At 71.8% G+C, this 57671-nt stretch carries 51 protein-coding genes (1 of these 51 running past the window's edge); 32 read left to right on the top strand and 19 right to left on the bottom strand.

Features of this window, described 5'->3' with window-relative positions:
• Positions 1–177: 177 nt before the first annotated feature.
• Positions 178–1494, bottom strand: coding sequence for an MFS transporter (locus ACY34K_RS07990; protein ID WP_462745228.1), 1317 nt, complete (start codon positions 1492–1494; stop codon positions 178–180).
• 376 nt (positions 1495–1870) lie between these two features.
• On the opposite strand from ACY34K_RS07990, the gene ACY34K_RS07995 reads away from it, so the two are divergent.
• From ACY34K_RS07995 to ACY34K_RS08015, 5 genes are all read left to right on the top strand, one after another.
• On the top strand, positions 1871–2941 hold the full coding sequence (locus ACY34K_RS07995; RefSeq protein WP_462745230.1) for a PfkB family carbohydrate kinase: 1071 nt from the start codon (positions 1871–1873) through the stop codon (positions 2939–2941).
• Positions 2942–3098: 157 nt separating this feature from the next.
• Complete coding sequence (locus tag ACY34K_RS08000) at positions 3099–4094, top strand: PhoH family protein (protein WP_462745232.1); 996 nt, start codon at positions 3099–3101, stop codon at positions 4092–4094.
• 11 nt (positions 4095–4105) lie between these two features.
• Positions 4106–4603 carry an rRNA maturation RNase YbeY gene (gene ybeY / locus ACY34K_RS08005; RefSeq protein ID WP_462745234.1) on the top strand — a complete coding sequence of 166 codons (498 nt, stop codon included), beginning with the start codon at positions 4106–4108 and terminating at the stop codon, positions 4601–4603.
• On the top strand, positions 4600–5895 hold the full coding sequence (locus ACY34K_RS08010; protein ID WP_462745236.1) for a hemolysin family protein: 1296 nt from the start codon (positions 4600–4602) through the stop codon (positions 5893–5895). Before ybeY ends, ACY34K_RS08010 begins: the two co-directional genes overlap by 4 nt.
• The gene (locus ACY34K_RS08015) at positions 5892–6245 is read left to right on the top strand and encodes an MmcQ/YjbR family DNA-binding protein (protein WP_462745238.1); all 354 of its coding nucleotides are present in this window, start codon (positions 5892–5894) and stop codon (positions 6243–6245) included. The genes ACY34K_RS08010 and ACY34K_RS08015 overlap by 4 nt, the downstream gene beginning before the upstream one ends.
• A 48-nt stretch (positions 6246–6293) precedes the next feature.
• Here the strand turns inward: ACY34K_RS08015 and ACY34K_RS08020 are convergent, their stop codons facing one another.
• Positions 6294–7694 carry an MFS transporter gene (locus ACY34K_RS08020; RefSeq protein ID WP_462745240.1) on the bottom strand — a complete coding sequence of 467 codons (1401 nt, stop codon included), beginning with the start codon at positions 7692–7694 and terminating at the stop codon, positions 6294–6296.
• Between the two features lie 87 nt (positions 7695–7781).
• On the opposite strand from ACY34K_RS08020, the gene ACY34K_RS08025 reads away from it, so the two are divergent.
• From ACY34K_RS08025 to era, 6 genes are all read left to right on the top strand, one after another.
• Entirely contained in the window at positions 7782–8669 is an 888-nt protein-coding gene (locus ACY34K_RS08025; protein ID WP_462745242.1) for a helix-turn-helix transcriptional regulator, read from the top strand.
• Positions 8670–8766: 97 nt separating this feature from the next.
• Positions 8767–9492 carry a hypothetical protein gene (locus ACY34K_RS08030; protein WP_462745244.1) on the top strand — a complete coding sequence of 242 codons (726 nt, stop codon included), beginning with the start codon at positions 8767–8769 and terminating at the stop codon, positions 9490–9492.
• A 58-nt stretch (positions 9493–9550) separates the two neighbouring features.
• Positions 9551–9904 (top strand): cytidine deaminase, encoded by a 354-nt coding sequence (locus ACY34K_RS08035; RefSeq protein ID WP_462745246.1) that lies wholly within the window; start codon positions 9551–9553, stop codon positions 9902–9904.
• A 345-nt stretch (positions 9905–10249) separates the two neighbouring features.
• A complete protein-coding gene (locus ACY34K_RS08040; protein WP_462745248.1) occupies positions 10250–11575 on the top strand; it encodes a beta-xylosidase in 1326 nt (441 codons plus the stop codon).
• Positions 11576–11637: 62 nt separating this feature from the next.
• Positions 11638–12606, top strand: coding sequence for a WxL protein peptidoglycan domain-containing protein (locus ACY34K_RS08045; protein ID WP_462745250.1), 969 nt, complete (start codon positions 11638–11640; stop codon positions 12604–12606).
• Positions 12584–13534 (top strand): GTPase Era, encoded by a 951-nt coding sequence (era, locus tag ACY34K_RS08050; RefSeq protein ID WP_462745252.1) that lies wholly within the window; start codon positions 12584–12586, stop codon positions 13532–13534. Before ACY34K_RS08045 ends, era begins: the two co-directional genes overlap by 23 nt.
• A gap of 84 nt (positions 13535–13618) precedes the next feature.
• Here the strand turns inward: era and ACY34K_RS08055 are convergent, their stop codons facing one another.
• Both ACY34K_RS08055 and ACY34K_RS08060 read right to left on the bottom strand, forming a co-directional pair.
• Positions 13619–13885 carry a protealysin inhibitor emfourin gene (locus ACY34K_RS08055; protein WP_462745254.1) on the bottom strand — a complete coding sequence of 89 codons (267 nt, stop codon included), beginning with the start codon at positions 13883–13885 and terminating at the stop codon, positions 13619–13621.
• 9 nt (positions 13886–13894) lie between these two features.
• Positions 13895–14962: a M4 family metallopeptidase gene (locus tag ACY34K_RS08060; protein WP_462745256.1), complete on the bottom strand. Its 1068-nt coding sequence runs from the start codon at positions 14960–14962 to the stop codon at positions 13895–13897.
• A 291-nt stretch (positions 14963–15253) separates the two neighbouring features.
• On the opposite strand from ACY34K_RS08060, the gene leuA reads away from it, so the two are divergent.
• Together leuA and ACY34K_RS08070 are read left to right on the top strand one after the other, a co-directional pair.
• Positions 15254–17011 (top strand): 2-isopropylmalate synthase, encoded by a 1758-nt coding sequence (leuA, locus tag ACY34K_RS08065; RefSeq protein WP_462745258.1) that lies wholly within the window; start codon positions 15254–15256, stop codon positions 17009–17011.
• Positions 17012–17203: 192 nt separating this feature from the next.
• Complete coding sequence (locus ACY34K_RS08070; RefSeq protein WP_462745494.1) at positions 17204–17866, top strand: TerB family tellurite resistance protein; 663 nt, start codon at positions 17204–17206, stop codon at positions 17864–17866.
• A gap of 282 nt (positions 17867–18148) precedes the next feature.
• Here ACY34K_RS08070 and ACY34K_RS08075 read toward each other — a convergent pair whose 3' ends face one another.
• Entirely contained in the window at positions 18149–19525 is a 1377-nt protein-coding gene (locus ACY34K_RS08075; protein WP_462745260.1) for an FAD-dependent oxidoreductase, read from the bottom strand.
• Between the two features lie 215 nt (positions 19526–19740).
• On the opposite strand from ACY34K_RS08075, the gene ACY34K_RS08080 reads away from it, so the two are divergent.
• The 5 genes from ACY34K_RS08080 (at position 19741) to ACY34K_RS08100 (ending at position 23293) form a co-directional block, all read left to right on the top strand.
• Complete coding sequence (locus ACY34K_RS08080) at positions 19741–20556, top strand: hypothetical protein (protein ID WP_462745262.1); 816 nt, start codon at positions 19741–19743, stop codon at positions 20554–20556.
• A 480-nt stretch (positions 20557–21036) separates the two neighbouring features.
• A complete protein-coding gene (locus ACY34K_RS08085) occupies positions 21037–21252 on the top strand; it encodes a hypothetical protein (RefSeq protein WP_462745264.1) in 216 nt (71 codons plus the stop codon).
• A gap of 58 nt (positions 21253–21310) precedes the next feature.
• Complete coding sequence (gene recO, locus ACY34K_RS08090) at positions 21311–22057, top strand: DNA repair protein RecO (protein ID WP_462745266.1); 747 nt, start codon at positions 21311–21313, stop codon at positions 22055–22057.
• A 25-nt stretch (positions 22058–22082) separates the two neighbouring features.
• Positions 22083–22958 carry an isoprenyl transferase gene (locus ACY34K_RS08095; protein ID WP_462745269.1) on the top strand — a complete coding sequence of 292 codons (876 nt, stop codon included), beginning with the start codon at positions 22083–22085 and terminating at the stop codon, positions 22956–22958.
• Positions 22955–23293 (top strand): hypothetical protein, encoded by a 339-nt coding sequence (locus ACY34K_RS08100; RefSeq protein WP_462745272.1) that lies wholly within the window; start codon positions 22955–22957, stop codon positions 23291–23293. Before ACY34K_RS08095 ends, ACY34K_RS08100 begins: the two co-directional genes overlap by 4 nt.
• A 211-nt stretch (positions 23294–23504) precedes the next feature.
• On the opposite strand, the gene ACY34K_RS08105 is transcribed toward ACY34K_RS08100, so the two are convergent.
• From ACY34K_RS08105 to ACY34K_RS08120, 4 genes are all read right to left on the bottom strand, one after another.
• Positions 23505–23930, bottom strand: a complete 426-nt coding sequence (locus ACY34K_RS08105; RefSeq protein ID WP_462745274.1) for a Fur family transcriptional regulator — start codon at positions 23928–23930, stop codon at positions 23505–23507.
• Positions 23931–24024: 94 nt separating this feature from the next.
• Positions 24025–24918 carry a metal ABC transporter permease gene (locus ACY34K_RS08110; RefSeq protein WP_462745276.1) on the bottom strand — a complete coding sequence of 298 codons (894 nt, stop codon included), beginning with the start codon at positions 24916–24918 and terminating at the stop codon, positions 24025–24027.
• A 2-nt stretch (positions 24919–24920) separates the two neighbouring features.
• Positions 24921–25679 carry a metal ABC transporter ATP-binding protein gene (locus ACY34K_RS08115; RefSeq protein ID WP_462745278.1) on the bottom strand — a complete coding sequence of 253 codons (759 nt, stop codon included), beginning with the start codon at positions 25677–25679 and terminating at the stop codon, positions 24921–24923.
• 35 nt (positions 25680–25714) lie between these two features.
• Positions 25715–26728 carry a metal ABC transporter substrate-binding protein gene (locus ACY34K_RS08120; protein ID WP_462745281.1) on the bottom strand — a complete coding sequence of 338 codons (1014 nt, stop codon included), beginning with the start codon at positions 26726–26728 and terminating at the stop codon, positions 25715–25717.
• 138 nt (positions 26729–26866) lie between these two features.
• Here ACY34K_RS08120 and ACY34K_RS08125 point away from each other — a divergent pair, with 138 nt between their 5' ends.
• Entirely contained in the window at positions 26867–28249 is a 1383-nt protein-coding gene (locus ACY34K_RS08125; protein ID WP_462745283.1) for a glycine--tRNA ligase, read from the top strand.
• 70 nt (positions 28250–28319) lie between these two features.
• On the opposite strand, the gene ACY34K_RS08130 is transcribed toward ACY34K_RS08125, so the two are convergent.
• Positions 28320–28907 carry a TetR family transcriptional regulator gene (locus tag ACY34K_RS08130; RefSeq protein ID WP_462745285.1) on the bottom strand — a complete coding sequence of 196 codons (588 nt, stop codon included), beginning with the start codon at positions 28905–28907 and terminating at the stop codon, positions 28320–28322.
• Positions 28908–28938: 31 nt separating this feature from the next.
• The gene (locus ACY34K_RS08135; protein WP_462745287.1) at positions 28939–29961 is read right to left on the bottom strand and encodes an aldo/keto reductase; all 1023 of its coding nucleotides are present in this window, start codon (positions 29959–29961) and stop codon (positions 28939–28941) included.
• A 339-nt stretch (positions 29962–30300) separates the two neighbouring features.
• Here ACY34K_RS08135 and ACY34K_RS08140 point away from each other — a divergent pair, with 339 nt between their 5' ends.
• Positions 30301–30492 (top strand): DUF6243 family protein, encoded by a 192-nt coding sequence (locus ACY34K_RS08140; protein ID WP_462745290.1) that lies wholly within the window; start codon positions 30301–30303, stop codon positions 30490–30492.
• Between the two features lie 453 nt (positions 30493–30945).
• On the opposite strand, the gene ACY34K_RS08145 is transcribed toward ACY34K_RS08140, so the two are convergent.
• Positions 30946–32394, bottom strand: a complete 1449-nt coding sequence (locus ACY34K_RS08145) for an MFS transporter (protein WP_462745293.1) — start codon at positions 32392–32394, stop codon at positions 30946–30948.
• Positions 32395–32451: 57 nt separating this feature from the next.
• Here ACY34K_RS08145 and dusB point away from each other — a divergent pair, with 57 nt between their 5' ends.
• From dusB to ACY34K_RS08180, 7 genes are all read left to right on the top strand, one after another.
• Positions 32452–33588 (top strand): tRNA dihydrouridine synthase DusB, encoded by a 1137-nt coding sequence (gene dusB / locus ACY34K_RS08150; RefSeq protein WP_462745296.1) that lies wholly within the window; start codon positions 32452–32454, stop codon positions 33586–33588.
• Between the two features lie 139 nt (positions 33589–33727).
• A complete protein-coding gene (locus ACY34K_RS08155) occupies positions 33728–34939 on the top strand; it encodes a hypothetical protein (RefSeq protein ID WP_462745299.1) in 1212 nt (403 codons plus the stop codon).
• Positions 34936–37161 (top strand): VMAP-C domain-containing protein, encoded by a 2226-nt coding sequence (locus ACY34K_RS08160; protein ID WP_462745302.1) that lies wholly within the window; start codon positions 34936–34938, stop codon positions 37159–37161. The genes ACY34K_RS08155 and ACY34K_RS08160 overlap by 4 nt, the downstream gene beginning before the upstream one ends.
• Before the next feature lie 13 nt (positions 37162–37174).
• On the top strand, positions 37175–38137 hold the full coding sequence (locus tag ACY34K_RS08165; protein ID WP_462745304.1) for an AAA family ATPase: 963 nt from the start codon (positions 37175–37177) through the stop codon (positions 38135–38137).
• The gene (locus ACY34K_RS08170; RefSeq protein ID WP_462745307.1) at positions 38137–41652 is read left to right on the top strand and encodes an SAV_2336 N-terminal domain-related protein; all 3516 of its coding nucleotides are present in this window, start codon (positions 38137–38139) and stop codon (positions 41650–41652) included. Before ACY34K_RS08165 ends, ACY34K_RS08170 begins: the two co-directional genes overlap by 1 nt.
• A gap of 378 nt (positions 41653–42030) precedes the next feature.
• Positions 42031–44742 carry a pyruvate, phosphate dikinase gene (gene ppdK / locus ACY34K_RS08175; protein WP_462745309.1) on the top strand — a complete coding sequence of 904 codons (2712 nt, stop codon included), beginning with the start codon at positions 42031–42033 and terminating at the stop codon, positions 44740–44742.
• Between the two features lie 639 nt (positions 44743–45381).
• Positions 45382–46401, top strand: coding sequence for an ArsR/SmtB family transcription factor (locus tag ACY34K_RS08180; RefSeq protein WP_462745312.1), 1020 nt, complete (start codon positions 45382–45384; stop codon positions 46399–46401).
• Here the strand turns inward: ACY34K_RS08180 and ACY34K_RS08185 are convergent.
• A complete protein-coding gene (locus tag ACY34K_RS08185) occupies positions 46371–47528 on the bottom strand; it encodes an alkaline phosphatase PhoX (RefSeq protein ID WP_462745316.1) in 1158 nt (385 codons plus the stop codon). The genes ACY34K_RS08180 and ACY34K_RS08185 overlap by 31 nt on opposite strands.
• Before the next feature lie 346 nt (positions 47529–47874).
• Here ACY34K_RS08185 and ACY34K_RS08190 point away from each other — a divergent pair, with 346 nt between their 5' ends.
• Positions 47875–48285, top strand: coding sequence for a VOC family protein (locus ACY34K_RS08190; protein ID WP_462745319.1), 411 nt, complete (start codon positions 47875–47877; stop codon positions 48283–48285).
• A 22-nt stretch (positions 48286–48307) separates the two neighbouring features.
• On the opposite strand, the gene ACY34K_RS08195 is transcribed toward ACY34K_RS08190, so the two are convergent.
• From ACY34K_RS08195 to ACY34K_RS08215, 5 genes are all read right to left on the bottom strand, one after another.
• Positions 48308–49066, bottom strand: coding sequence for an SDR family NAD(P)-dependent oxidoreductase (locus tag ACY34K_RS08195; RefSeq protein ID WP_462745322.1), 759 nt, complete (start codon positions 49064–49066; stop codon positions 48308–48310).
• A gap of 140 nt (positions 49067–49206) precedes the next feature.
• Entirely contained in the window at positions 49207–49791 is a 585-nt protein-coding gene (locus ACY34K_RS08200; protein ID WP_462745325.1) for a TetR/AcrR family transcriptional regulator, read from the bottom strand.
• A gap of 32 nt (positions 49792–49823) precedes the next feature.
• Positions 49824–50165 carry a nitrite reductase small subunit NirD gene (nirD, locus tag ACY34K_RS08205; protein WP_462745328.1) on the bottom strand — a complete coding sequence of 114 codons (342 nt, stop codon included), beginning with the start codon at positions 50163–50165 and terminating at the stop codon, positions 49824–49826.
• A complete protein-coding gene (gene nirB / locus ACY34K_RS08210) occupies positions 50162–52675 on the bottom strand; it encodes a nitrite reductase large subunit NirB (RefSeq protein ID WP_462745331.1) in 2514 nt (837 codons plus the stop codon). The genes nirD and nirB overlap by 4 nt, the downstream gene beginning before the upstream one ends.
• 1 nt (position 52676) lies before the next feature.
• Positions 52677–53855 carry an NAD(P)/FAD-dependent oxidoreductase gene (locus ACY34K_RS08215; RefSeq protein WP_462745334.1) on the bottom strand — a complete coding sequence of 393 codons (1179 nt, stop codon included), beginning with the start codon at positions 53853–53855 and terminating at the stop codon, positions 52677–52679.
• Between the two features lie 194 nt (positions 53856–54049).
• Between ACY34K_RS08215 and ACY34K_RS08220 the strand changes: the two genes are divergently transcribed.
• The 4 genes from ACY34K_RS08220 to ACY34K_RS08235 all read left to right on the top strand — a co-directional run bounded on the left by ACY34K_RS08220 (position 54050) and on the right by ACY34K_RS08235 (position 57297).
• Positions 54050–54481 (top strand): hypothetical protein, encoded by a 432-nt coding sequence (locus ACY34K_RS08220; protein ID WP_462745336.1) that lies wholly within the window; start codon positions 54050–54052, stop codon positions 54479–54481.
• A 9-nt stretch (positions 54482–54490) separates the two neighbouring features.
• Positions 54491–55693 carry a sensor histidine kinase gene (locus ACY34K_RS08225; RefSeq protein WP_462745339.1) on the top strand — a complete coding sequence of 401 codons (1203 nt, stop codon included), beginning with the start codon at positions 54491–54493 and terminating at the stop codon, positions 55691–55693.
• A 13-nt stretch (positions 55694–55706) separates the two neighbouring features.
• Entirely contained in the window at positions 55707–56357 is a 651-nt protein-coding gene (locus ACY34K_RS08230; RefSeq protein WP_462745341.1) for a response regulator, read from the top strand.
• A gap of 163 nt (positions 56358–56520) precedes the next feature.
• Positions 56521–57297: a TSUP family transporter gene (locus tag ACY34K_RS08235; protein ID WP_462745343.1), complete on the top strand. Its 777-nt coding sequence runs from the start codon at positions 56521–56523 to the stop codon at positions 57295–57297.
• Positions 57298–57366: 69 nt separating this feature from the next.
• Here the strand turns inward: ACY34K_RS08235 and ACY34K_RS08240 are convergent, their stop codons facing one another.
• Positions 57367–57671 carry the final stretch of a class F sortase gene (locus tag ACY34K_RS08240; protein WP_462745346.1) on the bottom strand. The gene runs 316 nt beyond the window's last position, so 305 of the gene's 621 nt are visible here — the last part of the coding sequence; its start codon lies off the right edge, out of view; the stop codon is at positions 57367–57369.

Genomic DNA, 57671 nt, shown 5'->3' on the forward strand with positions numbered 1-57671 from the left:
GGCCGGACGGGACCTTCGACCTGGGCGCTTCTGCTGGATCAGTCCGGCACGATCCGAAAGAAGCGCCCCAGCCGCGGACAGAGCCCGGAACAGTCCGGTCCGCGGTGCGGCGCCGTGCTGATCCGTCCTGTCCGGCGTCGGCCCGCCGGCCCGGCCCCCCGGCCGGGCCGGGGGTGCTCAGCGGGGCCCGGCGGCCCGGTAGGCGCGGCGCCGCGCCGGTGAGGACACCAGGGCCGGGACCGGCACCTCGGCGACGGGCTGCTCCGGCGCGCCGATCTGCGGGGCTGCCAGCCCCGCCGCCGCGCCCGTGGTGCCCGCGACGACCGCCGTCGGGGCGCCACCGCGGCGGCGTACGGCACCGGGCACCAGGGGGCGGCCGGAGGTGTGCAGGGCGACGGCCGTCATCGGGACGGCGAGCAGCAGCAGGAGCGCGCAGAGGACCAGGCCCATCCCCGGATAGCCCGCCGCGTCCGACAGGACACTGCCGGCGACCGGGCCGCAGGCCACGCCCAGGGAGGACGCCGAGCCCACCAGGACGGCCCAGCGGCCGCGCGGGTCCAGTGAGGCGGCCAGACCGATCAGATACGACAGCACCACCGGGTAGCAGGCGTTCCAGAGGATCTCCCCGCCCGCGAAGGCGGCCAGCCCCTCGGCGGCCGAACTCACCGCGATACAGCCCGCGATCACTACCGTGCCGACCCCGATCGGCACCGCGCGGCCCAGCCGTGAGCCCAGCGCGCCCGCGCCCGTGACGCCGAGCAGCCCGGCGCCGAGCGCCGCCGCGAAGACCATGCCGACCGTGACCTCGCTCAGACCCGCCTGGGTCAGCCCGATCCGGCCGCTGACGCCCCACAGCGCGTTCTGCGCCAGGGACCAGCAGAGGATCGAGCCGGCCAGCACCACACCCGACCGCGGTCGCGGGAGCGGCGTGCCCGTCCCGCGCGCCTGGCCCGTGTCGTGGCCGCTCTCCAGGCGTCCCGTCGCCGGCCACACCGCGGCGGCCACCAGCGCGATCGACGCGAACGGCAGCGCGTGCCCACCGCCCAGGTGGGGGATGGTCAGATACAGGGCGCCCGCCGTGGCGGACACCGACAGCAGACCGAGCGTCGAGCCGCGGTGCGGATCGCGCAGCCCGGCGATACCCGCCGCGGCGACCGCCGTCGCCGTGCCGGAGCCGAGTCCGCCGACCGCCGCGCCTCCGACGACCAGGGGCACCGACGAGGTGAGGGCGGCGCAGCCGTATCCGGCGACGGCCAGCAGCAGGCCGAGCCGGGCGGTCGGGCGCGGCCCGTACCGTTCCACGCGCGAGGCGAGGGTGAAGCCCGCGGCGGCCGAGCACAGCAGCAGGGTCGAGCCGACCAGACCGGCCTGGGCGGGGGTGAGCCCCAGACCCGCGGAGAGCCGGCCCACGACGGTCGGGAGGAGGTACGCGGCGAGGTAGCCGGCGGTGAAGAGGGCGACGAGCGGCCACAGGGCGCGCGGGCGCGGGGGCATGGGCGTTCCCGGGAACAGGAAAAGGGCGAAGGAGGGGTGGAGCGCCCGGTGTTGCACACGGGAACGCGCGCCAATTTGTATCAAGCGGGCCGGGCGCGCGAGAAGGCGAGATCATGTGATCCGAGTCACAAAGTGTTTGGTGGTCTCGGCGTCGGGTAGGCACGTCACTTTTCCGCGTGCCGTCGGCCCGCCGCGATCCGGCCGAATCGGGCACACTGGCCAGATCCGCACCGCGATCGGGGAGCCCGCCGTGACCACACCCAGAGGAGAACAGCCTCTTCGGCAACCACGCGCGCACCACGCACCGCCGGGCGCCACCGAGCCCCGGGCCCAGGGTGCACACGATCAGCGGCGTCCGTGGCAACACAGCGCGGGGGTGGACCCGTTGGGCGCCCTGCGCACGGCCGCCGATCCGGAGTGCGACGTCTTCCTCACCGGCACGGTCTTCCTGGACATCATCTTCACCGGACTCGACACCGCCCCCGTCCGCGGCACCGAGAGCTGGGCCCGCGGCATGGGTTCCAGCCCCGGCGGGGTCGCCAACATGGCGACCGCCCTGTCCCGCCTCGGGCTGCGCACCTCGCTCGCCGCAGCCTTCGGTGACGACCACTACGGCGAGTACTGCTGGGACGCCCTGGAGCAGGGTGAGGGCATCGACCTGTCCCGGTCGCGCACCGTACCCGGCTGGCACTCCCCGGTGACCGTCTCCATGGCGTACGAGGGCGAGCGCACCATGGTCTCCCACGGCCACGCCGCCCCGCCCCCGGAGGACGCCCTGCCGGAGTGCCCGCCACGCGCGCGTGCCGCCGTGGCCTCGCTGGTGCCCGGGCAGAGCGAGCCGTGGGTCGCCGAGGCCGCCCGGAGCGAGACCCGGATCTTCGCGGACGTCGGCTGGGACGACACCGGCCGCTGGGACCTGGGCGCCCTCGCCGACCTGAGGCACTGCGAGGCGTTCCTGCCCAACGCCGAGGAGGCGATGCGCTACACCCGCACCTCCTGTCCGCGCGCCGCCGCCCGCGCGCTCGCCGAGAAGGTGCCCGTCGCCGTCGTCACCCTGGGCGCGGAGGGCGCCTACGCGGTGGACGGGGCGACCGGCGAGACGGCCGAGGTCCCGGCCATCGAGGTCGCCGCGCTGGACCCGACCGGCGCCGGGGACGTCTTCGTCGCCGGGTTCGTCACCGGCACGCTGGCCGGCTGGCCGCTCGCCGACCGGCTGGCCTTCGCGGGTCTGACCGCCGCCCTGTCGGTGCAGGAATTCGGGGGGTCGCTCTCCGCGCCCGGCTGGGTCGAGATCGCCACCTGGTGGGACCACGTCCAGGGCATCACCGGACAGGATCCCGCGGCCCTGCGCCGGTACGCCTTCCTGGAGCCGCTGCTGCCCGACCCGATCCGGCCCTGGCCGCTGCGCCGGGCCGTGCCGACGATCGGCTTCCGGCGCTCGGCCTGACCGGGACGGCACCGGCCGCTTCCGAGGCCGCCGCCGAGGGTCGCCGTGGAAAAGCCCTCGGCCTTGTCAGTGCCACGACGTAGGCTGGATGTTCCAGAGGTTGTCGATCGGCGAGAACCCTGCAGCAGGAGGTATGTGCAGGCCACAGAGCCGGCCCATGACTCAGACACCCACAGACCAGGTACGAGCCCATTTCACCGTCCCGGCCAAGCACCCCATGGTGACCGTGCTCGGCTCGGGTGATGCCCTGTTGCGCGTGATCGAGGACGCGTTCCCCGGAGCCGACATCCATGTCCGGGGCAATGAGATCAGCGCGGTCGGGGACGCGACGGAAGTGGCTCTGATCCAGCGCCTGTTCGACGAGATGATGCTGGTGCTCCGCACCGGGCAGCCGATGACGGAGGACGCAGTGGAACGCTCGATCGCCATGCTCAAGGAGGAGACCGGGGGACGGGCGGTCGAGACACCGTCCGAGGTGCTCACGCAGAACATCCTCTCCAGCCGCGGTCGCACCATCCGCCCGAAGACCCTCAACCAGAAGCGGTACGTCGACGCGATCGACAGGCACACGGTGGTCTTCGGCATCGGCCCCGCCGGTACCGGCAAGACGTACCTCGCCATGGCCAAGGCGGTGCAGGCCCTGCAGTCCAAGCAGGTCACACGGATCATTCTGACCCGGCCCGCCGTCGAGGCCGGCGAGCGCCTCGGCTTCCTGCCGGGCACGCTCTACGAGAAGATCGACCCGTATCTGCGGCCGCTGTACGACGCGCTGCACGACATGCTCGACCCCGACTCCATCCCGCGCCTGATGGCCGCGGGCACCATCGAGGTCGCGCCGCTGGCGTACATGCGGGGCCGGACGCTCAACGACGCGTTCATCATCCTCGACGAGGCGCAGAACACGAACCCCGAGCAGATGAAGATGTTCCTCACCCGCCTCGGTTTCGACTCCAAGATCGTCATCACGGGCGACATCACCCAGATCGACCTGCCGGGCGGCACGAAGAGCGGCCTGCGCCAGGTCCGGGAGATCCTGGACGGTGTGGAGGACGTCCACTTCTCGATGCTCACGTCGAACGACGTCGTACGGCACAAGCTCGTGGGCCGTATCGTCGACGCGTACGAGAAGTACGACAACCGAAACGGGAAGTAGCGCAAAGCACCATGTCGATCGACGTCAACAACGAGTCCGGCACCGAGGTCGACGAACAGGCGATCCTCGACGTCGCCCGCTACGCGCTGGCGCGCATGCGCATCCACCCTCTCTCCGAGCTCTCGGTGATCGTGGTGGACGCCGAGGCGATGGAGCAGCTCCACATCCAGTGGATGGACCTGCCGGGCCCGACGGACGTCATGTCCTTCCCGATGGACGAACTGCGCCCGCCGGCCAAGGACGACGAGGAGCCCCCGCAGGGGCTCCTCGGCGACATCGTGCTCTGCCCCGAGGTGGCGGCCAAGCAGGGCCAGGACGCCCCCACGCAGCACTCCATGGACGAGGAGCTCCAGCTCCTGACCGTCCACGGGGTGCTGCACCTGCTCGGATACGACCACGAGGAGCCGGACGAGAAGGCCGAGATGTTCGGTCTGCAGGCGGCGATCATCGATGGCTGGCGGGCGGAGAAGGGGCTGACCGGCCCCTCCCCGGCGCCGACCGTCTCATGACCCCCCAACTGATCCTCGGCGCGGTCGCGCTGGTCGTGATCGCGTGGCTCGCGGCCTGCGCCGAGGCGGGCATCGCGCGTGTCTCCAGCTTCCGCGCCGCGGAAGCCCTCCGGGCCGGCCGCAAGGGCGCGGCCAAGCTGGCCCAGGTCGCCTCCGACCCCGTCCGGTACCTGAACGTGGCGCTGCTGGTCCGGGTGGCCTGCGAGATGGCCGCCGGGGTCCTGGTGACGTACGCCTGCCTGGAGGAGTTCCGGGAGACCTGGGCAGCGCTGCTCGTCGCGATAGGCGTGATGGTGCTCGTGTCGTACGTCGCCGTCGGCGTGTCGCCGCGCACCATCGGCCGCCAGCACCCGCTGAACACCGCGACCGCCGCCGCGTACGTCCTGCTGCCGCTCGCCCGTGTCATGGGCCCCGTCCCGCAGCTGCTGATCCTCATCGGCAACGCGCTCACGCCCGGCAAGGGCTTCCGTAAGGGGCCCTTCGCCTCCGAGGCCGAGCTGCGCGCCATGGTCGACCTGGCCGAGCAGGAGTCGCTGATCGAGGACGAGGAGCGCCGGATGGTGCACTCCGTCTTCGAGCTCGGCGACACGCTCGTGCGCGAGGTGATGGTCCCGCGCACCGATCTCGTCTCCATCGAGCGCTACAAGACCATCCGCCAGGCCCTCACCCTCGCCCTGCGCTCCGGCTTCTCCCGGATCCCGGTGACCGGTGAGAACGAGGACGACATCGTCGGCATCGTCTACCTGAAGGACCTGGTCAGGAAGACCCACATCAACCGGGACGCGGAGGCGGACCTGGTCTCCACCGCGATGCGCGCCGCCACGTTCGTCCCCGACACCAAGAACGCCGGCGACCTGCTCCGGGAGATGCAGCAGGAGCGCAACCACTGCGCGGTCGTCATCGACGAGTACGGCGGCACCGCCGGCATCGTCACGATCGAGGACATCCTGGAGGAGATTGTCGGCGAGATCACCGACGAGTACGACCGGGAGCTGCCGCCCGTCACGGAGCTCGGCGAGGGGCGCTTCCGGGTCACCGCGCGGCTCGACATCGGCGATCTCGGTGAGCTGTTCGGTCTCGACGAGTACGACGACGAGGACGTGGAGACGGTCGGAGGCCTGCTCGCCAAGGCGCTCGGCCGGGTCCCGATCGCCGGGGCGACGGCCGTGGTGGACCTGCCCGACGGGCGGGCGCTGCGGCTGACCGCCGAGTCCCCGGCCGGCCGGCGCAACAAGATCGTCACCGTGCTCGCCGAGCCGGTACCGACCGCACCGGAGGACGAGGCGGCATGACACCGGAGCAGCTGAGGGCGTTCTGCCTGGCCTTCAACGACGCGGTGGAGGAGTTCCCCTTCGGGCCGGAGACCTCGGTCTTCAAGGTCGCGGGCAAGATGTTCGCGCTCAGCGCCCTGGACGCACGGCCGCTCACCGTCAATCTCAAGTGCGACCCGGAGATCGCCGTCCAGCTGCGCGCGGAGCACCCGGCGGTCGTGCCGGGCTACCACATGAACAAGCGCCACTGGAACACCGTCACCGTCGGCGGGCTCCCGGACCGGATGGTCCGGGAACTCGTCGAGGACTCCTACGACCTGGTGGTCGCCGGACTGCCCCGAACCACCCGCCTCCGACTCGACCGGCCCTGACAGGCGCTCGGTCCTCCTGGCTTCGCCCGGGGGAACAAACGCCTCGGCTCACTTGCGTGCCGTGCGCAGGCCCAGGCCCACCAGGACCGCCGACGCCAGCACGATCGCCACGCCCAGCGCCACGACCGTACGCACCCCGGCGAACAGGTCCGTGCCCGTCGTCGCCAGCACCCCCAGCAGCGGGATGCCGATCGTCAGGCTCACCTGCTGGGTCGTGGTGACCAGGCCCGTCGCGAGGCCCTGCTCCTCGTCCGGAACGCCCGAGGTCACCGTCAGGCCGTACGAGATGATCGCGCCCAGGTGGCAGACGCTCGCCAGGCTGACGGCGACCGCGGCCAGCAGCGCCCCCGACTCCCGGCCCAGGCCCAGCAGCGCCGCCATGAACAGGCCCTGGCCCACCAGCGAGGCCACCAGGGTGCGGTGGGCACCGATCCGGCCGATCACCTTCGGGGCCAGTGACCCCGCCACCACCGACAGCAGACCCTGCACACCGAAGACCAGCCCCGTCCAGAACGCCGAGAGCCCGAGCACCTCCTGCAGGTAGAGGGTCAGCGTGAAGATGACCGCGGACATCATGGAGAAGGTGATCAGCCCGCCCAGGTTGCCGAACGCGACCGTTCTGCGGCGCAGCATCGGCAGTGAGACGAGCGGGGCGTCGTGTCGTGACTCGACGACCACGAACACCGCCAGCAGCCCCAGTCCTACGGCCAGGCTCACGATCACGTCGACGCCGCCGAACCCGCGCTCGGCGGCCGTCGACAGGGCGTAGATCAGCGCGAGCAGACCACCGGTGACGGTGACCGCCCCGGGCACGTCCAGGCGGGGCCGCTCGGGGGTCCTCGACTCGGGCAGCAGGCCCGGTGCCAGCGGCAGGACGACCAGCGTGCACAGCGCCAGCAGTCCCATCGTGGAGCGCCAGCCGAGGGTGTCGGTCATCACGCCACCCAGCAGCATGCCGACGGTGAAGCCGAGCGACAGCAGTGTGCCGCTGATGCCCAGCGCCCGGTCGCGCTGCGGGCCCTCGGGGAACGTCGTCGTCAGCAGCGACATGCCGGCCGGCACGATGACCGCCGCGCCGAGCCCCTGAAGCGCCCGGCCCGCCAGGAAGGATGCCGGACCCCAGGCGAACGTCGCCAGCAGTGACGCGGCCCCGAAGACGGCCAGCCCGGTGAGGAACAGCCGCCGCCGCCCGTACAGGTCGGCGATCCGCCCGAACAGCAGCAGGAACCCGCCGGACGGCAGGGCGAACGCGGTGACCGCCCACTGCAGCGCCGACTGACCGAGCCCCAGGTCCCGGCCGAGGTCGGGGAGCGCCACGTTCAGTACGGAGAAGTCGAGCGCGACCATGAACTGGGCGGCGCACAGCACGATGAGGATGAGCCTCGCGCGGCCGGTCAGCCGGGGTACGGCCGCGTCCGGCGCGGAGAGGGAAGGGGTGTCTATTGCCATGCTCACACCCTCCGAGCGGCGGACCGGCCGTGGGGAGCGGGAACTTATCCTGTTGGCCGCACCACCAGCCTGGGGGGAAGGAAGCGCGTGGCGACACCTGCCGAGAGCGACAGCACGAAGGCCCACCGGCTCGCAGAGCTGCGGGAGTTCCTCCGGAGCCGCCGCGCCCGGATCAGTCCGGCCGAGGCGGGCCTCCCGGACGGCGGGGCCCGGCGCCGTACACCCGGTCTGCGCCGCGAGGAGGTCGCGGTCCTCGCGGGCGTGGGCGTCTCCTGGTACCAGTGGCTGGAGCAGGGCCGGGACATCACCGTCTCGCCCCAGGTGCTCGACTCGGTGGCCCGGGTGCTCAGGCTCACCGCCGCCGAACGCCGCCACCTGTACGTGCTCGCCGGGCTCAACCCGCCGCCGCCGGAGGTCGATCCGGGCGCCCGCGACATGTGCGCGGGACTGCGCAGGCTGATCGACGCGTGGATGCCGTTCCCCGCTCACATCATGGACGTCTACTGGAACGCGATCATGTACAACGACTCCGCGTCCCTCGTCCTCGGCATGCGGCCGGACATCTCCCAGAACTGTCTGATCGCCTTCTTCACCGACCCCGTCTACCGGGCCCGCAGCGCGAGTTGGGAACAACTCGCACCGCAGGTCGTGGCCCAGTACCGAGCCGCGTGCTCCGAATGCCCCGACGACGACGGCTTCCGCGAGGTCGTGCGGGAGGCCAAGGCGGTGAGCGAGGAGTTCGCCGAGCTGTGGGACCGGCGGGACATCGCCCCGGGCGGCCAGATCCGCAAGGAGCTGGAACACCCCCTGGTGGGCACACTCCACCTGGAGGCGACCCAACTGCGCGTCCCCGCACGGCCGGACCTGACGATCGTGCTGCACACCCCGCTGCCCGAGGAGGACACGCCGGCGAAGCTGGAGTGGCTCGCGAGCCCGGAGGGGCGGCGGGGAGCGCTTTATCGCGTGGCGGGCTGAGTGCCTGCTGTGTATATCCTCTGCCCGGCCCACTTGGGCGGGGAGGGGGGAACCGCAGCTCCCCAAGCACACGCAATTTCTTTGGGGAGTACATCTCATGAGCATCCGTATGCGTCGTGGCGTCGCCGCCGCGCTCGCCGTTTCCGCCCTCTGTTTCACCGCCGCGTGCAGCGGCTCGTCCGACAAGGGCGGCGCCGACAAGCCGAAGGCGTCGGACAAGGCCGCCGACAAGCCCGCAGAGCAGGGCGGGGAGGCGGGCGGCGCGCCGCTGACCGCCGAGCAGCTGAAGGCCGGTCTGCTGGAGCTCAAGGACCTGCCGAAGGGCTGGAAGGCGGAGGCCGCGGCCCCCGGGACCGAGGTCTACAAGACGGACAAGGCCGAGTGCCAGCCGCTGACCCTGCTGATGACGGACAAGATCCCCGGCGCCACGATCGGCGGCGACGTGGAGTTCGGTGACACGAACAGCAGCATCCTGGCCCAGCAGGTCCTCTCCTTCTCGGGCAAGGGTGCCGCGGACTACGTGTCCTCCATCGACACCGCCGCCGGTGCCTGCACCGCCTTCACGGTCGAGATGTCGGGCCAGAAGGTCAAGGTCACGACCGAGAAGCTGACGGCCCCGAAGGTCGGCGAGGACGCCACCGCCCTGCGTATGACCATGCAGATGTCGCCGGAGATGAAGATCGCCTCCGACGTCCTGGTCACCCGCCAGGGCACCGGTGTGACCCGCGTGGCCTTCGTCCCCTCCCCGCCCGCCACCCACAAGGACTTCGACGCGCTGGCCAAGCTGGCCGGGGAGAAGTTCGTCAAGGGCGTCCAGGGCTGACCCTCCCGGCGCCAAGGGCGGCCGGGGGAGACCCCGGCCGCCGACTTATGCTCGGGGCATGACGCAGAGCACCGACCTCGGCCCCGAAGACCGCAAGATCATCACGCTGGCGCGCAGCGCCCGTGCCCGTAACGGCGTGCCCGAGGGCGCGGCGGTGCGCGACGAGACCGGGCGGACGTACGTCGCCGGCACCGTCGCCCTGGAGTCGCTCCGGCTCAGCGCGCTGCAGACGGCCGTCGCGATGGCGGTGGCGAGCGGCGCCAAGTCGCTGGAGGCTGCGGCCGTCGTCACCGACGCCGAGGCCGCGTCGGACGCCGACCGCGCCGCCGTACGCGATCTGGGCGGCGCGGACACCCCCGTGCTGCTCGCCGGCCCGGACGGCGAACTGCGCACCACGGTGACCGCGGGCTGACGAGCCCCCGGCCCCGCCGGCCCCTCGGCGCACCCCCTCCTGCCACGCCCCTGTCCTGCCACGCCGCCGTCCCGTCACGCCCGCCACGATCCCGGCGCCCGCTGCCGGCGCGGTCCGTGCCGGGAAGCGGGACCGGTCGCCAACCCTCCTCCGTGCCGCCCCGGCCGCCGGGCCGACCGGCGTGGCCGGCGTGACGAGGCGGAGTGGCCGCATCCGCTCTGACCTGCGGGAACGCGGATCTTGACAGTATCTGATGGGCCATCAGGGATGGTGCTCCGGCGCCATTGACTTCTCTCGCCGCCCGCCCGTCAATGGCGCCCTCTCATCCCACAGGAGGGGCACCTCATGGCAACCCTGCGAAGACGACGCTGGGCCGCGCTCGTCGGCGCCACCGCCCTCGCGCTCACCACCGGCGGCGCGCTCGCCGCACCGGCCGGCGCACAGGTCACCGCCGCCCAGGCGGTGGACTTCCCCACTCACTGCGTCCCGCCGCCGATCGCGGGCATCCCGCCCATCGACGGCACCACCACCGCCGAGATCACCGTCGACAAGACCTCCCCCAAGGTCGGCGACACGGTCACCGTCACCTACACGGTCACCAAGCCCGCCGCCGGGAACCCGGTCGACCTCGCACTGCCGGCCGACATCATGACCCCGACCGGCAAGGTCACCCTCGGCGGCGCCCAGTCCGGCCCGGTCACCGTCACCGGACCCAAGAAGAACCCGCCGGTCCCCGGCAAGGGCACCTTCCCGCCGTTCTCGATGACCGGCACCTTCACGGTCACCGCGCCCGGCCCGATCACCCTCTCTCCCGGCGACTACAACATCCACACCAGCTACATCATGGAGCTGGACACCCCCTGCACGGTCAAGAACCCGCCCGCGCCGGTCTCCCTGACGATCGTCGCGACCGACCAGCCCGGCGCCAACGAGCGGGCGCTCTCCCTCGGTACGGCCTCCGGCAAGCCCGGCGACCAGGTCGTGGTGACCGGCACCAAGTTCACCCCGAACTCCGCCGTCACCGTCTCCGGACGGGCCGGGACGGCGGAGACCGCCGACAAGGCGACCGTCACGGCGAACGCGTCGGGCGGCTTCAGCGTGTCCCTGAAGGTCGACGACAAGGCGACCACCGGGATCGTCGCGTACGAGGGCGCCGCGTGGAGCGCGGACAAGGGTGCCGGTCCGGCGGCGTACACGGTCGTCGACGACACCCCGCTGCCCGCGAACAGCCAGAAGATCGGCACGTCCGTCGCCGCCGGCACGCTGTCGATGACGCAGGCGGGGGACAGCGTGCGGCTGTCGTCCGTCGACTTCGGCAAGGGCGGCGCGGCGACGGGCGAGCTGAAGACGGTGACGGTCAAGGACTTCCGCGGCGGACCCGCGGGCTGGTCCCTCACCGGCAAGGTCACCGACTTCAGCGGCCCCGGTGGCACGATCGGCGCCGGGAAGCTGAGCTGGACACCGGCCTGCACGGCCAAGCAGGGCAGCCCCAGCACCTGTGCGGCCGGCTCGGCGGGCCCGGTCGGCGGCACCGGCGCGACGCTCGCCTCCACCCCGAACGCGGCGCTCACCGGCGGTGAGTTCACCGTGGACGCGAAGCTCTCGCTGGACATCCCCTCGTTCACGGCACCCGGCGCGTACGCGGGTGTGCTGACCCTGACCCTCACCTGACCCGCATCAACACGGCGGGCCGAGCCGCACCGGCCCGCCCCGACACCGGGGGGTCCGCACCCGTGCCGCGCAAGCTCCTGCTCCTGGTCGGCGTCCTGCTCGCCGTCCCCTTCGCCGTCACCGCACCCGCCCACGCCGCCGAGAACGGCGAGTGGTCCGTCTATCCCGCCGCTTCCGAACTCGGCAGGCGGCCCTACTTCTACCTCTCGGCCGACCCGGGCGCCACACTCACCGACGAGGTGACGCTCACCAACAAGACCTCCCGCCCGCTGACGTTCCGGTTGTACGCCGCCGACGCGTACAACACCGAGCGGGACGGCGGCTTCGCGGTACGCACCGCGGCGGAGCCCCAGCGGGGCGTCGGCGCCTGGGCGAAGCCCGCACGAACCCGGGTGACGGTCCCCGCGCGCGGACACGTCACCGTCCCCTGCACCCTCACCGTCCCGCCGGGCGCCGAGCCGGGCGACCACGCCGGCGCGCTGGTCGCCCTCGACGAGCGGATCGACCCGGCCGCGCCGGGGGCGGTCGCGGTCGGCGTCCAGCGGGCGGTCGGCGCCCGCGTCTACGTGCGGGTGACGGGCCCGACCGTTCCCGCGCTCGCCGTCGAGGACGTCACCCTGGCGCACGACCGCCCCCTGGTGCCGGGCACCGGCCGGAGCACCGCCCTCGTCTCGTACACCCTGCACAACCGGGGGAATGTGACGCTCAACCCCAGGGTCGCGATCGAGGCGGAGGGGTTGTTCGGCCGCACCCTGCTCGCCCGCGACCTGGACGGGATCCCGGCCGAGCTGCTGCCACGCCAGAAGATCCGCCTCACCGAGCGCTGGACGGACGCGCCCCAGCTGGAGTGGGGCGACATCACCCTGACCGCCACCGCGAAGGACGTGCGGGAGTCGGCGGCGGTGTCGTTCTTCGCGCTGCCGTGGCTGGTCGCGGTGGCCGTACTGGTGGCGGGAGGGGCTGCGCTCCTGCGGCTGCGGTACGTGAGGCGTGCGGCGATCGGGGAGAATGGCCCCCATGAGCGCTCGTAACCCAGAATCCGAAGCCGCCCACCGGGCGGGTTTCGCCTGCTTCGTCGGCCGCCCCAACGCGGGTAAGTCCACCCTCACGAACGCTCTCGTCGGTCAGAAGGTGGCGATCACCTCCAACCGGCCGCAGACCACCCGGCACACCGTCCGCGGCATCGTGCACCGCCCGGACGCCCAGCTGGTCCTGGTGGACACCCCCGGCCTGCACAAGCCGCGCACCCTGCTGGGCGAGCGGCTCAACGACGTGGTGCGCACGACGTGGGCCGAGGTGGACGTCATCGGCTTCTGCCTGCCGGCCAACGAGAAGCTGGGCCCGGGCGACCGGTATATCGCCAAGGAGCTCGCCGGGATCAAGAAGACCCCGAAGGTCGCGATCGTCACCAAGACCGACCTCGTCGACTCCAAGACGCTGGCCGAGCAGCTCATCGCGATCGACCGGCTCGGCAAGGAGCTGGGCATCGAGTGGCAGGAGATCGTGCCGGTCTCCGCGGTCGGCGACAAGCAGGTCCAGCTCGTGGCCGACCTGTTGATCCCCCTGCTCCCGGAGTCCCCGCCGCTCTACCCCGAGGGCGACCTCACGGACGAGCCGGAGCAGGTCATGGTCGCCGAGCTGATCCGCGAGGCGGCCCTGGAGGGCGTGCGGGACGAGCTGCCGCACTCGATCGCGGTGGTGGTCGAGGAGATGCTCCCGCGCGAGAACCGCCCGGCGGACAAGCCGCTGCTGGACATCCACGCCAACGTCTACATCGAGCGCCCGAGCCAGAAGGGCATCATCATCGGCCCCAAGGGCCGGCGCCTGAAGGAAGTCGGCACGAAGTCCCGCAAGCACATCGAGGCGCTCCTCGGCACCCCGGTCTTCCTGGATCTGCACGTCAAGGTCGCGAAGGACTGGCAGCGGGACCCGAAGCAGCTGCGGAAGCTGGGCTTCTGAGCGTGCCCGGCGGGCGGGGGTGTCCGAGCAACCGCGGCAGCAGGGCTTCTGCCGTCGGTCGGTGCCCCGGGCCCGCCGACGGGCTCACGCGCCTTCTCTGAGCACGCGTGCCACCAGCTCCCGCTGGGCCTGGGTGAGCCGGGGGTCGGCGCAGTACACCGTGCGCCCGTCGACCGTGATCTCGTACGCGAAGCCGTCCGGCACCCCGGCCGTCGGCGCGTCCCGGCCGTCGGCGAGCGCCGCCTCGGCCAGGACGTGCCACTCGCGGGCGTCGGGCCGCCCCGAGGTGTTCACCTCGGCGCGGCGCTCGATCCCCGCGAAACCACCCGTGCGTCTCACCCGAATACGCATGGGGTCTGTCTACTCCGTCGGCAGCCCCACCGTCGACCAGGCCTTCACCAGCGCGTCGAGTTCCTTGCCGTCCGCGCCGAAGCGCTCCCGCGCCGCCTCGACCGTCAGCCGCGAGAAGTCGGCGAAGTCCGCGTCCACCGCCAGACGGCCGCCGGCCAGCACGTCGTACCAGACCTGCCCGGCCCGCTCCCAGGCGTGACCGCCCAGCGCCGTGGCGAACAGGTAGAAGGCGTGGTTCGGGATGCCCGAGTTGATGTGGACTCCGCCGTTGTCGCTGCCGGTGTGGACGTAGTCGTCCATCGTCGCGGGCTGCGGGTCCTTGCCGAGGACGTCGTCGTCGTACGCCGTGCCGGGCGCCTTCATCGAGCGCAGTGCGACGCCCTCGACCTGGTTCGCCAGCAGCCCGGCGCCGATCAGCCAGTCCGCCTCCTGCACGGTCTGGCCCAGCACGTGCTGCTTGACGAGCGAGCCGAAGACGTCCGACATGGACTCGTTGAGCGCGCCGGGCTGCCCGAAGTAGGCGAGGTTCGCGGTGTACTGCGTGACGCCGTGGGCCAGCTCGTGGCCGATGACGTCCACCGGGATGGTGAAGTCCAGGAAGATCTCGCCGTCGCCGTCGCCGAAGACCATCTGCTCGCCGTTCCAGAAGGCGTTGCCGTAGTCCCGGTCGTAGTGCACGGTCGCGTCGAGCGGCAGGCCGGACCCGTCGATCGAGTTGCGCCCGTACACGTCGCGGAAGAGGTCGAACGTGGCGCCGAGCCCGGCGTGGGCGCGGTTCACCGTCGCGTCCTTGGTCGGCTCGTCGCCCTCGCCCCGCACCTTCTTGCCGGGCAGGGCGGTCCGGTGCCCGGCGTCGTAGACGGTGCGCTGCGGCTTGTCGAGAGGCGTGTCCTTGGCCAGGGGCACCGCGGTGGCGCCGACGACCGTGGTCAGCCGGCGGCCGGTGCGGTTCGCGGCGTCCGCGACGAGCGTGCGGCGGGCGGCCGCGGCGATCGCCGGGTCGGAGGACCGGGCCAGCCGGTCCAGCAGGTGCGGCGGCACGATCGTGCAGTACACGGGATGCGAGGGGGCAGTCATCCTCGCAATGTGGCACCGGGTCACTATGCTGTCACTACCTGCGACCATGATTGATGAAAAGGAGTGATAGGTCACTGTTTGACCGTTACCTCGGACGAATCCCGCATACTGAAACAGCACCTCCCCTCACGGTGTTACTCGGCTAGGCTGCTTCGCATCATGCGTTTCGGGCTGCTTCTTCTTAGCTGCCGCGGCGAGGGCCTGTAGTCGTAGGCCGACCCCCTCCCCGCGGGATCCGGTGCTGCCCCCAGTCGGCCGTCCCCCTGTTGGACATCCGAGGAGCCCTACGCAATGTCTCAGCCCGTTGGCCGCCCCACACCCCTCACGAACGCGGCGCACTTCCAGAAGCCCTCCGGGATGCCGATCCACAAGTACGGCCCGTACGAAGCCGTGGACATCCCCGATCGCACCTGGCCCGAGAAGCGCATCACCAAGGCCCCGCGCTGGCTGTCCACGGACCTGCGGGACGGCAACCAGGCCCTGATCGACCCCATGTCGCCGGCGCGCAAGCGCGAGATGTTCGACCTGCTGGTACGCATGGGCTACAAGGAGATCGAAGTCGGCTTCCCGTCCTCCGGCGAGACCGACTTCGCGTTCGTCCGCTCCATCATCGAAGAGGGCGCGGTCCCCGAGGACGTGACGATCTCCGTCCTGACCCAGGCGCGCGAAGAGCTGATCGAGCGGACCGTGGAGTCCCTGCGCGGCGCCCACCGCGCCACCGTGCACCTGTACAACGCCACAGCGCCGACCTTCCGCCGGGTGGTTTTCCGCGGCTCCAAGGAGCAGGTCAAGCAGATCGCGGTGGACGGCACCCGGCTGGTCATGGAGTACGCCGACAAGCTGCTGGGCGACGAGACCGTCTTCGGGTACCAGTACAGCCCCGAGATCTTCACCGACACCGAGCTGGACTTCGCCCTGGAGGTCTGCGAGGGCGTCATGGACGTCTGGCAGCCCGAGGAGGGCCGCGAGATCATCCTGAACCTGCCCGCGACCGTGGAGCGCTCGACGCCCTCCACCCACGCGGACCGGTTCGAGTGGATGTCGCGGAACCTGTCCCGCCGCGAGCACATCTGTCTGTCGGTCCACCCGCACAACGACCGCGGTACGGCGGTGGCGGCGGCCGAGCTGGCGATCATGGCCGGCGCCGACCGTATCGAGGGCTGCCTGTTCGGCCAGGGCGAGCGCACCGGCAACGTCGACCTGGTCACCCTGGGCATGAACCTGTTCTCGCAGGGTGTCGACCCGCAGATCGACTTCTCGCAGATCGACGAGATCCGCCGGACCAGCGAGTACTGCAACCAGATGGAGATCCACCCGCGCCACCCCTACGCGGGTGACCTGGTCTACACCGCCTTCTCCGGCTCCCACCAGGACGCCATCAAGAAGGGCTTCGACGCGATGGAGGCCGACGCCGCCGCCGCGGGCAGGACCGTCGACGAGATCGAGTGGGCCGTGCCGTACCTGCCGATCGACCCCAAGGACGTCGGCCGCTCCTACGAGGCCGTCATCCGCGTCAACTCGCAGTCCGGCAAGGGCGGCATCGCCTACGTCCTGAAGAACGACCACAAGCTGGACCTGCCGCGCCGGATGCAGATCGAGTTCTCCAGGATCATCCAGGCGAAGACCGACGCCGAGGGCGGCGAGGTCACGCCGAAGGACATCTGGACCGTCTTCCAGGACGAGTACCTGCCCAACCCTGACAACGCCTGGGGGCGCATCCAGCTGCGTTCCGGCCAGACCACCACCGACAAGGACGGCACCGACACGCTGACCGTCGAGGCGGTCGTGGACGGCGCCGACGTGGTGCTGACCGGCTCCGGCAACGGTCCGATCTCGGCGTTCTTCGCCGCGCTGGCCGCCATCGGCGTGGACGCCCGGCTGCTGGACTACCAGGAGCACACGATGAGCGAGGGCGCGTCCGCGCAGGCCGCCTCGTACATCGAATGCGCCATCGACGGAAAGGTGCTGTGGGGCATCGGTATCGACGCCAACACCACCCGGGCCTCCCTGAAGGCCGTCATCTCCGCAGTGAACCGCGCCGCGCGCTGACCGACGGTACGTCCTGTGGCCCGAACCCCGTCCGCGTCCCGCGGACGGGGTTCGGCCATGTCTGCGGGGTTCTCACGACGAGGTGCTGACGCCACATCATCGATGTGGCTAACATCACGCCAGCGCGGCAAAGTGGCCGAGGGTCTGCGGAGGTGTGACGTGCGGCGAGCACGAAGGTCACAAGTGCGACAACTGCGTATCTGCTCGATTTCCACCTCTTGGAACACCGTCGGTGACGGGGAGTTCTTCTGCCCCGGGTGCGGCGGGGACCGCAATTACCGCCGTCGTACCGGCCGCCGCCGCCTCACGCTGTTCGGCGTCCCGCTGATGCCGCGCGGCATCGCCGGACCGGTCGTCGAGTGCGCCGCCTGTCACGGCCACTTCGGCACCGACGCGCTCGACCACCCGACCACCGCCCGCTTCTCCGCCATGCTCCGCGACGCCGTGCACACCGTCGCCCTCGCCGTGCTCGCCGCCGGCGGCGTCTCCTCGCGCTCCGTCCTGCAGACCGCGGTCAGCACCGTCCGCGCCGCCGGGTACGAGGACTGCACGGCCGACAGCCTCACCTCGCTGATCGAGGCGCTCGCCGCCGACACCGGCCGTTTCGTCAGCGACTCCACAGGACCGTGCGGCGCCGCGCTCGCCATCGAGCTGCACGAGGCCCTGGAACCCCTCTCGCCGCACCTCGCCCCCGCCGGCCGGGAATCGATCCTGCTCCAGGGAGCCCGGATCGCCCTCGCCGACGGCGCCTACAGCCAGGACGAGCGGGACGTCCTGACCACCGTCGGCAACGCCCTGCGGCTGTGCGCCGACGACACGACCCGCCTGATGGAGGCGGCGCGAGCGCCGTTCTAGGGCGTGTTACGGACGTAGCGTCGTCCGCCCGGCCGTCCTCGTCGCCTCCGGCACCGTCACCGATACATGCCCTGCCTGCTCGCCGCCCCCTCGACAGCAGCCGCGGAACGGGACCGACGGCCGCGGCACCACCGAGATCGCCGAGGCGCCGGGCCTCCGCACGCGCACGGCGAAGACGCACGTGAGCCGCATCCTGGGCAAGCCCGGAGAGCGGGACCGGGCCGGACTCGTGATCCTCAGCTGCGAGTCGGCCCGGTCGCGCCCGGCATGACTGCCGGGTGACTACTCCGGCGTGACGGCGTTGCTCGCGCGCAGCATGTCCTCGCGCTCGACGATCTTCACGCGCTCGCGGCCCTGCGGCTCACCGAGCGCCTTCTCGGCGGCGTCCAGCGCGTACCAGCCCTCCCACGTGGTGTACGTGAGGCCCTTGCCCTCCAGGAAGGACACGACCGCGTCCTCCTCGGGGGACTCCGGCGTGAGCAGTCGGCCCGCGAAGTGGTCCTCGAGCAGATGGGCCACGGTCTCGTTGGCGTCGCCCTTGGTGTGGCCGATGAGGCCGACGGGCCCGCGCCGGATCCAGCCCGTCACGTACGTGGACGGCAGGTGCTCGCCGTTCTCCTGCATGACGCGGCCGCCCTCGTCCGGAACGGTGCCGCTGGCGGTGTCCCAGGGGAGCTTGGGCAGCTCGTCCGACAGGTAGCCGACGGCGCGGTAGACGGCCTGGACGTCCCAGTCCGTCGTCTGCCCCGTGCCCTTCACACTGCCCGTGCCGTCCAGCTCGGTGCGCTCGGTGCGCAGCCCGACGACCTTGCCGTCCTCGCCGAGGATCTCGACCGGCGACTCGAAGAAGTGCAGGTACAGCTTGTGCGGGCGCTCGCCGATGTCGCGGATCGCCCAGTTCTCCAGCGTCTTGGCGACCATGTCGGTCTGCTTGTTCTTGCGCCGCTCGGCGATGGAGCCGTCGTCGTAGTCGATGTCCTCGGGGTTGACGATGACCTCGATGTTCGGCGAGTGGTCCAGCTCGCGCAGCTCCATGGGGCTGAACTTGGCCTGGGCCGGTCCGCGGCGGCCGAAGACATGGATCTCCACGGCCTTGTTCGCCTTGAGCCCGTCGTAGACGTTCGGCGGGATCTCGGTCGGCAGGAGTTCGTCCGCCGTCTTGGCGAGGATGCGGGAGATGTCGAGGGCCACGTTGCCGACGCCGAGGACGGCGACCTTCTCCGCCTCCAGCGGCCAGGTGCGCGGCACGTCCGGGTGGCCGTCGTACCAGGAGGCGAAGTCGGCGGCGCCGTAGGAGCCGTCGAGCTCGACACCGGGGATCTTCAGCTCGCGGTCGGCCATGGCGCCGGTCGAGAACACCACCGCGTCGTAGAAGGCGCGCAGGTCGTCCAGGTGGATGTCGGTGCCGTAGTCCACGTTGCCGAACAGCCGCACCTGCGGCTTGTCGAGCACCTGGTGCAGGGCGGTGATGATGCCCTTGATGCGCGGGTGGTCCGGGGCGACGCCGTACCGGATCAGTCCGAACGGCGCCGGCATGCGCTCGAAGAGGTCGATCGAGACCCCGGGGTCGGCGGCGGCATCGGACTTCAGCAGCGCGTCGGCGGCGTAGATCCCGGCAGGGCCGGCGCCGACGATCGCTACCCGCAGGGGGCGGGGCATGACAGATTCCCTTCGAGCGAGGAATGACCGGTGACATTAACCGATCGATCAAACCCTAAGTAAGGCTCGCCTCACCTCGGTACCCGCCCCCCACCTATGACCTCATAAGTTGATCTTATGCCTCCTATTGGCCTGTCTTTGGGGCGATGACTCGCGTGCGGGGTCCCCACGAGCGAGGCTTGAGGCAGACCCATCGGAGAAGGGGCGCGACTGCCATGAACGCCGCCACGACGGAACGGACGCGGGGCGGGCGGGGCGCCGGGTTCCTGGAGAACCCGGGCGTCGGCCTGTCCCCGTGGATCGTCTTCGCCGTCGTGGTCGGCGAGGACCGGTACGAGCTGGCCGTCGCCCTGGCCCTCGGGATCTCCCTCGTACTCGTCATCGCGAGCCGCTTCGTCCGCCGCGGCACATCGGTGAAGATCATCGAGCTGGCGGACGTCTCCTTCTTCACTGCGATGGCGGTCGTCGGCGTCCTGGCCTCCGACGGCACCCTGCGCTGGCTGGAGACCTACGCGGACGAGCTCTCCGCGATCGCCCTGACCTTCTTCGCGGTCGGCACCATGGTCGTCCGCAGGCCCTTCACGCTCCAGTACGCCCGCGAAAGGGTCCCCCGGGAGCGCTGGGGCACCCCCGCCTTCCTGCACGCCAACTACGTGATCACCGGGGCCTGGGCGCTGTCCTTCCTCGTCACCGCCCTCGTCGGCGGCTTCGGCGACCTCGTCCTGCGCAACCCGGAGAACGTGTGGACCGCGTGGATCATCCCGATCGCTGCCTACATCGGCGTGCTGCGGTTCACCGAGTGGTACCACCAGGTCGCCCGGGCCCGCGTACTCCACGAGCCCGAGCCGCCGGTGCGGCTCCTGCTGACCCCGTTCGTGGCCATGCTGATCCCGATCGGGATCGTCGTACTGGTCTTCGACGCGGGCGCCCAGTGGTTCGGTGTCATCCTGATGATCCTGGGCCTCACCCTGGCCCGCGCCCTCCGCGGCGACGCGGCGCTGGACCACTACCCCAAGCGCCGGGTCAAATAGCCCGTTCGAGCCGCTCGGCCGTCAGGCCGCTCCGCCCGTGGGCGGCCGCGGCACGTGCTCGTGCGGCATCGCCCAGTGCTCCGGCCTCACCGGGTTCATCCCGCCGCCTGCCGGGACGACGGTGCGTTGGCCATGGATCAACGCCCTTGTGGTGCCCCGCAGTTGTAGCTCTTGCGCATCTGCCCATGCTACGGAAGCGCTCCCACCCTGGGGGCAGTAAGCGGGAAATGGATTCGGAGAGGACAGCCCGGGTGAAGGAAGAACCGAGCGGCCGGAGGGCGTGACCATCGAAGCGGCGGAGGAGGCGGTGATGGAACTGCGTGCGGCGCCGAAAAGGGCCGGGACCGTGCTTCCGTCCCTGGGGCTCGACCCCGTCACCTGCGCCGCCGAGCCCCCGCCGCCACCGATCGAGTGGGGACGTTGCCCGGTGGAGACGGCGCGGCGGCCGGCCGCCCCGATGCCGGGGGAAGGTGGCCGGGGATGAGCCAGCCCGTGGGGACGTACGTCGTCGAGCTGCGCACGGGACGCGTCGGACGCGTCATGGGGCACGTGGGGCCGTATCTGCAGCTGAGACCCGTCGGGGGCGGGCGTGAGTGGGACTGCCCGCCGGACGGCGTGCGGCCGGCGACCGACGCCGAGCGGCTGCGTGCGGCGACGGCCTACGCGAACGCCCGCAGCCGGGGCGAGGTGCCCTGAAGGGGCCGTCTCCCGGGTCCCGGCCCGGGCCGCCCCGCGCGTACGGGAGAATGGGTCCATGAGTCTGTTCCGCGACGACGGCATCGTGCTGCGCACCCAGAAGCTGGGTGAAGCGGACCGCATCATCACGCTCCTCACGCGCGGTCACGGGCGCGTGCGGGCCGTCGCGCGCGGAGTGCGCAGGACCAAGTCGAAGTTCGGCGCCCGGCTGGAGCCCTTCTCGCACGTCGACGTGCAGTTCTTCGCGCGGGGCTCGGAGCTCGTCGGACGCGGCCTGCCGCTGTGTACGCAGAGTGAGACGATCGCCCCCTACGGCGGCGGCATCGTCACCGACTACGCCCGCTACACCGCCGGTACGGCCATGCTGGAGACCGCCGAGAGGTTCACCGACCACGAGGGCGAGCCGGCGGTCCAGCAGTACCTCCTGCTCGTCGGAGCCCTGCGCACCCTTTCGCGGGGCGAGCACGCGCCCCATCTGATCCTGGACGCGTTCCTCCTGCGCTCGCTGGCCGTCAACGGCTACGCGCCCTCCTTCGAGGACTGCGCGCGGTGCGGGATCCACGGCCCGAACCGCTTCTTCTCCGTCGCGGCGGGCGGCGTCATATGCGGCGACTGCCGGGTACCCGGCAGCGTCGTACCCTCTGCGGAGGCCGTCGGTCTGCTCAGCGCACTGCTGACCGGGGACTGGGAGACGGCGGACGCGTGCGAGCCGCGCCACGTCAGGGAGGGGAGCGGACTGGTGTCCGCGTATCTCCACTGGCATCTGGAGCGGGGGCTGCGGTCCCTTCGGTACGTCGAGAAGTAGCTAGGTATAGGAGAAGTGAGCCCGCATGGCACGACGTGGATTCCTGGGCCGGTCCCGCCGCGACTACGAGACCCCGGAGCCGCACCCGTCGGGCGCGCGCCCGCCGAAGATCCCCGGTGAACTGGTGCCCGGTCACGTCGCGATCGTCATGGACGGCAACGGCCGCTGGGCGAAGGAACGCGGCCTGCCGCGCACCGAGGGGCACAAGGTCGGCGCCGAGCGGGTGCTGGACGTGCTCCAGGGCGCGATCGAGATGGGCGTCGGCAGCATCTCCCTGTACGCCTTCTCCACCGAGAACTGGAAGCGGTCGCCCGAAGAGGTGCGCTTCCTGATGAACTTCAACCGCGACTTCATCCGCAAGACCCGTGACCAGCTCGACGCGCTCGGCATCCGGGTGCGCTGGGTGGGCCGGATGCCCAAGCTGTGGAAGTCGGTCGCCAAGGAACTGCAGATCGCGCAGGAGCAGACCAAGGACAACGACCGGCTGACTCTGTACTTCTGCATGAACTACGGCGGGCGGGCGGAGCTCGCGGACGCGATGCAGAAGATCGCCGAGGACGTGAAGGCGGGGAAGCTCGACCCGTCGAAGGTCAGCGAGAAGATCATCCAGAAGTACCTGTACTACCCGGACATGCCGGACGTGGACCTGTTCCTGCGGCCCAGCGGTGAGCAGCGCACCTCCAACTACCTCCTCTGGCAGAGCGCTTACGCCGAGATGGTCTTCCAGGACGTGCTGTGGCCCGACTTCGACCGCCGGGATCTGTGGCGGGCCTGCCTGGAGTACGCCTCCCGGGACCGCCGCTTCGGCGGGGCGATCCCCAACGAGGAACTGCTGAAGCTGGAGAAGCGGGAGAACGAGCAGGGGCAGCCGCAGGAGACGCCGCAGGGCAACCCGGCGTGAAGGCGGCGCGCGGCTGCGCCGTCGCCGCAGTGTTCCTGTTCGCCCTGCTCCTGACGTGGCTGAGTTTCGCCTGGACCGTCGAGATGGAGACGTTCGCCGGCCTGCGCGACAACGACGCCCCCTTCGTGGTGCTCACCGGCTTCCTGGCGGCAGGGGCGGCCGCCGGGGGACTGGCGCTCGCGGGGCCCCGCTCGCGCCCCGCCCTCGTGGCCGCCGCCTGCGTGGCGGCCCTGCTGGCATGGCGGGCCTACACGCTCGCGCCGGTGATGCACTGCTGGGACCACAACAGCGTGGGACGCAACGACGACGGCACCTACGACTGCTTCGACCGCTAGGGCGTGTTCCGAAAGTGGCGTCGTCCGCCCGGAGGGCGGGGCCGGGGGCGTCTGGTGCGTGCGAGCGCACGGCGGAGGGTGGGGATACCTCCCGCGCCCCCAGGCGCAGGGGGAGAGAGCGCAGCGGGCTGCGCCGACTCCCCGCACGCTCGGCCGGACACGGCGGTGGCCCGCGTCCCCCCGCGGGGATGCGGGCCACCGCCGCACGTCGTCAGGCGTTCTTCGCCGCCGCAGCGCACTCCACGCACGTGCCGAAGATCTCCACCGTGTGCGCCACGTTCACGAACGCGTGCTCCGCCGCGATCGCCTCGGCCCACTCCTCGACCGCCGGGCCCTCGACCTCGACCGCCTTGCCGCACATCCGGCACACGAGGTGGTGGTGGTGCTCACCCGTCGAGCAGCGGCGGTAGACGGCCTCGCCGTCGCTGGTACGCAGCACGTCGACCTCGCCGGCGTCGGCGAGGGACTGCAGGGTGCGGTAGACCGTCGTCAGGCCCACGGAGTCGCCGCGGTGCTTGAGCATGTCGTGCAGCTCCTGCGCGCTGCGGAACTCGTCCACCTCGTTCAGCGCCGCCGACACGGCAGCTCGCTGCCGGGTCGACCGGCCGCGTACGCCGGGGGGTCCAGCCGTCGCCACAGGTGCCTCCTCAACACTCGGCCCGCTCCAGATGTCCGGACCATTCTGCCAGGCCCCCCTGAAGGCTCGATCAGGGTCGGGTGCCGGGCCGACATCAGACCTTGACGTCGTCCGCCCGGCCACGGGCGTCTCCCGCGCCCACATCACAAGTGTCCGCCCGGGCCCGCGCTGCCCGCGCACGGCGCCTGGCCAGCGGCGTGGCCAGCACCGTCAGCACGATGAACACCGCGATCGCCAGCAGGACGATCGTCGCGCCCGGCGGCACGTCCTGGTAGTACGACGTCACCGTGCCGGCGAGCGTCACCCCCGTACCGATCAACACCGCAAGTACGAAAGTCGTGCGGAAGCTCCGCGACAGCTGCTGTGCCGCCGCCACCGGGACCACCATCAGCGCGCTGACCAGCAGCAGGCCGACGACCCGCATGGCGACCGTGACGGTCACCGCGGCCGTCACCGCGATCAGCAGGTTCAGCACCCGTACCGGCAGGCCGGTGACGCGCGCGAACTCCTCGTCCTGGCTCACCGCGAACAGCTGCCGCCGCAGGCCGAGCGTGACGAGCATCACGAACAGGGCCAGCAGGCAGATCGCGACGACGTCCTCCTCGGAGACCGTCGACAGCGAGCCGAAAAGGTACGAGTTGAGATTGGCGTTCGAGCCGGTCGGCGACAGGTTGATCAGCATGACGCCGCCCGCCATGCCGCCGTAGAACAGCAGTGCGAGCGCGATGTCGCCGCGGGTGCGGCCGTAGGCACGGATCAACTCCATCGTGACGGCACCGGCGATCGAGACGATCGTGGCCATCCACACGGGGCTGGTCGACAGCAGGAAGCCCAGGCCGACGCCGGTCATCGCGACATGGCCGATGCCGTCGCCCATCAACGCCTGCCGGCGCTGCACCAGGTAGATGCCGACGGCCGGCGCCGTGATGCCGACCAGGACGGCCGCGAGCAGCGCCCGCTGCATGAAGGCGAGCTGGAGGATTTCCATGATCAGGTCAGCAGTCCCGTGCGGAGCGGCTCGTCGGCCGCATGCGGATGTACGTGGTCGTGGCCGGGCAGCGCGTGCTGGCCGACGGCCTCCGGGGGCGGCCCGTCGTGGACCACGCAGCCGTCGCGCAGCACCACGGCGCGGTCGATCAGCGGCTCCAGGGGACCCAGCTCGTGCAGTACCAGCAGAACCGTCGTACCGCCCGCGACCTGCTCGCGCAGGGTTCCGGCGAGGATCTCCTGGCTGTGCAGGTCGACGCCGGCCATCGGCTCGTCCATGATCAGAAGCTCGGGGTCGGAGGCGAGCGCGCGGGCGATCAGCACCCGCTGGTGCTGGCCGCCGGACAGGGCGCTCACGGAGTCCTTGGCGCGGTCGGCGAGCCCGACGAGCTCGATCGCGCGCTCCACGGCCGCCCTGTCGGCCCGCGAGGGCCATCCCAGCTTCGTACGGGACAGCCGGCCGGAGGACACGACCTCGCGGATCGTGGCCGGCACGCCGCTGGCGGCGGTGGTGCGCTGGGGTACGTAACCGACGCGCGCCCAGTCGCGGAAGCGCTTCAGTTCCTTGCCGAACAGCGAGATCGAGCCGTCGGTCAGCGGCACCTGGCCGATCACGGAGCGGACGGCGGTCGACTTGCCCGAGCCGTTGGCGCCGAGCAGCGCGACGACCTCACCCTGGTGGACGGTGAGGTCGACGCCGCGCAGCACGGGGCGCGAGCCGAGTGTGGCCGTGGCCCCGCGGACGGATATGACGGGCTCCATGGCGTGCGCCTCCGATGCGTGCGTGCGGGAAGGGATCACTTCGCGCCGAGGGCCTTCTGCAGCGCGGCGAGGTTGGACTCCATGACCTCCATGTAGTCAGCGCCCCGGGACTTGTCCGTGATTCCCTCCAGCGGGTCCAGGACGTCCGTCTTCAGGCCGGTGTCCCGGGCGAGGGTCTTGGCGGTCCTGTCGCTGGCCAGGGTCTCGAAGAAGACGGTGGTGACCTTGTCCCGCTTCGCGATGTCCTGCAGTTCCTTGATCCGGGCGGGGCTCGGCTCGGACTCGGGGTCGATGCCGGCGATGCCCTCCTGCTCCAGGCCGTACCGCTCGGCGAGGTAGGCGAAGGAGGCGTGGGTGGTGATGAAGGTCTTGGTGGTGGGCTTCTTCAGGCCCTGCGCGAACCGGGTGTTCAGGGCGTCGAGCTCCTTGACCAGCTCGGCGGTGTTCTTCTTGTAGGCCGCGGCGTTGGCCGGGTCGGCCTTCTCCATGGCGGCCCCGACGCCCTTGGCGACCTCGGCGTACTTCACCGGGTCCAGCCAGATGTGCGGGTCGGCGTCGGCCTCGCCCTCGTCGCCGTGCCGGCCGGCTTCCTCGCCGGAGTGCTCGTCGCCGTGCGCGGCATGCTCCTCGGCGGACTCGCCGGCGTGGTCGTGGCCGGCCTCGGTGCCGTGCTTCTCCAGCTTCGTCAGGGTGGCGGCGTCGACCGTGTTCTTGACGCCGGCCTGCTTGATCGCGTCGTCGACCGCGGGCTGGATACCCTTGAGGTAAAGGATGAAGTCCGACTCGCCGAGCTCGCCGATCTGCTTCGGCTTGAGTTCCAGATCGTGCGGCTCGACGCCCGGCTTGGTGAGGGTGGTGACCGAGACGTGGTCGCCGCCTATCTCCTCGGCCAGGAACTGCATGGGATAGAACGACGCCACCACGTCCAGCTTGCCGTCGCTCACGTCCGCGGCACCGGCGGATCCTCCTCCGCAGGCGGACAGCGAGATCATGCCGAGAGCCACGGCTCCGGCAACGGCGGTGGTGGATATGAGGCGACGCACGTTCATGACAGTCATTTTCAACAAAACTGGAAACGATTGTCAACAAACGGGCTGTGCGGCCCCCGTCACCCCCGATTTGATCCGGGGGGTGCGCACGCCGGTAACCTGAAGCATTCGTCCGCCCGTCTTTATGAAGAGAGCACCGTGGCCGCCGACAAGATCGACACCATCGTCAACCTGAGCAAGCGCCGTGGCTTTGTCTACCCGTGCAGCGAGATCTACGGCGGACAGCGTGCCGCCTGGGACTACGGACCGCTGGGTGTCGAGCTCAAGGAGAACATCAAGCGTCAGTGGTGGCGTTACATGGTCACCTCGCGCGAGGACGTCGTCGGTATCGACTCGTCGGTGATCCTTGCGACCGAGGTCTGGGAGGCCTCCGGCCACGTCGCCACCTTCACCGACCCGCTCACCGAGTGCACCTCCTGCCACAAGCGGTACCGCGCGGACCACCTGGAGGAGGCGTACGAGGAGAAGCACGGCAAGCTCCCCGAGAACGGCCTCTCCGACCTGAACTGCCCCAACTGCGGCAACAAGGGCACCTTCACCGAGCCCAAGCAGTTCTCCGGCCTGCTCTCCACCCACCTCGGCCCGACGCAGGACTCCGGCTCCGTCGCCTACCTGCGCCCCGAGACGGCCCAGGGCATCTTCACCAACTTCGCCCAGGTGCAGCAGACCTCGCGCAAGAAGCCGCCGTTCGGCATCGCCCAGATGGGCAAGTCGTTCCGGAACGAGATCACCCCCGGCAACTTCATCTTCCGCACCCGCGAGTTCGAGCAGATGGAGATGGAGTTCTTCGTCAAGCCGGGCGAGGACGAGCAGTGGCACGAGTACTGGATGGAGCAGCGCTGGAACTGGTACCGCGACCTTGGTCTCCGTGAGGAGAACATGCGCTGGTACGAGCACCCGCAGGAGAAGCTCTCGCACTACTCCAAGCGCACCGCCGACATCGAGTACCGCTTCCAGTTCGGCGGCAGCGAATGGGGCGAGCTGGAGGGCGTCGCCAACCGCACCGACTACGACCTCTCGGCGCACTCCAAGGCGTCCGGCACCGACCTGTCGTTCTTCGACCAGGAGGCCGGCGAGCGCTGGACCCCGTACGTCATCGAGCCCGCCGCCGGTGTCGGCCGCACCATGCTGGCCTTCCTCCTCGACGCCTACAACGAGGACGAGGCGCCCAACGCCAAGGGCGTCATGGAGAAGCGCGCCGTGATGCGCCTCGACCCGCGCCTCGCGCCGGTCAAGGTCGCGGTGCTTCCGCTGTCCCGCAACGCGCAGCTGTCCCCGAAGGCCAAGGGCCTCGCGGCCGACCTGCGCAAGAACTGGAACATCGAGTTCGACGACGCGGGCGCCATCGGCCGCCGTTACCGCCGCCAGGACGAGATCGGCACGCCGTACTGCGTCACCGTCGACTTCGACACCCTCGAGGACAACGCCGTGACCGTGCGCGAGCGCGACACCATGAAGCAGGAGCGCGTCTCCCTCGACCAGATCCAGGGCTACCTGGGCAGCCGCCTGCTCGGCTGCTGACCCCGGTCGCACGGACGAGAAGGCCCCCGGTTCGACGAACCGGGGGCCTTCTCGCGTCGTGGACGGCGGCTCAGGGGCGCAGTCCGCGCAGGAGGAGCCCGACCACCGCGTCGAACTCGTCGTCGATCGAGTCCGACGTCCACACCGGCGCGTAGCCGGGGTCGTGGAAGCGGGCGGTCGCGTCGAAGACCGCCTTGGCGGCGGCCCTGGCGTCGCCCCGCGCGAACAGACCCGTCGCCATGCCCTCCTCGATGATCCGGCGCAACTGGTCGACCAGCACCGCCAAGTGCTCGTCCACCACCGCGCTGTTCTCCTCGATGAGCACGCTGTACGTGGCGAACAGCTCGGGGTCGTCACCGGCCTTGTGGCGCTTGGCGCCGAACAGGGCGGCGAGCCAGTCGCGCAGCTTCTCGGGGCCGGGTGCCGTCGACTCCGATCCGGTGAGCTCGGCGAGAACGGCCTCCGTGCGGCCGAGCCAGCGCTGGGTGACGGCCTCACGGAGCGCCGCCTTGGTGCGGAAGTGGCGGTAGACGCTGCCGTGGCTGACGCCGAGGGCCCGCGCCACGTCCACGACCGTCGCCTTGCCCGGGCCGTAGCGGCGCAGGACCTCCTCGGTGGCTTCGAGGATGCGGTCCGGGGTGAGGGCTTCGGTGCTCATGGACAGTGACGGTACCCGGCCTCGCCGGGGGTCAGTGCTCGCTGTCCAGGTGCGCCATCTGGGCCGCCGGGTACCGCTCGCCGGCCGCCGCGCCCGCCGGGACGGCCTCCTCGATCGCGGCCAGGTCGGCCGCGTCCAGGGTGACGTCCAGGGCACCGAGTGCCTCGGCCAGCCGGTCGCGGCGGCGGGCACCGACCAGCGGGACGATGTCCTCGCCGCGGGAGAGCACCCAGGCGACGGCGGTCTGGGCGACGGTCACGCCCTTCCGTTCGGCGACCTGCCGCAGCCGCTCGACCAGCGCCAGATTGCGGTCGAGGTTGTCGCCCTGGAAGCGGGGGCTCATCCCGCGGAAGTCGCCGGCGCCGAGTTCGCGGTCACGGGTGAAGTGGCCGCTGATCAGGCCGCGCGAGAGCACGCCGTACGCGGTGACGCCGATGCCCAGCTCCCGGGCGGTCGGCAGGATCTCGTCCTCGATCCCGCGCGAGATCAGCGAGTACTCGATCTGGAGGTCGGCGATCGGGGCGACGGCGGCGGCCCGGCGCAGGGTCCGGGCGCCCACCTCGGAGAGGCCGATGTGGCGTACGTGCCCCGCCTCGACCAGCTCGGCGATGGCGCCGACGGTCTCCTCGATCGGGACGTCCGGGTCGACGCGGGCGATCCGGTAGACGTCGATGTGGTCCGTGCCGAGGCGTTGCAGCGAGTACGCCGCGAAGTTCCGCACGGCGGCGGGTCGGCCGTCGTAGCCGGTGAAGCCGCCCTCCACGGTGCGCAGCGCGCCGAACTTCACGCTGGTCAGGGCCTGCTCGCGAAGGCCCGACGGGGCGGTGCGCAGCGCCTCGTTGATCAGCAGCTCGTTGTGGCCCATGCCGTAGAAGTCGCCGGTGTCCAGCAGCGTGACGCCCGCGTCCAATGCGGCGTGGATGGTGGCGATCGACTCGGCGCGGTCGGCCCCGCCGTACAGCGCGGACATACCCATGCAGCCCAGACCGAGGGCTGAGACGCGGGGGCCGGTGGAGCCGAGGGAGCGGGTGGGGAGGGCGGTGGTGGAGGTCATGGCACGACTATGGCATGACGGATGACAGATTTCAATATCTGTCAGTCGATACGGCGGTGCTCCAGTGCCGTCCGACGCCATCCGGTGCCGGTCCCGCGCCCGTGCCGCGCCCGCGCCGGTCCCGTACCCGCGCCGGGCCCGCGCCCGGTCCAGTGCCGGGCCCGGCGGCGGCGCGCACCTGGCCGATTCGCGGAAAATCCGGTGCCGCCCCGGGCCCCCACGGGGTACCGTCGCCCTCATGAGCTGCCATCTCCCGATCTACGAGTGAGAGCGCGGCGGGCCTGAGCCCGCCCCCCACCCGACGCATTCGCATGACTTCTCACCCTTTGGGAGACCCCCATGGCCAAGAGCCGCAACAACCTCCTCGGCGTCGGCGGACAGCGCCGCAAGATGTCCCGCGCCGACCAGCAGGGTTCCGCGCCGGCCCGTGCGGCCGACCGCAAGGCGGCCGCCGACCAGAAGCAGGAGCTGCTCCGCAAGATGCGCGAGCGTGCCCAGGACGCCGAGCAGGGCGATCAGCAGCAGAGCTGACCGCGCCCGGCCGGTCGTCCGGCCGGATCCACGGACCGCGCACGGCGATATGTCGCACGGCGCACGGGCAGGGCCCGGACCACCTTCGGTTTCGACGGGGTGGCCCGGGCCCTCGCCCTGTGCGCCGGGCGCGGCTCACCGGCCCTGTCCCAGGCCCGGGCCACCGGCCCTCCTCGGCGGCCGTGCGGTCCCGCCACCGGGCGGCCCACGTGTTCCTTCCGGAAAGGCTCGGGCCCAGAGCGATCGTCAGGACGATCGCTCTGGGCCGGGCCGGGGGCGTGACCGCCACCGCGTCCCGTACACCCACCGGGGCGTCGCCCGGGGCGGCCGCACCGCCCACTCCGGGCCACCCTGCCGGCGACACCCCCCGTCGCGGCCCGGTCCCGGCCGGTCCGCGCCCCGTGGCATCACGCGCCGAGGGACGACGCCGCCCCGGGCCGGACCGGAGAGGCTTCAGGAGCCGGCGCTCGCCGCGGCGGCCCGAGGCTCCTGCAGAAGCCGTGCCGTCCGCTCGGCCGTCCGCCGCGCCCAGGCCCCACTGGTCAGGGCGCCCACCAGCAGGACGCACAGCCCACAGCCGGCGATGATCCACCACGCGGGGCGGCTCGCCGCCACGAACCCCTCGGTGTGCGAACCGGCCGTGACTCCCGCGGCCAGGACGGTCCCGATGACCGCGACCCCCAGCGTCTGGCCGACCTGCCGGCTCGTCGAGGCGACGGCGGCGGCGACCCCCGCCTGGGCCCGCGGCATGCCCGAGACCGCCGTATTGGTGATCGGCGCGTTGACCATGCCGAAGCCGAGGCCGAACAGCACGTACCCGGTGAACAGCAGTGGGGCCGACGTCTCCGCCTCGAACGCCGCGAACAGCAGCCCACTGGCCGCCATCGTCACCCCGGCGATCAGCAGCGACGGGCGCGGCCCGCGGCTGCCGACCAGCCGCCCCGACAGCGGGGCGCAGACGAGGGTGAGGGCCGCCATCGGCAGCATGTACAGCCCGGCGTTCATGGCACTCAGCCCACGGACGTCCTGCAGGTAGAGCGTGTTGATGAACAGGAAGCCACTGAGCGCGGCGAACGAGGACACCGCGATGACCGTGGCGCCGCTGAACGGTGCGCTGCGGAAGAACCGCAGGTCGATGAGTGGTTCGGCACGCCTGGGCTCGTACAGCAGCAGACCGCAGAGGGCCAGCAGGGCCGTCCCGGCCAGTCCCACGATCAGCGGCGACGTCCAGCCCGCGACCGGAGCCTCGATGATCGCGTAGGTGAGGCTGCCCAGAAGCACGATGACCAGCAGCTGGCCGACCGGGTCCACCCGGCGCGGCTTCGGCGCGCGGGACTCCGGTACGTACCGGAGCGTGAGGAGCAGGGCGGCGACGCCGACCGGCAGATTGATCCAGAAGATCGCCCGCCAGCCGACGGTGTCCGTGAGCACCCCGCCGACCAGCGGGCCGGCGGCCATGGAGATCCCGACGACCCCGCCCCAGACGCCGATGGCGCGAGCCCGCTCGCGCGGCTCGGTGAAGGTGTTGGTGATGATCGACATCGCGACCGGGTTCAGCATCGAGCCGCCGACGGCCTGCACCATGCGGAAGGCGACCAGGGAGCCCAGGTTCGGAGCGAGCGAGCAGAGCACCGAGCCGAGCGTGAACAGGACGAGGCCGGTCATGAAGACCTTGCGGCGGCCGATCCGGTCGGCGGTGGAGCCCGCGAGCATCAGCAGCGAGGCCAGCACCACGGCGTAGGCGTCGATGGTCCACTGCATCCCGGCGACGGTGGCGCCCAGCTCCCTGCGGATCGAGGGGAGGGCGACGTTGAGGACGGTGTTGTCGAGGCTGACGATCAGCAGGCTCATGCAGCAGATCGCCAGCACCAGCAGCCGCCGGCGGGGGGTGAGCTCGGGCATATATCCAAAGTACGCCTAACTAACGACCTGCTCCCGTCGTGCGCGACAATGGTGGGCATGACCGCGTTCAGCCCCCTCGCCATCGGCCCGCACACCGTGCAGCCGCCGGTGGTGCTCGCCCCGATGGCCGGCATCACCAACGCCCCCTTCCGCACGCTCTGCCGAGAGTTCAGCGGCGGCAAGGGACTGTTCGTGAGCGAGATGATCACCACGAGGGCGCTGGTCGAACGCAACGAGAAGACCATGCAACTGATCCACTTCGACGAGACCGAGACGCCACGGTCGATCCAGCTGTACGGAGTCGACCCGGTGACCGTCGGCAAGGCCGTCCGGATGATCGTCGACGAGGACCTGGCCGACCACATCGACCTGAACTTCGGCTGCCCGGTGCCCAAGGTCACCCGCAAGGGCGGCGGCTCCGCCCTCCCGTACAAGCGGCCGCTCCTGCGAGCCATCCTCAACGAGGCCGTCCAGAACGCCGGTGACCTGCCCGTCACCATGAAGATGCGCAAGGGCATCGACGACGACCACATCACCTTCCTCGACGCCGGACGCATCGCCGTCGAGGAGGGTGTCACCGCCATCGCCCTGCACGGCCGCACCGCCGCCCAGCACTACGGCGGCACGGCGGACTGGGACGCGATCGCCCGGCTCAAGGAGCACGTCCCGGAGATCCCGGTCCTCGGCAACGGCGACATCTGGTCCGCGGACGACGCTCTGCGCATGATGCGCGAGACCGGCTGCGACGGCGTCGTCGTCGGCCGCGGCTGCCTCGGCCGCCCCTGGCTCTTCGGCGACCTGGTCGCCGCGTTCGAGGGCACCGGGAAGGCCGCCACGCCCACCCTGCGCGAGGTCGCCGACGTCATGGTCCGCCACGCCCAGCTGCTGGGGGAGTGGATCGGCGACGAGGCCCGCGGCGTCATCGACTTCCGCAAGCACGTGGCCTGGTACCTGAAGGGGTTCGCCGTCGGCTCCGAGATGCGCAAGCGGCTCGCGATCACCTCCACCCTGGCGGACCTGCGCGCCGGACTCGACGAACTCGACCTCGACCAGCACTGGCCCGCCGGCGCCGACGGCCCGCGCGGGCGGACCTCCGGGAACAACCGGGTCGTCCTGCCGGACGGCTGGCTCAAGGACCCCTACGACTGCGCGGCGGTCGGCGCGGACGCGGAGCTCGACACCTCCGGCGGCTGACCCCCACGGCGGCCCCCACGACAGTCGACGGCCTTGCCCGGAAGCCGAGTTGCGCCCCGCCTCCCTCGCCTAGGATGTGAGGCTCGGGACACAGGTGGGGGACCATGTGACAAGCGTCGTCTTCGTTCACGGTACCGGCGTGCGAGAGAAGTCGTACCGGAGCTCATGGGACAGGGTCCGGCGGGGACTGGAACGGGTCAGACCGGACGTCCGGCTCATCCCCTGCTTCTGGGGCGAGACCCACGGCGCGCGCCTCGCGCTCGACGGCGCCTCCATCCCCGTCAAGGACCAGGAACGCGGCGGACTGCGCAGCACCCCCGGGGACACGCCGGACGACGCACTCGCCCTGTGGGCGGTACTTGACGCCGATCCGCTCGCCGAGATCCGGGCGCTCGCCGAAGCGGCCCCCGACGGCGCCCCCGGGGGCGGCTACTTCCCCGGCCGGCTCGACCCCTGGGACAACCTGTCGGCGAGGGTGGCCGCGCTCGGCGCCGCCGACCTGCCGCAGGACACACCGCCGGGCAGCACCGCCCGGCAGCTCACCGACGACCTCGCCCCGCACCTCACCGAGGCCGCCCGCACCGTCGCCGACGAACTCTCCCTGCGGCTTTCCGGCACCGACGGCTCCCCGGACGCCGAAGCGCTGGCCGCCCGTGCCGTGCTGGTCCTCGCCGTCCACCTCGCCGAACAGGCCGAGGACGCGGACGAACCGCTGCCCGTCGACGGCGCCGACCGCGACCTCCTCGTGGAGGCCCTCACCGACCGGCTCGGCGGAACGGACAAGGGCGGTCTGCGGTCCGCCGGCTCCTGGGCGGCCGCCCGCGCCATGGACCCGCTGTGGCGGACCGTCTCCGACGGCGTCGAACTGGCCGGCCGCCGCCGGACCACGGGCACGGTCGTCCCCGCCGGCGGCGACATCCTGCGCTACCAGGCACGCGGTGAGGGGCTGCGCGCCAGGATCGCCGAAGTCGTGGCCCTCACCCGGGAACAGGACCCCGGCCCCGTCGTCCTCCTCGCCCACAGCCTCGGCGGCATCGCCTGCGTCGACCTGCTCGCCCTCGGCCCCGTCCCCGGCGTGGAACTCCTCGTGACCGTCGGCTCCCAGGCCCCCTTCCTCTACGAGATCGACGCCCTCGCCGGACTGCGGCGCGGCGACGCGCTGCCCGCGCACTTCCCCCGCTGGATCAACCTCTACGACCGGCGCGACCTGCTGGGCTTCGTCGGCGAGCGGATCTTCCCCGGCCGCGTCACCGACCTGCGCGTCGACCTGCGCCAGCCCTTCCCGCGCTCGCACACCGGGTACTTCGCCCACGCGGCCCTGTACGACCGGCTGGCCGCGGAGCTCCCGTGACCCCGGAGACTCCCCAGACCCCCGACTGGACCCGGGCGCACGCCGTCGTGGTCGCCGTCGAGGAATACGCGGGCGGCCGGGACTGGGCGCTCGAAGGGCCCGCCCGGGACGCCGCACGGCTGATGAACTGGTTCGTCGGGCAGGGCATGCCCGAAGAACAGATCCGGCTCCTCGCCTCGCCCCTCGCACACAACGAGGGCCACCTCGCCGGCTTCCCCCGCGTCGACCGCCGGACCGCCGACCGCGTCAACGTCCGCAAGGTGTTCCAGGAGGAGCTGCGCGGCCTCACCGGCGACTGGCTGTGGGTCTACTGGTCCGGCCACGGCCTGCAGACCCGGGGCAACCGGTGGAGCCTGCTCTACCCGGAGACCCGCACCGGCGACCCGCTCGGCGTCGACGCGGACAACCTCGTCTCCCTCATGCGCACCGACCACCTCCCGGCCCGGCAGATCCAGCGCGTCACCGTGATCATCGACGCCTGCCGCAGCGCCCTGTCCCCCCGCGACCACATCCACACCACCCAGCCCGACGAACTGACCCCGAACCCCGAGTCGCGCCGCGACCGCCCCGTGTTCGTAATGCGCGCGAGCCAGTCCGGCACCGCGGCCAAGAGCAGGGGCGGCGAAGGCCTCTTCACCTCCCGGCTCATGGACCGGCTGGAGAAGGGCCGCCGCGACGGTGCCCCCCTCGACCTCGACTCCACCTGGCGCGACCTGCGGTCCGAGTTCGAACGGCTGCGGGAGGGGGGCAGCAGCGAACAGCTCCCGACGGTCTACGTCAGCAACTGGGCCCAGTACACCGACGACTTCACCCCACCACCCCCTCGCGACGACCCCGCCCGGCACACCACCCGCAACCGGCTGGCTCTGATCACCCACGCCGTCCTCGACACCCCCGGCGCGTCGGCGGCCCGCGTCGGCATCCGCCTGTGCCACCAGCTCGGCATGGGGCCGCCCGCCACGGACCACGCCCCCGGCGCGGCAGACCTCGCGTCCTGGGCGATGACCCGGACCCACGGCATCCCCACCCTCGTCCACTGCCTCCGTGAGGAACCGGGCGAGGTGATGGAGACCGTCGAGGTGCGGCGGACGGTCCTGGAACTCACCCCCGACCGGTGGCTCCTGTGCCAGGAGTACGACGACCTCGCCGCCCTCCTCGACGGGCAACCCGCCGGCTTCCACCCCCTGTTCGCGGAGGCCGCCAGACAAGCCGTGGAAGGCGTGATCCTCACCGGCACGTCGCCCCTGGCGGTCGTCGACGAACTCGAGGCCCTGCGGTCCGGCCCCGAGCGGCTACCCCAGCTGCTGCGCACCGTCGAACGCGCCGCGGAACTGCTCGACGACCCCCTCGCCGACGCCTTACGCGCCTGGTCCCTGGCATGTGCCCAACGGCTCGGTCTGAAAGCCGTCCTCCTCGACCGCCGGGCCGAGGCACAGGAGAAGGTGACCCTCGCACCCACCGACGCCGGCGCCGGCGCCGCCCACCACGTACAGATCAGCCTGTCCGCCGCTCCCACCCCGGACGGCAGACGCACCTACCAGGTCTGGAGCCACGGCTCGGGCGGCACCGAGACCCTCGCCGTCGACGACACGCCCAAAGACCTCGCCACGATCGAGAAGGACCTGGACACCCTCCTCTCCCGGCACGCCGCACCCCGGCAGAGCGTGGTGGAGTTCTTCCTCGCCCCCACCGACCTCGAACTGGACGTGCACCGCTGGCGCATCGGAGCCGAGGATCCCGTCCAGCGGTCGCTCGGCACCGACTTCCCCGTGGTCCTGCGGTGCGCCGAGTACCGCGCCCGCCATCAGGCGCTGTGGCATCAGCGCTGGTCGAAGGTGGCATCGGCGGACAGCGCGGACCTGCACTGGCTCGCCCCCGACCTCACCGGCACCACCCCCGCCTACGGCCGGCTCATGCAGCACGAAGACGCCCCCGGCGTCGTCCTGACCACCCGCGCGGACGCCAGGGCCGAGGTCTTCACCGCCTGCCTGTTCGGCGGCGTGCCGGTCATGATCTGGCACGGCGGCACCCAACCCGACGGCGGCCGGGGCCAGTTGGAGAGCCTCCTGGCCACCGGAAAGCTCACGGAACTGCCCGCCGCATTGCGTAGGCTGCGCTCGGCGTGCGACGCAGACGAGAACCACCCCGGGCGGCATCTCGCCCTGCTCTGGGACGACCCGGAACGACCACTGCCCCCGCGACTCGACCTGTCCGCACCGTGAGGAGAAACCGAGAATGAACCAGGACTGGCGGCTCTTCCGCGGGGATGCCGAACCGCACGAGGTCGAGCAGTGGCCCACGGCCCCGCCGTGGCGGACCTTCGGCGCGGCCCGGGACACCGCGGCCCGCGGCCCCGTCCGGCACGTCATGTCCGCCGAGGACCGGGACACCGTCAACGCCGCCATCCACCTGCACCGGCCGCTGCTCGTCACCGGCAAGCCCGGCACCGGCAAATCCACCCTGGCCCGTGCCATCGCCGACGAACTGGTCCTCGGTGAGGTGCTCCACTGGCCGGTGAACAGCCGCTCCACCCTGACCGACGGCCTCTACCGCTACGACGCCGTCGGACGGCTCCGCGACGCCTCCCTCCACAGCCGCGGCACCGACGAGCCGGCGCCCGAACCCGGCATCGGGGACTACCTCCGGCTCGGCCCGCTCGGAACCGCCCTGCTGCCGCGCGCCAAGCCCCGTGTCCTCCTCGTCGACGAGCTCGACAAGGGAGACGTCGACCTGCCCAACGACCTCCTCACCGTCTTCGAGGAGGGCACCTTCGAGATCCCCGAACTCGCCCGCCTCAAGCAGACCGCCGTCGAGGTCCGCCAAGCCGGCTCCACCGAGGCCACCGCGGTGATCGAGAACGGGCGCGTCACGTGCCGGGTCTTCCCGATCGTCGTGATCACCAGCAACGGCGAACGGGACTTCCCACCGGCCTTCCTCCGCCGCTGCGTCCGCCTCGACCTCAAGCAGCCCGACGAACGGCAGCTCCGGGAGATCGTCCGGATGCACCTCGGCGAACAGGTCGACGCCCAGGCCCGCGACCTGATCGAGGACTTCCTGCACCTGCGGGACTCCCAGGCCCACGACCTCGCCACCGACCAACTGCTCAACGCGGTCCACCTGCGCGTCTCCGGCATCGGCCTGGACTTCGCGAGCCTGCGCGAGACCGTGCTCCGCTCCCTGGACGAATCGGACGTCTGATGATCCAGCGGCTGTGCGGCCTGTTCGAGGACGCCGGGGTCGACCTCTCCACCGAGGAACTCCTCGACGTCCTCTGGCTCGCCGTCACCACCCGGCCGCGGACAACCGAGCCCGACTCCGCCACGGCCGCACCCACCGGCGACACCGGCGCCGAGCCGGGCCCCGGCCGGAAGGAAACGGCCGGCCCGTCGGCCGCAGGACCGGCCGGCGGGAACCCCGGCACCCCCGACGGGCCGCTGCCCCGGGCCGGGCACGACGACCACCGCGCCCTGTACGCGCCCGGCGGCACCGCGGCGGCCGACCGGCTGCCCGCCCGCCCCGTCGGCGTACGCGGCGTACGCGCCATCCCGACCGCCCTGCGGCTGCACCGGGCCCTGCGCCCGCTGCGGCAGCCCGTCCGCTCCCGCACCTCGTTCGTCCTCGACGAGACCGCAACCGCCGACCTGATGGCCGACACCGCCGTGCCGGACGTCGTCCTGCGGCCCGCGACCGAACGCCGGCTCGACGCCGTCCTCGTCATCGACGACGGACCCTCCATGATCCTCTGGCAGCAGTACGCCACCGAGGCCCGTGCCCTGCTGGAGCGCCAGGGCATCTTCCAGCGCGTCCGCACCTACGGCCTGGACAGCGGCGACCCCCGACGGCCCGTGCTCCGGGCCCGCCCCTTCAGCTCCTCCTCCGCCCGCAGGTGCGCCCGCCACCTGGCCGACCCGGTCAGACCCACCGTCGTCCTCGTACTCTCCGACGGCGTCGGCCCCGCCTGGCGCAGCGGCGCCGCCGGCCGGCTGCTGCGCCGCTGGGCGGTGCACTCCCCGGTCGCGATCGTCCAGCCGCTGCCGGAGCGGCTCTGGCCCGCACCCGGCATGCCGGTGGAGCAGCTCGTCGTCACCGCGGACCGCCCGGCCGCCCCCGGCCGGACCCTGAAGGTCCGTCACCCGGTCCTGCCGCCCGACCTCGCACCGTACGAGGGGACCCCGATCCCCGTCCTCGAACTGGAGCAGGCCCGTCTCTCCTCCTGGGTACGCCTCGTCCTCGGCGGCGCGGCGAGCGGACCGCTGCCCGTGCTGATGATCCCCGACGAGGGGCCCGCACCCGCGGGCCCGGTGCCCGTCGAGCCGCCCGCCCCCGAGTTCACCGCGGACGAACACTTCCGCCGGTTCCGGCAGTCCGCGTCCCCCGAGAGTCGGCAGCTAGCCGCCGCCCTCGCCTCCGTACGGCCCCTGACCCTGCCCGTCATGCGCCTGGTCCACCAGGCCCACCGGCCCGCCGGCGGACGGTTCCACCCCGCCCAGCTCGCCGAGGTCTTCCTCGGCGGCCTGCTCAGGAGGGCCGACGGCCCGGCGGACAGCAGTCCCGAGAACGCCGAATACGAATTCCTGCCCGGTGTGGCCGAGCTGCTCCTCGACACCGTCCGGACCTCCGACGCCCTGGACACGGCCGGCCGGGTCAGCGACTTCCTGCTGCGCCGCCGCGGCGCGGGCCCCGAATTCCGGGCCCGCCTCTCGGACGACCGGGGAGCCTCCGCGGTCGACTCCGGGGCCGGGCCGTTCGCGGCCGCCTCGCCCCAGCTGCTGCGGAGGCTGGGGCTCGCGCTGGAGGCGACCGAGCGGGAGCCGGAGGCGACGGCGGAGCCGGACAAGCACACGGCCACCGGGCCGGCCGGGCGGGCGGAGCTCGAGCACGAGGTGTCACTCGCGGCCGTGTGGCCCCGGATGTCCGACCTGGTGAGGGAGCTGGTGGACGACCCGTTCACGCCGCATCTCGTGGGCGAGGCCTGTGAGCCCCTGCTCGAGTACGTCGATGTGCGCGATCCCGGGTCGGCACCGGCCTTCCGGCTCAGACGGCTCGCCCAGGTCCTGACCGACTGCCGCCGGACCGACGCGTCCCGGCGGCTCAGGGAGCTGGTACGTGAGGCGCTGGCCCCCCTGGCCGAGGACGAACGGCTGGAGGTGCGCAATGTGCGCGGCCATCTCGCCCTCACCCTGAACTGGCTCGGCGGGACGGACGAGGCGGTCGGCCACCTGCGGGACATCATCGCCATCTCGGCACGGGTGCACGGAGCCGAGCACCCCTACACCCTGACCGCCCGCCGCTACCTCCAGGAACTCCACTGGGAGGCCGATCGGTTCGCGGACGGCGCCACGGTGGGCGAGGCCCTGATCGCGGACCTCACCCGGCTGCCCCGCGTGCAGGGGATGCCCGACTATGCCGACGCCCAGGTGACCCAGGGCTACCTTCTGTACGAGCTGAACAGGATGAGCGAGGCCGAGGCGGCGTTCCGCGCCGCCTACGCCGACCGCAGGGACCGGCTCGGCGAGGGCCGGGACGAGACACTGGACGCACGTGCGTGGCTGGCCAACACGATGCTGATGGTGGGCCGGGTGGCCGAGGGCGAGGCGGAGGCCCGGGAAGGGCTGGCCGCGCTGGAGCGCAGTGGCGCCGAACCGGGGCGGGGACATCTCGCGGCCCTCGAAGTGGTGGCCGAGGCCCAGGAGCACATGAGACGCCGAGACGCGGTGGTGACCGCCCGCCAGGAGGAGGCGGAGGCGTCCGAACGCCTCTACGGCACGGGGGCGGAGCGCTCGATCAGGGCGCGGCGCAGCTGGATCGAGGGCCTGCGGGTGGCGGAGGACCACACGCGGGCGCTCTCCGAGGCGGAGACGCTCGTGGCCGTGGCCGCCGGGGCGCTCGGCGAGACCCACAGCGAGACCCTGCGCGTCCGTGAAACGGCCGCACTCGCGCTCGGTGACACGGGCCGGTACGAAGAGGCGGAGGCGAGGCAGCGGGCGGTGCTGGACGAGGCGCGGCGCCATCTGGGACCGGAGGACGTGGCCACTCTCCACATCCACCACAACCTCGGCTGGCTGCTGCACCGCGCGGGCCGGTCCGCCGACGCCGAACCGGTCCTGCGGGAAGCGCTCGACATGAAGAGGCGCGCCCTGGGCGAGGCACACGGCAGCACCCGGGTCACGTGGTACTGCCTCGCGCTGGTCCTCCGTGACCTCGACCGGGCGGCGGACGCGGAGTCGTCGTTGCGGGCGCTGCTCGACGTCGAGACCCGAGTGCTCGCCCCGAACAGTCCGGGGCTGACCGAAACCCGTCATGTGCTCGCGGGAGTGCTGCGTGGCGCGGGCCGCTTCGACGCGGCCGAGGAGCAGTACCGGCAGGTCGTGGCCGCGTTCGGGGAGTCGCTGGGCCCGCAGGCGCCCCACACGCTGGCGGCCGCTCACGGACTGGGCCGGGTGCTCATCGCGGCGGAGCGGTACGAGGAGGCCGCCGCCCTGCTGCGCGACGTGGTCCGCTCACGTGAGCGGGTCCTGGGGCCCGGCAAGCCGGGCACCCTGTGGTCGCGGCTGCGGCTGGGCGCCGCGCTCGACGGGCTCGGGCAACGGGACGAGGCCGTCGGGATCTGGACGGATGTGCTGGCCACGGCGGTGCGCGAGCGGGGCGAGGAGCACGGCTGCGCCGTGGAGGCCCGGGCGCTGTTGGGGCGTGCCGGGGGGCGAGAGGGGTAGTCCGGATCGTGGGAATCCACGCGCTCGCGGGGCGTGATTCTCGCCACCCCTGATAGGGGTCGCGCTCATATGAGCACTCGGAGAGTGGATCCACTTTCCAAAGGATGGCACGCAGTGCCACACTTCATGCGTTCAAGAGTTGAACTCAAGTGCTGCGAGATTCGCTCACATGAGCGTCCATCGTCAGCTTTGAGTCAAGCGCCCTTCGGAGGGTGAAAGAGTCGGCGGCGCTTTCCGGGCCCCGGAGTCACCTGCGATCTGCTGGCGGACGGGTGGTTAAGGCCGAATGACGGACAAGTGGACGTACCCAGACGCCTTCGATCTGGGTATGTTCCTCGCCGTCAGGGCAGCCACCGAGTCCTCGAGGAGTCGAGACCCGTGTCGGAAAACAAAGATCAGAAGTTCGTGTACGACTTCACCGAGGGCAACAAGGACCTGAAGGACCTGCTCGGCGGTAAAGGTGCGAACCTGGCCGAAATGACCAATCTCGGCCTCCCGGTCCCTCCCGGCTTCACCATCACGACCGAGGCCTGCAAGGTCTACCTCGAGAGTGGCGACGAGCCGGTGGCACTCCGTGACGAGGTCACCGCCCACCTCGACGCTCTCGAGCGGAAGATGGGCAAGAAGCTCGGTCAGGCCGACAACCCGCTCCTGGTCTCGGTCCGGTCCGGCGCCAAGTTCTCCATGCCCGGCATGATGGACACCGTCCTCAACATCGGTCTGTCCGACAAGTCCGTCGAGGGTCTCGCCAAGCAGGCCGGCGACGAGCGGTTCGCCTGGGACTCGTACCGCCGCCTCATCCAGATGTTCGGCAAGACCGTCCTCGGCGTCGACGGCGAGCTCTTCGAGGAGGCCCTCGAGGAGGCCAAGGACGCCAAGAAGGTCACCGTCGACACCGACCTCGACGCCGCCGACCTGAAGAAGCTCGTCAAGCACTTCAAGAAGATCGTCAAGGCCGAGGCCGGCCGCGACTTCCCGCAGGACCCGCGCGAGCAGATGGACCTGGCCATCAAGGCCGTCTTCGACTCCTGGAACGGCGACCGCGCCAAGCTGTACCGCCGCCAGGAGCGCATCCCGCACGACCTCGGCACCGCGGTCAACGTCTGCTCGATGGTCTTCGGCAACCTCGGCCCGGACTCCGGCACCGGTGTGGCGTTCACCCGCGACCCCGCCTCCGGCCACCAGGGCGTGTACGGCGACTACCTGCAGAACGCGCAGGGCGAGGACGTCGTCGCCGGTATCCGCAACACCGTGCCGCTGGCCGACCTCGAGTCGATCGACAAGAAGTCGTACGACCAGCTGATGCAGATCATGGAGACGCTGGAGAACCACTACAAGGATCTCTGCGACATCGAGTTCACCATCGAGCGCGGCCAGCTGTGGATGCTCCAGACGCGCGTCGGCAAGCGCACCGCCGGTGCCGCCTTCCGTATCGCGACCCAGCTCGTCGACCAGGGGCTCATCGACGAGGCCGAGGCCCTGCAGCGGGTCAACGGCGCCCAGCTCGCCCAGCTGATGTTCCCCCGCTTCGACGAGCAGGCGTCGGTCGAGCAGGTCGGGCGCGGCATCGCCGCCTCCCCGGGTGCCGCCGTCGGCAAGGCCGTCTTCGACTCCTACACCGCCGTGAAGTGGTCCCGGTCCGGCGAGAAGGTCATCCTGATCCGCCGTGAGACCAACCCGGACGACCTGGACGGCATGATCGCCGCCGAGGGCATCCTGACCTCGCGCGGCGGCAAGACCTCCCACGCGGCCGTCGTCGCCCGCGGCATGGGCAAGACCTGTGTCTGCGGCGCCGAGGAGCTGGAGGTCGACACCAAGCGGCGCCGGATGACCGTGCCCGGCGGGCACGTCGTCGAGGAGGGCGACGTCGTCTCCATCGACGGCTCCACCGGCAAGGTGTACCTCGGAGAGGTACCCGTCGTACCGTCCCCGGTCGTCGAGTACTTCGAGGGCCGCATGCACGCCGGCGCCGACGACGCCGACGAGCTCGTCGGCGCCGTGCACCGGATCATGGCCTACGCCGACCGCGTGCGCCGCCTGCGCGTACGGGCCAACGCCGACAACGCCGAGGACGCGATGCGCGCCCGCCGGTTCGGCGCCCAGGGCATCGGCCTGTGCCGCACCGAGCACATGTTCCTCGGTGAGCGCCGCGAGATGGTCGAGAAGCTGATCCTCGCCGACACGGACGAGGAGCGCGAGGAGGCCCTCAAGGAGCTGCTGCCGCTCCAGAAGAAGGACTTCGTCGAGCTCTTCGAGGCCATGGACGGCCTGCCGGTGACGGTGCGTCTGCTGGACCCGCCGCTGCACGAGTTCCTGCCCGACATCACCGAGCTGTCGGTCCGCGTCGCCCTCGCCGAGTCCCGCAAGGAGCCCCACGAGAACGAGCTGCGGCTGCTGCAGGCCGTGCACCGGCTGCACGAGCAGAACCCGATGCTGGGTCTGCGCGGCGTCCGTCTCGGTCTGGTCATCCCCGGTCTGTTCACCATGCAGGTCCGCGCGATCGCCGAGGCCGCGGCCCAGCGGATCGAGGCCAAGGGCGACCCGCGCGCCGAGATCATGATTCCGCTCGTCGGCACCGTGCAGGAGCTCGAGCTGGTCCGCGACGACGCCGAGCAGGTCATCGCCGAGGTCCAGCGGCAGACCGGCGTCGAGCTGAAGCTGGCGCTCGGCACCATGATCGAGCTGCCGCGCGCCGCCGTGACCGCCGGTCAGATCGCCGAGGCCGCCGAGTTCTTCTCCTTCGGCACCAACGACCTCACCCAGACGGTCTGGGGCTTCTCCCGGGACGACGTGGAGGCGAGCTTCTTCACCGCCTACCTGGAGAAGGGCATCTTCGGGGTGTCGCCGTTCGAGACCATCGACAAGGACGGTGTCGGCGCCCTGGTGCGCAGCGCCGTCGAGGCCGGCCGGGCCACCCGCCCCGACATCAAGCTCGGCGTCTGCGGCGAGCACGGCGGCGACCCGGAGTCGGTGCACTTCTTCCACGAGGTGGGCCTCGACTACGTCTCCTGCTCGCCCTTCCGGATCCCCGTGGCGCGCCTGGAGGCGGGCCGCGCGGCCGCCCAGTCGAGCGGCAGCGACAGCCGCTGAGAGAGCGGGCGTGAGAGGCGGACCAGGCTCGTCCGCCCGTAAAGCCACCGGAGCCGCCGTTGGTCCCCGACCAAACCGATCGGCGGCGGCTCCGGTACCCAACCGCTCATGAACCACCGGAGCCGCCGTTGGTCCCCGACCCTCACCGATCGGCGGCGGCTCCGGTACGCAAGAGAGACGGGGCGGGACACCTTGTGCGGAGGTGTCCCGCCCCGTCGTATTTCGTCCGAGAGAGGAAATGTAGGATCCTGTTCAATTGCGCCCGGTTGAATTCCGGTCGGTTGAACGGCGGACTTTTGAGGGAGGATCGCTCCCGGTGCGGATTCCCGCCATTCAGCCCGCAAAGAACGGGCGGAGCGCGGCCACCGGATCCCCACCCGCCGACCGCGCCCCATTACCCCTGCCGGACAAGAGAGCCGCAACCTTCCGGGACCGCCGCCGGACGCGCGAAGCCCCCCACGGTCTTCACCACGTCACCTCGGTCCTGAAGGTTTCCTGCCCGACGGCGTACAGCTTTTCGGTTCCGGGCCCGCCTCCGCGATGCGTTTCAAGTGTGGCTGAAATGCCATGGTGACGTGCTGTGATGACGTGCATACTCATTGGTGGGGGGTGATTGCGGATGCAACAGGTGGGGGTTCAGTGCTACGTATTCATTTCACCGGGGAGGACCTCGCCGGGGTGCGGACGGCCGCCCGGCCCGATGTTCTGTGGGAAACGATTCTCAGCTTCCACCGTTTGCGGGACCGGCGGTCGGCCCCGGTCTACGGCGAATGGCGCTCCGAAACCCGCAGCCGGTTGAACGGTGAAACACGCCTGCTGGGGGCGCTGGTGCCGGCCCGCGGCTATTTCCCGGATTTCCTGACGCCGCCGCAGGGGCTGGACGGCCTCGACGCCGGTCTGGAGGCCGTCCGGGCGACACCGCCGGACCGGGTCCACAGTGAGCTGGCGCTCCTCGCCGCCTCACGGCCCGAGGCGGGTCCGCTGCCCGGGTGGACCGCCGGGCTCGCCGAAGGGCGGCCCGAGCCGTTCAGCCGCCTCCTGGGGGCCCTGCGCGGGTACTACCGGGCGGCCGTCGAACCGTACTGGACGGCGATACAGGCGCGGGTGGAGGCGGACCGGGCCGTGCGCGGCCGGGCCCTCCTCGACGGCGGCGCCGAGGAACTGCTCGCCTCGCTGCCGCCGATGCTGCGCTGGAAGTCGCCCGTCCTGGAGGCGGACTACCCCGTCGACCGCGAACTGCACCTGGACGGGCGGGGCCTGCTGCTCCAGCCGTCGTACTTCTGCCGGGGCACCCCGGTCGTCCTGCGCGACCCGGACCTGCCGCCCGTGCTGGTCTACCCCGTCACGCACACGGACGCCCCGGCCTTCGGCGACGCCGGCGGCTCGGCCCTCGGCCGGCTCGTCGGCCACACCCGCTGCGCCGTCCTCAAGGCCATCGGCCACGGCGGTACGACCAGTGAACTGGCCCGCAGGGCCGGGGTGTCACTGGCCTCCGCCAGCCAGCACGCGGGCGTGCTGCGCGAGGCCGGACTGGTGGTCACCCTGCGCCAGGGCAGCTCGGTGCTGCACACCCTGACGCCCCTGGGCACCGCCCTGCTGCACGGCGGTGCCCAGCCCGCGCGGCGTCACTACGCGCGGAAGGGCCCCGTCACCTCGTAGGTGATGCCGCCCGACGAGCTGCCGCTCGTACCGCGCTGGCTCGAGAAGTACAGGCGGCGGCCGTCGGGGGAGAAGGCCGGCCCGCAGATCTCCGAGCTCGACTGGCCGTTGATCCGCAGGAAGGGCGCCACGACGTCGTCGGGGGTGATGATGCAGATCTCCATGGTGCCGCCGTCCTCGGCGACGAACAGGTCGCCGGAGGACGAGCCGGTGACGTTGTCGACGCCGGTGAGCGGGGCGCCGCCGCCGCTGACCAGCGAGTCGTCGTAGGCCAGCTCGTAGGTGTTGTTGGTGAGGTTGAGCTGCCAGACCCGGTTGTCGCCCTTGGTGGTGAACCAGACGGTGTCGTTGGCGTAGTGGCAGCCCTCGCCGCCGTTGAACCGCTTGGCGCCGGAGACCTGGTCGCGGGTCGCGGTCGGGGAACCGTCCGGGTCCGGGACGTTCTGCCAGGTGAAGCTGCCGGAGGTGGCCGTGCCCGCCTTCAGTACCTGGAGGGTGCCGGAGGAGAGGTTGCCCCACGTGGTGGGCAGGAAGCGGTAGAAGCAGCCGTTCGACTCGTCCTCGGTGAGGTAGATCGCCCGGCGGACCGGGTCGGCGGCGGCCGCCTCGTGCTTGAACCGGCCCATCGCGTCCCGGCGCGTGCTGGTGCCGCCCCACGGGTTGGCCTCGTAGACGTAGCCGAGGGACACCTCCTCGCAGGAGAGCCAGGTGTTCCACGGGGTGGCGCCGCCGGCGCAGTTCTGCCGGGTGTTGGACAGGATGCGGTAGGCGCTCGTGATCCCGCCGGAGGAGTTGAAGCGCACCGCGCTCGCGCCGCCACCGGGGTTGATCTCGGAGTTGGAGACGTAGATCCAGCCCGTGCCGTCGGCGAAGCAGGCTCCGCCGTCGGGGGCGTTGTGCCAGATGTAGGAGGTACCGGCGACCGTCTGGCCGGAGCGGGCTATGACCCGGCTGGTGAAGCCGCTCGGCAGCTGGATGCCGTTGGCGTCCGCCGGGCCCGGTGCCCCGTACGGGCCGGCGCCGGGCTGGGCGGGCGCGGCATGGGCGGCGCCCCGCATCAGCGTGCCGCCGAAGGCCGCCGCCGTACCACCGATGACCGCTCCACGAAGAAAGCTGCGTCGCTCCACGTGTCACTCCAGAGGGGGAGATCGTGACCGTCCCGCCGCGCCGGTCGGGCGGCGGGGTCGCGCGCTTCGGGAACCTAGGAGCCCCGCATGGACGGTGCTCCAACGCCCGATGAAGCGGAAGCGTCGGTCGGCCCCTTCTTGGGAACGGCCGGAACCCCTTCCCCGCGGGACGTGCCGGCCGGGGATGCCGTGGGCTCCACGAGCGCCCCGGGAGGCGCGCCGCAGGATGCCGCGAAAAAATCTCCGGGACGGCGATGAGTTTCCGGGAGGGCGCCGGTCTACCCCCTCGTAAGCGCCACCACGGCGACGGACCGCGGCGACGACGCGACCAGAGAAGAGAACCGACATGCCTCAGATGATCTTCGTGAACCTGCCGGTGAAGGACCTCGACGCCTCGAAGGCCTTCTGGACCGAGCTGGGCTACGGTTTCAACCCGCAGTTCACCGACGAGACCGCCGCCTGTCTGGTCATCAGCGACACGATCTTCGCGATGCTGCTCACCGAGCCGAAGTTCGGGGAGTTCACCGCCCCCGGCAAGGAGATCGCCGACGCCACCAAGGCCACCGAGGTCCTGATCGCGCTGAGCGCCGAGAGCCGGGAGAAGGTCGACGAGCTGGCCGACGCCGCCCTTGCCCACGGTGGCTCGCCGGCGAAGGAGCCGCTGGACTACGGCACGATGTACGGGCGTTCCTTCACCGACCCGGACGGCCACCACTGGGAGGTCATGTGGATGGACCCGTCCGCCGTCCAGGGCTGAGCCGCCCCGGCCGTGCCGCCCCTCAGGCCGCCACGCCGCCGTCGATCACCAGGTCCGCCCCGACGACCGAGCCGGCCCCGGGGGAGGCGAGGTACAGCACGGCGGCCGCGACCTCCTCGGCGGACGTGAGCCGGCCGAGCGGGGAGGTCAGGCGGGCCGCGCGCTCCTCGTGGGTCTCGCCCGGCAGCAGCGACATCGGGGCGTCCGAGGCGCCGGGGCTGACCGCGTTGATCCGGATGCCGTCCTGGATGTGGTCCAGCGCGGCCGCGCGGGTCAGCGCCGCCACCGCGGCCTTGCTGACCGCGTAGCCGCCGGTGCCGGGCACCCGCACATGCGCGCCCAGGTTGGAGCCGATGTTGACGATCGTGCCGCCTCCGTTGGCGCGCATATGGGCGATCTCGGCCTGGAGGGCGTGCAGCATCCCGGTGACGTTGACGTCCAGCAGCGCTTGCCAGTCCGCGGCGTCGAGGTCTCCGACCGGGCTGCCGCCGCCGCGCAGCACGGCGGCGTTGTTCACGGCCACGTCCAGGCCGCCGAAGCGGGCGACGGTACCGGCGACCAGGGCGCGCATGTCGTCGGCGCGGCTGACGTCGGCGGTGAACACGGCTGCCGTGCCGCCGTCCTTCTCGATCAGGGCGGCGGTCTCCTCCAGGGTGGCGGCGGTGCGTCCGGCGACGGCGACCGCGGCGCCCTCGGCGGCGAGGGCGAGCGCGACGGCGCGGCCGAGGCCGGAACCGGCGCCGGTGACGAGGGCGGTCTTCCCCCGGAAACGTGCGGACATGATGGTCGACTCCTTGTTCATCATTCTTGACCGATCGTTCTGTTATGAGGGCCGAAAGAAACGCCCCCAAGGGGGCGTTTCCTCGATGTGGCCGTCCGGCCAGGTGCCGGTCCGGTCGTGTGTTCGGTCCGGTCGTGCGTTCAGTCCAGCAGGGTCAGGGCCTGTTCGGCCGCGTCCCGCACCCGTGCCGGATCGCCCGACGCCTTGCCGACGACCCGGATGCCCTGCAGCAGCACCAGCAGCATGCGCGCCAGCGCCCGCGGGTCCCGGTTCGCCGGCAGCTCGCCCTGGGCCTGTGCCCTGATGAGCGCGGAATGCAGCATGGTCTCGACATGCGTCCAGCTGATCTCCACCCGCCGCGCCGCGGCGGGATCGCGCGGGGCCAGCTCCGCCGCCGTATTGGTGACGAAACAGCCGGTCAGCCGCTCCTCGTCGGAGGACGCCTCGGCGGCGAACCGCCGCACCACCGCCCGCACGCCCGGCAGCGCCGGGCCCGGCCCGGACAGCTCGCCCATGAGGCGCGGGTCGCCCGTCTCCGCGTACCGGTCCATGGCCTTCAGGTACAGCTCGTGCTTGTTGCCGAAGGTCGCGTAGATGCTGGCGCGGCCGATACCGAGGTGCTCGACGAGGTCGGCCATCGACGTCGCCTCGTAGCCGCGCTCCCAGAACAGCTCGAGAGCCGACTGGAGCGCGGCGTCGGGGTCGAATTCCTTGGTCCTGGCCACGCCTGGACCTTAGATCAATATGGAACGACCGGTCAAGAAATGGTGGCGAGTTCGCGGGTACGGACGGGGAAGACGGCCACGGACACGTCCTCGTCGTCCAGGCAGCGCCCCGTCTCCAGGTCGAAACGCTGCTTCAGCAGCGGCGACGCCACGAACGGCCGTCCGGCCGCCGAGCCGATCAGCCCGCGCGCCAGCACCTGCGCCCCGGTGAACGGGTCGCGGTTGTCGATCGCGTACCACCGGCCCGCCCGGTCCTGGAAGAGCGCCGCCTGGCGTCCGTCCGGGAGCAGCGCCGCCATGCCGCGGCCCGGTGTCAGCGCCGACGCCTCGCAGATCGCCAGCCACGTGTCGCCGTAGGAGAGTTCGAGCATCATCGGGCGGAAGTCCCTTCCAGGGTGAGGATGGTCAGGTCGGGCTTGATCTGGCCGCGCTCCGGCACGAACCGCACCGACGGGTCCGGCGCGTCCGGGGCGTTCACGAAGGAGACGAACCGGCGCAGCCGCTCCGGGTCGTTCAGCGTCTCGGCCCACTCGTCGTGGTAGCCGGCCACGTGCGCGGCCATCAGGGCCTCCAGCTCGTCGCACAGGCCCAGCGAGTCGTGGACCACCACGTCCCGCAGGTGGTCCAGGCCGCCCTCCAGCCGCTCCAGCCAGGCCGCCGTGCGCTCCAGGCGGTCCGCCGTACGGATGTAGAACATCAGGAACCGGTCGATCAGCCGGATCAGCTCGGCGTCCGACAGGTCCTGCGCCAGCAGGTCCGCGTGGCGCGGCGTCGCGCCGCCGTTCCCGCCGACGTACAGGTTCCAGCCGTTCGCCGTGGCGATCACGCCGAAGTCCTTCGACTGCGCCTCCGCGCACTCGCGCGCACAGCCCGACACCGCCGACTTGAGCTTGTGCGGGGCGCGCAGGCCCCGGTAGCGCAGCTCCAGGTCGATGGCCATCTTCACCGAGTCCTGCACGCCGTAGCGGCACCAGGTCTGCCCCACGCAGGACTTCACCGTCCGCAGCGACTTGCCGTACGCGTGCCCCGACTCGAAGCCCGCGTCGACCAGCCGCGCCCAGATCGACGGCAGCTGGTCCACCCGCGCGCCGAACAGGTCGATCCGCTGACCACCCGTGATCTTGGTGTAGAGACCGAAGTCCCGGGCCACCTCGCCGATCACGATCAGCTTCTCCGGGGTGATCTCACCGCCCGGGATGCGCGGCACGATCGAGTACGAACCGTTGCGCTGCATGTTCGCCAGGAAGTGGTCGTTGGTGTCCTGCAGCGAGGCCCGCTCGCCGTCGAGGATGTACTCGTTGTTCAGGCTGGCGAGGATCGACGCGACGGCCGGCTTGCAGATCTCACAGCCTTCCCCGCCCCGCGCCTCCTCCCGGCCGTGCGAGTCGAGCAGCTCCGCGTACGACGTGAAGCGCATCGTGCGGACGATCTCGTACAGCTCACTGCGCTTGTAGGAGAAGCAGCCGCACATTCCGGCGTCCTCGGGCGCCGGCAGCAGCTGCTGGATCACCTTCACACAGCTGCCGCAGCCCGTGCCCGCCTTGGTGCACTTCTTCACCTCGGGCAGCGACGAACAGGCGCAGATCGCACCCTTGGTGACGTTGTGGCAGGAGCAGATGATCGCGTCGTCGGGCAGCGACGAGGGACCCAGCGCCACCGGTGCCCCCGCGCCGGCGGGCAGAACCAGCTGTTCGGGAGCGACCGGCGGCTTGGACCCGGTCATCGGCCGCAGCATGCCGTAGGCCTCGGCGTCACCGACCAGGACGCCACCGAGCAGCACACCCTCCGCGTCGACGACCAGCTTCTTGTAGATACCGGAGCGCGAGTCCGAGTAGACGACGTCCAGGGAGCCCTCGGCCGCGCCGTGCGCGTCACCGAAGGACGCCACGTCCACGCCGAGCAGCTTCAGCTTCGTCGACATGTCGGCACCCGTGAAGCCGGCGGCCTCCTCTTCCTCGGCGATCGTCGCGGCCGCCGTCAGCGCCATCTCGTAGCCCGGCGCCACCAGGCCGTACACCCGGCCGTCCGCCGCGAGCGCGCACTCGCCGATCGCGAACACCGCCGGGTCCGACGTGCGGCACTGCTCGTCGACCGTGATGCCGCCGCGCTCGCCGACCGTCAGACCGCAGTCGCGGGCCAGCTGGTCGCGGGGGCGGACACCCGCCGAGAAGACCACCATGTCGGCGGTGAGCGTCGAACCGTCCGAGAGCGCCATGCCCGTCACGGCGCCGTTCTCGGTCAGGACCTCCTGCGTGCCGGTGCCCGTGTGGACGATCAGCCCCATGTCCTCGATCGTCCGCAGCAGCGCCGCGCCACCGCCCTCGTCCACCTGCACCGGCATCAGACGCGGAGCGAACTCCACGATGTGCGTCTCCAGGCCCAGGCCCTTGAGCGCGCCGGCCGCCTCCAGACCCAGCAGTCCGCCGCCGACCACCGCGCCGGTCTTCGCGGTCTTCGCGTACTCCTCGATCGCGAGCAGGTCCTCGATCGTGCGGTACACGAAGCAGCCCGTGGCGTCCTTCCCCGGCACCGGCGGCACGAAGGGGTACGAACCGGTCGCCAGCACCAGCGTGTCGTACGCGATCGTGCGGCCGGAGCGCGAGGTGACCGTCCGGGCCTCCCGGTCGATGCTCTCCGCCGGGTCGTCCAGGTGCAGCTCGATGCCGTGCCGGGCCATGAAGCCCGCCTCGACCATGGACAGGTCGTCCGGCGTGTTCCCGTCGAAGTACGAGGTCAGCCGGACCCGGTCGTAGGCCGGCCGCGGCTCCTCGCAGAGGACGACGACCCGCGCGTGGTCCGTGACCCCGCGGTCCGCCAGGGCCTCCAGGAAGCGCTGGCCGACCATGCCGTGGCCGACGAGAACGATGGTGGGCGTGTGCGCCATGTCAGGAGCCTCCGTCATGGGTGAGCAGGTGGAGCAGGGGCGCTTGCGGGAGGGCCTCGTCGCCCTCCCAGGCCCGGGCGAGAGCCCCGACCGCGCCGAGATCGCCGAGCAGTACGCCGCCGACGAGACGGTCGCCGCGGACGACGACCTTGCGGTACGCGCTGCGGGTGGCGTCGGCCAGCTGCACGGTGTCGTCACCGGGCCGGGCCGTCGCCTCGCCGAACGCCGCCAGTTCCAGCGCGCCCATGCTGAGCCGGGTCAGGGCGCGGGTGCCGCGGTAGGCGCCGGTGCCGTGGCGGAGCACATCGGCCAGGACGTCGGCCTGCTCCAGAGCGGCACCGGCCAGCCCGTAGACCCGGCCGTCGTGCTCCGCGCAGTCCCCGACGGCGTGGATGTACGGGTCGGAGGTGCGCAACTCGTCGTCGACGACGATGCCGCGCCGCACGTCGAGGCCCGCCTCCAGCGCCAGACCGACACGCGGCCGGACCCCGCAGGCCAGGACGACGACATCGGCGTCCAGCACGAAGCCGTCGGCCAGCTCGACCGCGTCGACCACACCGTCCTCGCAGCGCAGGCCACGAACCCGGCACTCGGTGTGGACCTCCACACCCAGCGCCGCCAGATGCTCCCGCAGCAGCGCCGAAGCGGTCGGGTCCAGCTGGCGCTCCATCAGGTGCTCACCCTGCTGGGCCAGCACCACCTCGGCGCCCCGGGCCGCCAGCGCGCGGGCCGCCGACACCCCCAGGAGACCGCCGCCGATGACCACCGCCCGCACGCCCGGCTCCACGATCGCGTCGAGCGCCAGGCAGTCGTCGAGGGTCCGGAACGCGTGCACCCCGACCGGCAGGGGGCCGCCCCCCAGGCCGCGCAGCGGCGGCAGCACCGGGTTCGAACCGGTGGCCAGGACCAGCCGGTCGTACGCGACCGACGAGCCGTCGTCGCAGTGCACCACGCGGGCTCCCCGGTCGATACCGGTCACCCGCACACCCCGCCGCACCGGCTCGCCGTGCGGAGCCGGCAGGGCGATCACCTCGGGCCCGTACCGGCCGGCCAGGACGTCCGCGAGCAGCACCCGGTTGTACGGGGCGTGCGGCTCCTCGCCGAGCAGGGTGACGGGCAGCCGTTCGGCGAGGCGGGACCCCGCCGTACCACCGCCGACCACCACGATCCGTGAACTCATGTCCAGCAGCGTGCGTCGGCGGTGTTTCCCGGCCGCATCCCGTTTGTTTCACGCGAGGAAAGCTGACCTCAGCGGGGCCCCGCCGGGAGCGTGAGGGGTCCGGCCGGGAGCGTGAGGGGGTGGGGCAGACCGAACCCCCGATGCTCGTGGCGGCACCATCGCCCCGGCGGGCGCGTCGGCACAACCCTGGAGCCATGGACCTGCCGCACACGATCCTCACCGAGCCGTTCCGCGCCACGACCTGGAAAAGGGTCGCCCACCTCCTGCTCGCCCCGGCCGCCGGCCTGCTGTGCGTCCCGCACGTCCTGGCCCGCCGGCTGCTCGGCACCGACACCCCCGCACCGTCCCCGGCACGGTTGCTCCTGCACGCCCTGGTCGCCACCCCCCTCAACCTGGCGGCCGCCGCGGTCACCCTCTACGGCTGGTCGATCGTCCCGATGAACCTGGCCTGGCCGTTGCGCGCCTCGGACCCCACGCACGCCTGGGGCGGGCCGACGTTCGCCGGGGCATGGGCCTTCCACGCCGTCGTCGGCGGGCTCGGCTTCCTGCTGCTCATGCCGTGGGTCGGCAGGGGACTCACCGCGCTGCAGGGGCGGCTGGCCGCCCGGCTGCTCCGGGTGCCCTAGGTTGCGCCCATGTCTCTCGCGCCGCGCGCCCCACGCGCCCCGCTGTCCGCGCTCGTCGCCCTGCGCGCCCTGCTGTACACGATCCTCGCGCTGCCGCTCGCGGTGAGCGGCTTCGCCGGGGTGCTCACCGGCCTCGTCGTCGGCGGTGTGCTGTCGGTGAGCCCGCTCGGGCCGTGGCTCCTCGCCTGCACCGTGCGCGGGGCCCTGGCGGCGGGGGCGCTCCAGCGGGCCCTCGCCCGGACCCTGCTGGGCGTGCGCGCCGAGGCGCCCGACTGGCGGCCCCGGGCACCCGGCACCGAGGCCTGGCGGCGGGCGATGCTCGGCGGGCGGACGGGATGGCGGGCCGTCCAGTTCGCGCTGGCCGCGCCGCTCACCGCCGCCCTGCCCCTGGTGGCGGTCGCCGCGGGCTATGTGTTCGGGACGGTGTTCGTACTCCGGCCCCTGCTCGGCGACCCGGAGGGCCTGGTGGTCTCCGTCCTGCTGGGGCTCCTGCTACTGGCGGCGGCGCCCCGGCTCGTGCGGTGGGCCCTCGCCCCGCACCGGGCGCTGCTGATGTCACTGCTCGGCGACGACCCGGACACCCGGCGCATCAAAACCCTGGAGGAGACCCGGGCGCTGGCCGTCGAGGACGCGGCGACGACCCTGCGGCGCATCGAGCGCGACCTGCACGACGGCACCCAGGCCCGGCTGGTGGGCCTCGGCATGCACCTCACCCTGATCCGCGAACTGATCACCGCGGACGCGGACCGCGAACGGCTGCTCGCCGTCCTGGACACCGCCCGCGACAACGCCACCCTGGCCGTCGCGGAACTGCGCGCCCTCGTCAGAGGCATCCACCCCCCGGTCCTCGACCAGGGCCTCGACACCGCCCTCAGCACCCTCGCCGCCGACACCCCGCTGCCCGTCGACGTCACGGTCGACCTGCCCCGCCGGCCCTCCCCGGCCATCGAGTCCCTCGCCTACTTCTGCGCCGCCGAACTCCTCACCAACGCCGTCAAGCACAGCGCCGCCCGTACCGTCACCGTCGGCGTGTACGCACGCCACGCCACCCTCCACGTCACCGTGGCCGACGACGGCCGGGGCGGCGCCGTCGTCGGGGCCGGCAGCGGACTGCGCGGGCTGCTCGACCGCGCCCGGACCGTCGACGGCACGCTGACCTGCGACAGCCCGCCCGGAGGGCCTACGGTGGTGACCGTCGCCGTCCCGTACTGATTGGACTCCTGCCGTGAGGGTCGTCATCGCCGAGGACTCCGCGCTCCTGCGCGACGGGCTGGTGCAACTGCTGTCGCTGCGCGGCATCGAGGTCCCCGCGGCCGTCGGCGACGCCGACGCCCTCCTCACGGCCGTCGCCGAACACCGGCCCGACGCCGTGGTCGTCGACATCCGGCTGCCACCCACCCAGACGGACGAGGGCCTGCGGGCCGCGGTGGAGCTGCGCCGCTCCGCACCGGACCTCGGTGTGCTGATCTTCTCCCAGTACGTGGAGACGAAGTACGCCGCCCGGCTGCTGGGGGACGGCGGCGCGGGCGTCGGCTACCTGCTCAAGGAACGCGTCGTCGACATCGACGAGTTCACCGCCGCGCTGGAGCGGGTCGCCGCCGGCGGCACCGCCCTGGACCCCGAGGTCGTCGCGCAGCTCATCGGCACCGCCCGCCGCACCTCGGCGCTCGACGCCCTCACGCCCCGGGAGCGCGAGGTGCTGGGCCTGATGGCCGAGGGCCGCACCAACCGGTCGATCGCCAGGCGGCTCGTGGTCACCGAACGCGCCGTGGAGAAACACATCGCGAACATCTTCCTCAAACTCGACCTGCCGGCCGGCGAGGGCGGCCACCGCAGGGTCCTCGCCGTGCTGCGCCACCTGGAAGCGGGTGCCTGAGCGGGGAACCGCCGTCCGGGGCCCGGCGCGGTCGGCCGAGCGTGCCCGACGCCCGTCAGGCCTCCGCGACGCCCGGGGCTCGGCGTGCCCCACGCCCGTGACCCGGCGTGCGCGCCGCGGTCGGCCGGCGGTGCGGCGCGGCCGGTCGCATAGGGTCGCCGGCATGCCCGACATATCACTGACCACCCTCGCCCTGCTGTGCGCCGCCGCACTCGTGGCGGGCTGGATCGACGCCGTGGTGGGCGGCGGCGGCCTGCTGCTCCTGCCCGCGCTGCTGATCGGTCTCCCGCACGCCCCGGCCGCGCACATCCTCGGCACCAACAAGGCCGTCGCCGTCGTCGGCACCACCGGCGCCGCCCTCACCTACGTCCGCAAAGCGCCGGTGCAGGTGAAGACGGCGGTACGGATCGGGCTCGCCGCGCTCGCCGGCTCCATGGGCGGCGCGTTCTTCGCGGCGGGCATCAGCAGCGAGGTGCTGCGGCCGGTCATCATGGTGGTCCTGGTCGGCGTGGCGGCGTTCGTGATGCTGCGCCCGTCGTTCGGCACCGGCGAGGCGAAGGGGCCCGCCACCCGCGCCCGGGTCGTCACCGCGATCGTGCTCGTCGGCGGCGGGATCGGCTTCTACGACGGCCTGTTCGGTCCCGGCACCGGCACGTTCCTGGTCCTGGCCCTCACCGCCGTACTCCACCTGGACCTCGTGACCGCCTCCGCCACCGCCAAGATCGTCAACGTCTGCACCAACGTGGGCGCGCTCGCCATGTTCGCGCACCAGGGCAACGTGCTGTGGCAACTCGGCGCCGTAATGGCGGTCTTCAACCTCGCCGGCGGCATGCTCGGCGCCCGCATGGCGCTGAGCAAGGGCGCCGAGTTCGTCCGCGGCGTGCTGCTCGTCGTCGTCTTCTCGCTGGTCGCGAAGCTCGCCTTCGACCAGTGGTCCTGAGACACGGCCCGGCGCGCACACGGCAACGTCCGAGGCGCACACGGCATCGCCCGGGGCGGGGTGTCCGGCTCAGCGCACACCGATCAGATGCGCGTACACCACGATGTTGCCCGTGTAGCCGGTCTTCTCGTCGAACCCGCCACCGCAGGTGATCACCCGCAGCTCGGCGCGGTCCGCCTCGCCGTACACCTTGCGGTCCGGGAAGTCCGCGTTGTCGTACACCTCCACCGCGTCGATCGTGAAGACGGCGGTCCGGCCGTCCCGCCGGGTCACCTCGACCCGGTGGCCCTTCCGCAGTGAGCCGAGCGAGTAGAACACGGCCGGGCCGTCGGCGTTGTCGACATGGCCGGCCAGGATCGCCGTGCCCCTGGCAC

It is taken from the genome of Streptomyces sp. STAM6 (assembly GCF_054963715.1).

Bases quoted from the DNA above. Each gene is read 5' to 3' on its own strand.
- ACY34K_RS08140 (WP_462745290.1), top strand. From the start codon at position 30,301: ATGGCCAAGAGCCGCAACAACCTCCTCGGCGTCGGCGGACAGCGCCGC.
- ACY34K_RS08020 (WP_462745240.1), bottom strand. From the start codon at position 7,694: ATGGCAATAGACACCCCTTCCCTCTCCGCGCCGGACGCGGCCGTACCC.
- ACY34K_RS08170 (WP_462745307.1), top strand. From the start codon at position 38,137: ATGATCCAGCGGCTGTGCGGCCTGTTCGAGGACGCCGGGGTCGACCTC.
- ACY34K_RS08040 (WP_462745248.1), top strand. From the start codon at position 10,250: ATGGCAACCCTGCGAAGACGACGCTGGGCCGCGCTCGTCGGCGCCACC.
- ACY34K_RS08095 (WP_462745269.1), top strand. From the start codon at position 22,083: ATGGCACGACGTGGATTCCTGGGCCGGTCCCGCCGCGACTACGAGACC.
- ACY34K_RS08190 (WP_462745319.1), top strand. From the start codon at position 47,875: ATGCCTCAGATGATCTTCGTGAACCTGCCGGTGAAGGACCTCGACGCC.
- ACY34K_RS08135 (WP_462745287.1), bottom strand. From the start codon at position 29,961: ATGACCTCCACCACCGCCCTCCCCACCCGCTCCCTCGGCTCCACCGGC.
- recO (WP_462745266.1), top strand. From the start codon at position 21,311: ATGAGTCTGTTCCGCGACGACGGCATCGTGCTGCGCACCCAGAAGCTG.
- ACY34K_RS08130 (WP_462745285.1), bottom strand. From the start codon at position 28,907: ATGAGCACCGAAGCCCTCACCCCGGACCGCATCCTCGAAGCCACCGAG.
- ACY34K_RS08145 (WP_462745293.1), bottom strand. From the start codon at position 32,394: ATGCCCGAGCTCACCCCCCGCCGGCGGCTGCTGGTGCTGGCGATCTGC.
- ACY34K_RS08165 (WP_462745304.1), top strand. From the start codon at position 37,175: ATGAACCAGGACTGGCGGCTCTTCCGCGGGGATGCCGAACCGCACGAG.
- ACY34K_RS08030 (WP_462745244.1), top strand. From the start codon at position 8,767: ATGAGCATCCGTATGCGTCGTGGCGTCGCCGCCGCGCTCGCCGTTTCC.
- ACY34K_RS08080 (WP_462745262.1), top strand. From the start codon at position 19,741: ATGAACGCCGCCACGACGGAACGGACGCGGGGCGGGCGGGGCGCCGGG.
- ACY34K_RS08085 (WP_462745264.1), top strand. From the start codon at position 21,037: ATGAGCCAGCCCGTGGGGACGTACGTCGTCGAGCTGCGCACGGGACGC.
- ACY34K_RS08035 (WP_462745246.1), top strand. From the start codon at position 9,551: ATGACGCAGAGCACCGACCTCGGCCCCGAAGACCGCAAGATCATCACG.
- leuA (WP_462745258.1), top strand. From the start codon at position 15,254: ATGTCTCAGCCCGTTGGCCGCCCCACACCCCTCACGAACGCGGCGCAC.
- ACY34K_RS08225 (WP_462745339.1), top strand. From the start codon at position 54,491: ATGTCTCTCGCGCCGCGCGCCCCACGCGCCCCGCTGTCCGCGCTCGTC.
- era (WP_462745252.1), top strand. From the start codon at position 12,584: ATGGCCCCCATGAGCGCTCGTAACCCAGAATCCGAAGCCGCCCACCGG.
- nirB (WP_462745331.1), bottom strand. From the start codon at position 52,675: ATGGCGCACACGCCCACCATCGTTCTCGTCGGCCACGGCATGGTCGGC.
- ACY34K_RS08215 (WP_462745334.1), bottom strand. From the start codon at position 53,855: ATGAGTTCACGGATCGTGGTGGTCGGCGGTGGTACGGCGGGGTCCCGC.
- ACY34K_RS08110 (WP_462745276.1), bottom strand. From the start codon at position 24,918: ATGGAAATCCTCCAGCTCGCCTTCATGCAGCGGGCGCTGCTCGCGGCC.
- ACY34K_RS08055 (WP_462745254.1), bottom strand. From the start codon at position 13,885: ATGCGTATTCGGGTGAGACGCACGGGTGGTTTCGCGGGGATCGAGCGC.
- dusB (WP_462745296.1), top strand. From the start codon at position 32,452: ATGACCGCGTTCAGCCCCCTCGCCATCGGCCCGCACACCGTGCAGCCG.
- ACY34K_RS08000 (WP_462745232.1), top strand. From the start codon at position 3,099: ATGACTCAGACACCCACAGACCAGGTACGAGCCCATTTCACCGTCCCG.
- ACY34K_RS08015 (WP_462745238.1), top strand. From the start codon at position 5,892: ATGACACCGGAGCAGCTGAGGGCGTTCTGCCTGGCCTTCAACGACGCG.
- ACY34K_RS08235 (WP_462745343.1), top strand. From the start codon at position 56,521: ATGCCCGACATATCACTGACCACCCTCGCCCTGCTGTGCGCCGCCGCA.
- nirD (WP_462745328.1), bottom strand. From the start codon at position 50,165: ATGATGCTCGAACTCTCCTACGGCGACACGTGGCTGGCGATCTGCGAG.
- ACY34K_RS08120 (WP_462745281.1), bottom strand. From the start codon at position 26,728: ATGAACGTGCGTCGCCTCATATCCACCACCGCCGTTGCCGGAGCCGTG.
- ACY34K_RS08075 (WP_462745260.1), bottom strand. From the start codon at position 19,525: ATGCCCCGCCCCCTGCGGGTAGCGATCGTCGGCGCCGGCCCTGCCGGG.
- ACY34K_RS08195 (WP_462745322.1), bottom strand. From the start codon at position 49,066: ATGTCCGCACGTTTCCGGGGGAAGACCGCCCTCGTCACCGGCGCCGGT.
- ACY34K_RS08220 (WP_462745336.1), top strand. From the start codon at position 54,050: ATGGACCTGCCGCACACGATCCTCACCGAGCCGTTCCGCGCCACGACC.
- ybeY (WP_462745234.1), top strand. From the start codon at position 4,106: ATGTCGATCGACGTCAACAACGAGTCCGGCACCGAGGTCGACGAACAG.
- ACY34K_RS07990 (WP_462745228.1), bottom strand. From the start codon at position 1,494: ATGCCCCCGCGCCCGCGCGCCCTGTGGCCGCTCGTCGCCCTCTTCACC.
- ACY34K_RS08060 (WP_462745256.1), bottom strand. From the start codon at position 14,962: ATGACTGCCCCCTCGCATCCCGTGTACTGCACGATCGTGCCGCCGCAC.
- ACY34K_RS08115 (WP_462745278.1), bottom strand. From the start codon at position 25,679: ATGGAGCCCGTCATATCCGTCCGCGGGGCCACGGCCACACTCGGCTCG.
- ACY34K_RS08010 (WP_462745236.1), top strand. From the start codon at position 4,600: ATGACCCCCCAACTGATCCTCGGCGCGGTCGCGCTGGTCGTGATCGCG.